At 38.0% G+C, this 57,671-nt stretch carries 34 protein-coding genes (2 of these 34 only partly in view); 16 read left to right on the top strand and 18 right to left on the bottom strand.

Features of this window, described 5'->3' with window-relative positions; all coding sequences use genetic code 11:
- The 4 genes from A3EM_RS0136975 to A3EM_RS0136990 all read left to right on the top strand — a co-directional run.
- Positions 1-1,709, top strand: the 3' end of a protein-coding gene (locus A3EM_RS0136975; protein ID WP_020533293.1) for a SusC/RagA family TonB-linked outer membrane protein. It extends 1,825 nt beyond the left edge of the window; only the last 1,709 of its 3,534 coding nucleotides appear in the window; its start codon lies beyond the left edge, outside the window; it ends in the stop codon at positions 1,707-1,709.
- A gap of 24 nt (positions 1,710-1,733) precedes the next feature.
- Positions 1,734-3,524 (top strand): RagB/SusD family nutrient uptake outer membrane protein, encoded by a 1,791-nt coding sequence (locus A3EM_RS0136980; protein ID WP_020533294.1) that lies wholly within the window; start codon positions 1,734-1,736, stop codon positions 3,522-3,524.
- A gap of 189 nt (positions 3,525-3,713) precedes the next feature.
- Positions 3,714-4,175, top strand: coding sequence for a (2Fe-2S)-binding protein (locus A3EM_RS0136985; RefSeq protein ID WP_020533295.1), 462 nt, complete (start codon positions 3,714-3,716; stop codon positions 4,173-4,175).
- Positions 4,176-4,274: 99 nt separating this feature from the next.
- Positions 4,275-6,464 carry a xanthine dehydrogenase family protein molybdopterin-binding subunit gene (locus A3EM_RS0136990; protein WP_026210820.1) on the top strand — a complete coding sequence of 730 codons (2,190 nt, stop codon included), beginning with the start codon at positions 4,275-4,277 and terminating at the stop codon, positions 6,462-6,464.
- A 112-nt stretch (positions 6,465-6,576) separates the two neighbouring features.
- On the opposite strand, the gene A3EM_RS0136995 is transcribed toward A3EM_RS0136990, so the two are convergent.
- Positions 6,577-6,894 (bottom strand): hypothetical protein, encoded by a 318-nt coding sequence (locus A3EM_RS0136995; RefSeq protein WP_157638268.1) that lies wholly within the window; start codon positions 6,892-6,894, stop codon positions 6,577-6,579.
- Between the two features lie 180 nt (positions 6,895-7,074).
- Positions 7,075-7,287, bottom strand: coding sequence for a hypothetical protein (locus A3EM_RS0137000; protein ID WP_020533298.1), 213 nt, complete (start codon positions 7,285-7,287; stop codon positions 7,075-7,077).
- Positions 7,288-7,492: 205 nt separating this feature from the next.
- Here A3EM_RS0137000 and A3EM_RS0137010 point away from each other — a divergent pair, with 205 nt between their 5' ends.
- A complete protein-coding gene (locus A3EM_RS0137010) occupies positions 7,493-10,201 on the top strand; it encodes an alpha-L-rhamnosidase (protein WP_020533299.1) in 2,709 nt (902 codons plus the stop codon).
- Between the two features lie 320 nt (positions 10,202-10,521).
- Here A3EM_RS0137010 and A3EM_RS0137015 read toward each other — a convergent pair whose 3' ends face one another.
- The 4 genes from A3EM_RS0137015 to A3EM_RS0137030 all read right to left on the bottom strand — a co-directional run bounded on the left by A3EM_RS0137015 (position 10,522) and on the right by A3EM_RS0137030 (position 15,401).
- Complete coding sequence (locus A3EM_RS0137015) at positions 10,522-12,033, bottom strand: FGGY family carbohydrate kinase (protein WP_020533300.1); 1,512 nt, start codon at positions 12,031-12,033, stop codon at positions 10,522-10,524.
- Between the two features lie 141 nt (positions 12,034-12,174).
- Complete coding sequence (locus tag A3EM_RS0137020; RefSeq protein ID WP_020533301.1) at positions 12,175-13,125, bottom strand: transketolase family protein; 951 nt, start codon at positions 13,123-13,125, stop codon at positions 12,175-12,177.
- A complete protein-coding gene (locus A3EM_RS0137025) occupies positions 13,122-13,955 on the bottom strand; it encodes a transketolase (RefSeq protein ID WP_020533302.1) in 834 nt (277 codons plus the stop codon). The genes A3EM_RS0137020 and A3EM_RS0137025 overlap by 4 nt, the downstream gene beginning before the upstream one ends.
- A gap of 24 nt (positions 13,956-13,979) precedes the next feature.
- Positions 13,980-15,401 (bottom strand): L-fucose/L-arabinose isomerase family protein, encoded by a 1,422-nt coding sequence (locus A3EM_RS0137030; protein ID WP_020533303.1) that lies wholly within the window; start codon positions 15,399-15,401, stop codon positions 13,980-13,982.
- Between the two features lie 215 nt (positions 15,402-15,616).
- On the opposite strand from A3EM_RS0137030, the gene A3EM_RS0137035 reads away from it, so the two are divergent.
- Both A3EM_RS0137035 and A3EM_RS0137040 read left to right on the top strand, forming a co-directional pair.
- Positions 15,617-16,381: a DeoR/GlpR family DNA-binding transcription regulator gene (locus tag A3EM_RS0137035; RefSeq protein WP_020533304.1), complete on the top strand. Its 765-nt coding sequence runs from the start codon at positions 15,617-15,619 to the stop codon at positions 16,379-16,381.
- Between the two features lie 296 nt (positions 16,382-16,677).
- The gene (locus tag A3EM_RS0137040; protein ID WP_020533305.1) at positions 16,678-19,635 is read left to right on the top strand and encodes a PAS domain-containing sensor histidine kinase; all 2,958 of its coding nucleotides are present in this window, start codon (positions 16,678-16,680) and stop codon (positions 19,633-19,635) included.
- Between the two features lie 28 nt (positions 19,636-19,663).
- Here A3EM_RS0137040 and A3EM_RS0137045 read toward each other — a convergent pair whose 3' ends face one another.
- Positions 19,664-20,842 carry an alpha/beta hydrolase family protein gene (locus tag A3EM_RS0137045; RefSeq protein WP_044240939.1) on the bottom strand — a complete coding sequence of 393 codons (1,179 nt, stop codon included), beginning with the start codon at positions 20,840-20,842 and terminating at the stop codon, positions 19,664-19,666.
- A gap of 260 nt (positions 20,843-21,102) precedes the next feature.
- Between A3EM_RS0137045 and A3EM_RS44845 the strand changes: the two genes are divergently transcribed.
- The 3 genes from A3EM_RS44845 to A3EM_RS0137065 all read left to right on the top strand — a co-directional run bounded on the left by A3EM_RS44845 (position 21,103) and on the right by A3EM_RS0137065 (position 26,163).
- Entirely contained in the window at positions 21,103-22,212 is a 1,110-nt protein-coding gene (locus tag A3EM_RS44845) for a hypothetical protein (protein WP_020533307.1), read from the top strand.
- A 55-nt stretch (positions 22,213-22,267) separates the two neighbouring features.
- A complete protein-coding gene (locus tag A3EM_RS46695; protein ID WP_020533308.1) occupies positions 22,268-23,461 on the top strand; it encodes an Ig-like domain-containing domain in 1,194 nt (397 codons plus the stop codon).
- 197 nt (positions 23,462-23,658) lie between these two features.
- Positions 23,659-26,163, top strand: coding sequence for a DUF5686 and carboxypeptidase regulatory-like domain-containing protein (locus A3EM_RS0137065; protein WP_020533310.1), 2,505 nt, complete (start codon positions 23,659-23,661; stop codon positions 26,161-26,163).
- A gap of 24 nt (positions 26,164-26,187) precedes the next feature.
- On the opposite strand, the gene A3EM_RS46700 is transcribed toward A3EM_RS0137065, so the two are convergent.
- The 3 genes from A3EM_RS46700 to A3EM_RS0137080 all read right to left on the bottom strand — a co-directional run bounded on the left by A3EM_RS46700 (position 26,188) and on the right by A3EM_RS0137080 (position 28,178).
- Complete coding sequence (locus A3EM_RS46700; RefSeq protein WP_020533311.1) at positions 26,188-26,844, bottom strand: antA/AntB antirepressor family protein; 657 nt, start codon at positions 26,842-26,844, stop codon at positions 26,188-26,190.
- An 87-nt stretch (positions 26,845-26,931) separates the two neighbouring features.
- Positions 26,932-27,831, bottom strand: a complete 900-nt coding sequence (locus tag A3EM_RS0137075; RefSeq protein WP_020533312.1) for a hypothetical protein — start codon at positions 27,829-27,831, stop codon at positions 26,932-26,934.
- Between the two features lie 146 nt (positions 27,832-27,977).
- Positions 27,978-28,178 carry a hypothetical protein gene (locus A3EM_RS0137080; protein WP_020533313.1) on the bottom strand — a complete coding sequence of 67 codons (201 nt, stop codon included), beginning with the start codon at positions 28,176-28,178 and terminating at the stop codon, positions 27,978-27,980.
- 1,261 nt (positions 28,179-29,439) lie between these two features.
- On the opposite strand from A3EM_RS0137080, the gene A3EM_RS44860 reads away from it, so the two are divergent.
- On the top strand, positions 29,440-31,428 hold the full coding sequence (locus tag A3EM_RS44860; protein ID WP_020533315.1) for a beta-L-arabinofuranosidase domain-containing protein: 1,989 nt from the start codon (positions 29,440-29,442) through the stop codon (positions 31,426-31,428).
- Between the two features lie 77 nt (positions 31,429-31,505).
- Here the strand turns inward: A3EM_RS44860 and A3EM_RS0137095 are convergent, their stop codons facing one another.
- The 4 genes from A3EM_RS0137095 to A3EM_RS0137110 all read right to left on the bottom strand — a co-directional run bounded on the left by A3EM_RS0137095 (position 31,506) and on the right by A3EM_RS0137110 (position 35,505).
- Positions 31,506-31,955: a hypothetical protein gene (locus A3EM_RS0137095; protein WP_020533316.1), complete on the bottom strand. Its 450-nt coding sequence runs from the start codon at positions 31,953-31,955 to the stop codon at positions 31,506-31,508.
- Positions 31,956-31,975: 20 nt separating this feature from the next.
- Positions 31,976-32,674 (bottom strand): ParA family protein, encoded by a 699-nt coding sequence (locus tag A3EM_RS0137100; RefSeq protein ID WP_020533317.1) that lies wholly within the window; start codon positions 32,672-32,674, stop codon positions 31,976-31,978.
- Positions 32,675-33,453: 779 nt separating this feature from the next.
- Entirely contained in the window at positions 33,454-34,266 is an 813-nt protein-coding gene (locus A3EM_RS0137105) for a pentapeptide repeat-containing protein (RefSeq protein ID WP_020533318.1), read from the bottom strand.
- Positions 34,267-34,449: 183 nt separating this feature from the next.
- Positions 34,450-35,505, bottom strand: a complete 1,056-nt coding sequence (locus A3EM_RS0137110; protein WP_020533319.1) for a substrate-binding domain-containing protein — start codon at positions 35,503-35,505, stop codon at positions 34,450-34,452.
- A 332-nt stretch (positions 35,506-35,837) separates the two neighbouring features.
- On the opposite strand from A3EM_RS0137110, the gene A3EM_RS0137115 reads away from it, so the two are divergent.
- The 5 genes from A3EM_RS0137115 (at position 35,838) to A3EM_RS0137135 (ending at position 48,818) form a co-directional block, all read left to right on the top strand.
- The gene (locus A3EM_RS0137115; protein ID WP_026210821.1) at positions 35,838-36,932 is read left to right on the top strand and encodes a phosphotransferase enzyme family protein; all 1,095 of its coding nucleotides are present in this window, start codon (positions 35,838-35,840) and stop codon (positions 36,930-36,932) included.
- Positions 36,933-37,325: 393 nt separating this feature from the next.
- Entirely contained in the window at positions 37,326-40,493 is a 3,168-nt protein-coding gene (locus A3EM_RS44865) for a DUF5107 domain-containing protein (RefSeq protein ID WP_020533321.1), read from the top strand.
- 129 nt (positions 40,494-40,622) lie between these two features.
- On the top strand, positions 40,623-43,721 hold the full coding sequence (locus tag A3EM_RS0137125) for a SusC/RagA family TonB-linked outer membrane protein (RefSeq protein ID WP_044240877.1): 3,099 nt from the start codon (positions 40,623-40,625) through the stop codon (positions 43,719-43,721).
- A 55-nt stretch (positions 43,722-43,776) separates the two neighbouring features.
- Positions 43,777-45,351: a SusD/RagB family nutrient-binding outer membrane lipoprotein gene (locus tag A3EM_RS0137130; protein WP_020533323.1), complete on the top strand. Its 1,575-nt coding sequence runs from the start codon at positions 43,777-43,779 to the stop codon at positions 45,349-45,351.
- Positions 45,352-45,515: 164 nt separating this feature from the next.
- Entirely contained in the window at positions 45,516-48,818 is a 3,303-nt protein-coding gene (locus A3EM_RS0137135) for a VCBS repeat-containing protein (protein ID WP_026210823.1), read from the top strand.
- A gap of 44 nt (positions 48,819-48,862) precedes the next feature.
- On the opposite strand, the gene A3EM_RS0137140 is transcribed toward A3EM_RS0137135, so the two are convergent.
- From A3EM_RS0137140 to A3EM_RS46705, 4 genes are all read right to left on the bottom strand, one after another.
- Positions 48,863-50,764 carry an FAD-dependent oxidoreductase gene (locus A3EM_RS0137140; RefSeq protein ID WP_020533325.1) on the bottom strand — a complete coding sequence of 634 codons (1,902 nt, stop codon included), beginning with the start codon at positions 50,762-50,764 and terminating at the stop codon, positions 48,863-48,865.
- Positions 50,765-50,873: 109 nt separating this feature from the next.
- A complete protein-coding gene (locus tag A3EM_RS0137145) occupies positions 50,874-51,833 on the bottom strand; it encodes a PorP/SprF family type IX secretion system membrane protein (protein ID WP_083925374.1) in 960 nt (319 codons plus the stop codon).
- A gap of 4 nt (positions 51,834-51,837) precedes the next feature.
- Positions 51,838-56,112: a gliding motility-associated C-terminal domain-containing protein gene (locus tag A3EM_RS0137150; RefSeq protein ID WP_020533327.1), complete on the bottom strand. Its 4,275-nt coding sequence runs from the start codon at positions 56,110-56,112 to the stop codon at positions 51,838-51,840.
- A gap of 106 nt (positions 56,113-56,218) precedes the next feature.
- On the bottom strand, positions 56,219-57,671 hold part of the coding region annotated (locus A3EM_RS46705; protein WP_157638269.1) for a fasciclin domain-containing protein (this coding region is incomplete at its 5' end). 119 nt of the annotated region lie beyond the right edge of the window; 1,453 of 1,572 annotated nt are visible.

The raw sequence follows: 57,671 nt of genomic DNA on the forward strand, positions 1-57,671 counted from the left end.
AAAGTAAGGTTGAGGTCATTTCAAATCGTGATTTAGAAGGGGGTTTAATAATTGACAATGGATTTAGTGGAAATGACTGGATCAATAATGTAAGTAATAATGATCAGTATTATGTAATTAATACTTATGCTGATTATACTATCGATACAGAAAGTGGTCATTATGTTAAAGCCATGGTGGGTTTTAACCAGGAATGGGGTCGTTTTCAATATATTCGGGCACGAGCCTATAGCTTAATTACACCACAAATTACTGACCTTAATGCCACTGTTGGAAATCAGGAAACTTATGGTGGAAAAGAGCATACTTCACTTAGAGGTGCTTTCTATAGAGTCAACTATATATTCAAAGACAAATACCTCCTCGAACTTAATGGTAGGTACGATGGAACATCAAGATTCCCTAAAGAAGACAGGTTTGGCTTTTTCCCATCATTTTCTGTGGGTTGGAGAATATCCAACGAAGCATTCATGAGCAATACTTCAGGTTGGCTGGACAATTTGAAACTAAGGGCTTCTTACGGTACTTTAGGAAATCAGTTATTGTTTGAACCAAACGGAACAACTCCAATTTACTACCCATATATTCCAACAATGGGTTCAGGAACTTCGCCTTACATGATGTCAAGTGGATCAAGAACACCATATGTTTCAGCCGCAGGATTGGTAAGTCCAACCCTAACCTGGGAAACTGTTATTTCTAAAAATATTGGAGTAGATATTTCAGTGCTCAATAACAGACTTGACTTTTCATTTGACTGGTATACCAGAGATACAAAAGACATGTTGACCGATGTGGAATTTCCTTCAATTCTTGGAACAGCCGCACCTAAACAAAATGCTGCAGACTTACAGACCAAAGGATGGGAAATTGCGGCTACCTGGAAAACAAGGATTAATAGCGACTGGAATTACAACATCACCCTCGCTTTAGCGGATAATTTATCCAAAATTACTAAGTATGATAACCCGACTGGTGCATTAAGCGAATACTATGTTGGACAAGTGGTGGCTGACGAAGGAGGAGAAAGATGGGGATATGAAACCGTAGGAATTTTCCAAACAGAAGCTGAAGTTGCAGAATGGGCGGATCAATCTCAACTTGGCGCAAACTGGAGACCAGGTGATATCAAATATGCCGATTTAAACGGTGATGGTAAAATAAACGCAGGTGACAATACACTGGAAAACCCAGGTGATCAAAAGATTATCGCCTATGAAAACCCAAGGTATAGTTACGGTCTTACAGGTAATGTAGGATGGAAAGGATTGACACTTAATTTATTCTTCCAGGGAGTATTAAAATATGATTACTGGCCACCAAATGGCAACTGGGTTGCATTCTATCCATTTAATGCAGGTCATGTAGAGAATTATTACCTAACCGATACCTGGAGTGAATCTAATCCTAATGCCTATTTTGCAGCACCACATATTTCAACTAACACCAAGCAGAATATCCATCCTCAAACAAGATATGTGCAAAATGCTGCCTATATCCGGTTAAGAAACCTGACATTGGCTTATAATCTACCGGCAAAAATGACCGAAAAAATTGGATTGGGAACTGCACAAATCTATTTTTCAGGAATGAACATGTGGGAATATACCAAAATGAGAAAGCCGCTTGATCCGGAAGTAAGACCTACGCTTACTCAGGAGTATTACAAGCAAAGAATTTATTCTTTAGGAGTTCAAGTATCATTTTAGTAAAAACTTAAAGCAAAAACGAAAATGAAAAAATATATATTAAAATTTATCATACTCATCTTTGCAACATTACTTTCTTTCAGTTGCAATAATGAATTCCTTGAAAGATATCCTTTGGATGAAATTAGTAACGATTCTTTCTGGAATACAGAAAACGATTTAAAGGTTTACAACAATAGTTTGTATGATCTCGCCAGAAATGACGATAATGTGCCTATTCTAATGGGATTTGATGATGGTTTTGACAGTCACCGGTATGGAATATGGAATCTTTCAGGTTTCTCAGATGATACTGCGCCTCGTCACTCCAGACATAATAATTATCAAAGGGTGAGAGCTGGAAAACACAATGTTCCCAATAATCCATTTTGGTATGGATACAAGGGCTGGAATTTTGTAAGAGCCATCAATGTGGGAATGGATAATTACGACAGAGCAACTGTTTCTGAGGAAGTGAGGAATCAATATGTGGGTGAAGCACGCTTATTCAGAGGATGGTTTTATGCGGATAAGGTTTCAAAATTTGGAAACGTACAATGGGTGGATACTGAATTAAACATTGATGATGATGAAGTTTTATACGGGGAAAGAGATGAGAGAGAATTTGTGATGGGCAAAGTACTGGAGGACTTAAATTTTGCAGTTACCCATATGCCAGATGATTGGGGAGATGGAAACGCTCCTGGCCGATTAAACAGATGGGCTGCACTTTTGGTAAAATCAAGGGTTTGTTTATTTGAAGGTACCTGGAGGAAATACCACGGAGGAACTGATCCGGATATGTGGCTTCAGGAGGCTGCCAGTGCTGCAGAAGAATTAATTGACAATGGTCCTTATTCTTTGTATTCCACTGGTGATCCAAATTTCGATTACAATGCCATTCACAGAATGACAGATCTTTCTGGAAATCCTGAAGTATTATATTGGAGAAGGTATGAATTAGGAATTTTCACAAATCATGCGCAAAGCTATCATAGAGGATATAATGGAGGAGCAACTAAAAGTCTTGTAGAAGATTATTTATGTACTGATGGTTTACCCATTACCTTATCCCCTTTATATAAAGGAGATGCTGTTTATACAGAAATTTTCGAAAACAGAGATCCCAGGTTAAGACAAACAGTTCTTCATCCTGATGATCAGGCGATATACAGGTATGGCAATATCGATGCAGACAAAGCAATGTATCCTAAAATTCAGGGAATGACCACACCAGGTCAGTCAGTTTATACCGGTTATCACATCATAAAAGTGTACGATGTAAATGCTGCCCATGCCACTTATAATACCTCTTCTACTCCTGCAATTATCCTAAGATTTGCTGAGGCCCTCTTAAACTTTGCAGAAGCTAAAGCAGAATTAGGAACCATTTCCCAGGGCGATTTGGATAAAAGTATCAATCTTTTAAGAGCCAGAGTAGGTATGCCAAATATGCCTTTAAACCCTCAAATGGATCCAAAATATGCCAATGATGGTGTTTCCTCTTTAATCGTAGAAATTAGAAGAGAGCGAAGGCTTGAATTATTCATGGAAGGTTTCCGATATGATGACATTAGAAGGTGGAAACAAGGTAAAAAACTAACCCAAAAGGATTATGGAGTACGGTGGGATGAAGCCAGTCGAAATGCTATCGATCCAAATGGAGAAGTTACTGTTCAGTTTTCTGAAGTGGATGGTGTAGAATACCTGGATATTTATAAAGGAACTGATTATGAAACACCAGAGTTTGATGAAGGCAAGCATTATTTGTGGCCAATACCAATTAGCGAAATATCTCAAAATCCTAATTTAGGTCAAAATCCTGGCTGGGAATAAACAGATTATAATTTCATATTTCATTCAAAAGCACCTTACACTTGTGAGGTGCTTTTTTTTGTTGTACATCTCTTTTTAAAACCACTTATGTAAACCCCAAATTTTTTTAAAAGCATAAATTCGCATTAACTCTCAATTTTTCGTAAGTTAGTGTTCTTCTAATCCATTAAACAAAAATATACTTTTAATATGGCTACTTTCAATATTAAGGTCAATGGACAAGCACATCAGATAGATGTAGAACCTGATACGCCATTACTTTGGGTACTTAGAGACCATTTAGATATGGTGGGTACCAAATTCGGTTGTGGAATTGCCCAATGTGGGGCATGTACTGTGCACCTCAATGGAATCGCAGTAAGATCCTGTTCTCTACCCATTAGCAATGTGGGAGAATCAGAAGTTGTAACGATTGAAGGCTTATCTGAAAAAGCTGATCATGCATTGCAAACAGCTTGGTTAGAACACGATGTGCCTCAGTGTGGTTATTGCCAGGCAGGGCAAATTATGAATGCTGCTGCCCTTCTCTCCAGAAATCCAAATCCTTCCGACAAGGAAATAGAAACTGCAATGGATGGCAACCTATGCAGATGTGGAACATATATAAGAATTAAAGCGGCTATCAAAACTGCTGCACAACAGATGAGCTAAATTCCTGCACTATTTGTTTTGAGTATCTATCTCATTATCAAATAATTGTGGCGCAATTAAAAATTCTGCTCAACTCCTTAAAATCTTAACAAAATTGTCATGACTTTAATAAGAACAAAACATAATAGAAGGTCTTTTCTAAAAATATCCTCTGCAGCAGGTGGTGGTATGTTGATAGGCTTTAATTGGTTAGTGGCCTGCCAACCGGCTTCTAAAGAAGTTGCAAACGTTCCCAAAGAATGGTTTGATATTAATGCCTATATAAAAATTGCCGATACTGGTCTGGTAACGATATACTCTCCAAACCCTGAAATAGGTCAAAACGTGAAAACCTCCATGCCTATGCTTGTAGCAGAAGAGCTGGATGTAGATTGGAAAAATGTAGTCGTAGAACAGGGGCACCTGAATACGCAAAAATATTCCCGACAAATTGCCGGAGGAAGTCAGTCCATCCGACATGGCTGGCAAAGTTTGAGAATGGCCGGAGCATCTGCCCGAAGGGTATTGATGGAAGCAGCGGCAAGCCAATGGCAGGTTCCTGTAAGTGAGCTTACCACAGAAAATGGTATAATTTCCCACAAGAATTCCGATAAATCTGTGCATTACGGGGAAGTAGCCACTGCAGCGGCAAGCCTTGAAGTACCAGAAAATATTGAATTAAAAGATCCAAAAGATTTTAAAATCATTGGAAAAGCGACCAAAAATGTGGACGGATCGAAAATAATTACGGGAAAACCTCTTTTCGGCCTGGATTACAAAAAAGAAGGAATGAAAATCGCCATGATCATCCACCCTCCGGCTTTTGGAATGAAAATTAAAGGATTCGATGCCAGTAGTGTAAAATCCATGCCTGGGATTCTGGATGTGTTTAAGGTACAAACAGCCCCTGCAGAAAAGCAATGGTCCGATACCAATGCTTTCCCTGAATTAGTGGCCATAGTTGGGGAAACTACCTGGCAGGTGATGAAAGCCAAAAAAGCACTTGAAGTTGACTGGGAGCTTGAATCAACATTAGAAAGTTCTGAAGGACATAATTTAGCCCTGGATAAGGCCCTTAACAGCCCGGCTGAAAAACCAGCCAGATTGGATGGCGATCCCGATAAAGCCTTTAAAAATGCGGCTAAGGTCATTGAAAAAGTATACAGTGCTCCTTTCCTTCCGCATAATACCATGGAACCCATGAATTTCTTCGCTGATGTTACCGGAGAAAACGCAGAACTGACAGGTCCTATTCAAACCCCGGAAAGCCTAAGGAAAAGTGCCTCTGATCTTCTGGGACTACCTGAAGATAAAATTAATGTGAACATGACCAGGATGGGAGGAGGTTTTGGAAGAAGACTTTATGGCAACTTCGGTTTGGAAGCTGCGGCTATTTCCAAACATGTAAATGCACCCGTAAAGTTAATCTATACCCGAGAAGACGATATGACTCAGGGAACTTACCGACCTGCCTATAAAATAAAATACAGTGCCGCCCTGGATGAAAACAATGAATTAATCGGATTTAAACTAAGGGGAGTTGGCATGAATGAAGGACCTATATTTGCTAACCGATTTCCAGCAGGAACCGTTCCTCATTATTTAGCTGAAAATAAAAGTGTTGATTCTAACATATCTACAGGAGCCTGGAGAGCTCCAAGGTCTAATTTTATTGCAGGCGCGGAACAATCCTTTATAGATGAAGTAGCTGAAGCAGCAGGAAAAGACCCTATAGATTTCAGACTTGAACTATTTGAAAAAGCCATTAAAAACCCTGTAGGAGAAAAGAATGATTATGACCCGGAACGCTATGCAGGAGTTTTAAAACTCATCAAAGAAAAAGCCGGATGGGGTAAGGATATGCCAGGAATCCACCGTGGAGTTTCTGCCTATTATTGCCACAATTCTTATGTTGCTCAGGTAGTTGATATTGCATTAGAAAACGGTCAGCCCAAAGTTAAAAAGATTTGGTGTGCAGTAGACTGTGGAATTGTAGTCAATCCTGAAGGAGCTATTAACCAGATTGAAGGAGGAATGGTAGATGGCATAGGCCATGGAATGTACGGAGGCATTACCTTTAAAGATGGTGTAGCAGATCAGAGTAACTTTAACAAATACAGCCTGATTAGAAATAGCCAGGCTCCTGAGGCCGTAGAAGTCTTTTTCGTAGATAATGGAATTGATCCAACGGGATTAGGAGAGCCATCATTACCTCCGATAATTGCCGCATTGGCCAACTCCATGTATAAGGCCACTGGAAAAAGGCTATACAAGCAACCATTTGCCCAAAAGGATATCGTAGTAGGATAAAATCTCATCGATCATCAATAAAAAAAGACAAGTTCATGGAAAGGACTTGTCTTTTTTCATGCTTAAAAAAGTGGATATGTAATCTTTTTAACTACGGTTGAAAGAATAGTCTTTAAATTTTTTTCCATAGCTTCCTTTTTGCCGACCTGATTTTCTGTTTTATCCTATTTTTCCACCTTTTCTTTGGCTTGGAAATAAATTGCTTCATTTCAGCGAAATCCTGTTCCATTTCCGATTTTTTTACCTGTTGATGAATCAGTATCAAATTTTGAATTAATTGAACTGCCTTCCTAAACTCAACTTTCTTTTCAGGATGCTTTTTTAGAAATCCATCCCAAAATTTATTTTGCTCCTTTTCAGGATGAAGTACAAAATCCTGAAAACTTTCATCAGCTAAAAAATCCTCTGTTTTAAAATTTGAATAGTCCATTTGCAAAGAATTTGTGAAGTGCAGGGACATTAAAGGATGTAACTTAATGATTGCCCTTCAGTTAAAAAAAGGCTGGCATATCAAAATGATTAACAAAGGTTGAATTTACATGCTGCGTTGTCTGTTAATTTGGTGGTAACTTAAACCTTGTTTAAAAATCCTCAAACCTGAGATCTTTTCTTAAAGGTTCAAATTTGGGCCATACCCTAAACTTAAGATCCGGGAATCAACAGGCTGGGCATTCAGGTAATCAAATGCAGGGTTATAATCCCAAAAAATGGTAAAATTGTAAATTAGTCCAAAGATATTTCTGCCAGTTAAATCTGATTGGTGAATTTCAGTTACTTTTTTGAGTAATTTTTCCTCCGGATTTGTGTCAATTGAGTTTTTCATACTCCTCCGATAAAATGGCTGGAAAATTCGTATATAATTTAACCATTTTTTAGTAGGAAATCAATTTTTTTCTTCCATTTCAATTCTCCGTGTATACTTTGTTTAAAATTAACATCCCAATTATCCATGATAGGACAGGACATTTCTTTTAAGCCATGAATTTAACTTTATAGATATCTCTAAATATGGAAATACTATACATCTTATGAAAGTCAATTATTTGTTATTCACGGCCCTTTTCCTGATATCTTTTCAGGGATTTACTCAGAAACTAACTACTTATGATCTCTCGCTTGAGCATAAAATCAACCCACTGGGAATTGATAACCAAAATCCACGGTTCAGTTGGAAAATAAAGGGAAGTGGCAAAAATATCATGCAGACTTCTTACCAGATACAGGTAGCATCTTCAGGTAAGTTTATAAATATCATCTGGGATTCCGGTGAAACTCAATCAGATAAATCTATTCTTGTGGCTTATGAGGGACCCAAACTTAAATCAAAGGCAAAATATTACTGGAGGGTTAAGGTAAAAGATAACCATAAGCATACTTCTTCATGGAGTGAAACAGCCCATTGGCAAATGGGTATGCTTTCTACCTCAGACTGGACAGCCAAATGGATAGAACCCCAACAGGATACCATTCCCAACGGACCTGCCTTATTGCTCAGAAATGAATTCAATCTGGAAAGTGATATTGTAAGTGCTACTGCTTTTGTCACGGCTCATGGATTGTATGAATTATACATCAATGGAAAAAAAGCAGGAGATGAGGTTTTTACTCCGGGTTGGACTGTTTACGAAAAAAGATTGCAATACCAGGTTTTCGATGTTACTGATGCCCTGACTTCAGGACAGAATTGTATAGCTGCAGCATTAGGAGATGGCTGGTTCAGGGGACATTTGGCATGGAAAGATAATTGGGGTGTGTATGGTAAAAAACTTGGCCTGCTTTGCCAGATCGAGGTCACTTTTAGTAATGGCCAAAAAACTACTATCATTACTGATGATAACTGGAAAGGAAGCAGTGAAGGACCAATTACCCTAAACAGTATTTATAACGGGGAGTCTTATGATGCCCGAAAAGAATTAAAAAACTGGTCAAAACCCGGGTTTAATGATCAGTCATGGAAATCGGTAACTGTATCAGATTATGCGCTGGATAATCTCATAGCCACTGAGACAGTTCCGGTAAGGAAAATTCAGGAATTAAAACCTGTTAAAATATGGAAAACACCTAAAGGCACTTTAGTGGCCGATATGGGCCAGAACATGGTTGGCTGGGTAAAATTGAAGACACAAGGTCCTGCCGGGAAAAAAATCACTTTACAATATGCCGAAGTAATGGATAAAAATGGGGAATTCTACACCGATAATTTAAGATCGGCCAGAGCCACTTCCGAGTATATTTTAAAGGGTGAAGGAGAGGAAGTTTATGAGCCAAAATTTACCTTTTTTGGATTTCGGTACGTATCTGTTGAGGGATTTCCCGGTGAGCTATCCCCGGAAGATCTGACGGGAATCGTAATTCATTCGGACATGAAACCAACCGGGAGTTTTGAATGTGACGAGCCACTTATTAATCAACTTCAAAGCAATATTCAATGGGGACAAAAAGGCAATTTTCTGGACATTCCTACCGATTGTCCACAAAGAGATGAACGCCTGGGCTGGACTGGAGATGCACAGGCTTTTGTAAGTACTGCAGCCTACAACATGGATGTGGCAGCATTTTTCACCAAATGGCTGAAAGATCTTTCTGCTGAACAGTATGAAAATGGTTGTGTACCAGTGATCATACCCAATGTGATCAATAGTAAGGAATCAAGTCCGGGATGGGGAGATGCAGCCACCATTGTTCCCTGGACGCTTTTTCAGGTTTATGGTGATAAAAGGTTATTGGCAGAACAATATACTTCAATGAAAGCCTACACCGATTATACCGCCAACAGGGGAGAAGTAAGCTGGAAAGGTTTCGGAGACTGGCTCTATTACAAGCCGGAAATGAACAAACATGGTGAACCCGATGGCCACACCAGCAAGGACTTAATCATCCAGGCCTTTATTGCTTACTCAGCCAGTATTGTGGCGGAAGCGGCTAAAGTATTGGGAAAAACGGAAGATGTGGCTAAATACCAAAAACTTTTCGAGGATACAAAAGCCTCGTTTATTCAAAACTATGTCACGCCTGCAGGAAGAATCAGTTCTGATTCCCAAACCTCTTATGTGCTGGCTTTAATGTTTAATCTTTTACCTGAAAAACTGGTGCCTGAAGCCACCAATCATTTGGTGAAAAACATAAAATCGAGGGGAAATCACTTGTCAACCGGATTTTTAGGAACTCCCTACTTGTGTAAAGTTTTGTCCGATCAGGGGAAAACGGATGTGGCATATGACCTGCTTTTGCAGAAATCCTTCCCTTCCTGGCTTTATCCCGTGACAATGGGTGCCACTACCATTTGGGAAAGATGGGACGGTCAAAAACCTGACAGTACTTTTCAGGATGTGGGTATGAATTCATTTAACCACTATGCCTACGGAGCCATTGGTGACTGGATGTACAAAGTAGTGGCTGGGCTGGACATAGGAGCACCTGGATACAAAAAGGTCCTTATCCAGCCTCAACCTGACAAAAGACTTCAATTTGCCAAGGCCTCTATTGAAAGTGGACATGGCAAGATCAGATCGGAATGGAAATTTGAAAATGAAGATTTACTGATCACGGCTGAAATTCCGGCTAATACCACTGCCCAAATCACGCTTCCTCAAACTACAATTGACAAAGTAGTGGATGTTGAATCCGGAAAGAAAATTTCCGAAGTATATGAGAATATCAAATCAGAAAATACCGCTGTCGTATTGAATGTAGGCTCCGGTATTTACCAATTTAAATGTTTGAAGGAGAATAATTAATTTTTAAGCTCTCATAAATAACACAGGGTTGCGAAAATGCAGCTACGGGTTGGACACATCCTGTAATCCAGTCTCAGCGCTAATCTTTTAGGGATTTTAAAAATTTAATTAGTGAGAAAACACAATTTCCTCCCCCTAACCCGCTCTCCGAGGGTAGGGGAAGGTTTTTTTTAAAATTTTCCATCCCAAAACTATTTGTTCTGAAACCCCGCTAGGACGGAGATGTGTCCAAAGATTCGCACGAAATTGCAGGCCCTGCATTGGCATCATGCCTGGGCAACTTTTTTATCGCACCACAGGTTCAGTTTTGTTCATAGATTTCATCGGCTCTTAGCAGCCAGAATATTCCCAGCAATTACTTTTTGCCAGCCTTTATAAAATTGCTGAATCAAGTTCACTTCTGCTGAAGGATTAAATTCCTGCAGATTTTCCTTAAATTGAGGTAAACTATCAATATCTTTCCATAAACCTGTGCCTAATCCGGCAATTAAAGCGGCTCCCAGCCCGGAAACATCAGCAATGCCAATATTTACCACTTTTGTATTCAATAAATCAGTTAAGAATTGCATGAGGAATTGGTTGGCTGTAATTCCCCCATCTGTTTTTAAAGATCGTAGTTTAATATTACTCTCTGCTTCCATAGCCACAATCACATCTTTAATCTGGTAGGCAATGGATTCCAGAGCAGCTCTTACAAAATGGTTTTGATCTGTCTTAAAAGTAATACCATGAATGGAAGCCTTCCATTCCATTTGCCAATGTGGGGCAGCCAAACCACTAAAGGCAGGGATTAAATATACACCTTCATTATCCGGAATACTGCTCGCCATAGATTCAGTTTGTTCGCTTTCTGCAAATAAATCCAACTGATTCTTCAGCCATTCAATAGTAGCCCCACAACTGACAATTACCCCTTCCAGGGCATAATCAATTCTGCCAGGAGTACTCCAGCAAATGGTGGTCACCATTCCTTTTTCGGATTTCACAGGTTTGTTTCCGGTATTCCACAAAATGGAAGAACCAGTTCCTAATGTAGCCTTTGCTGTTCCCGGAGTGAAACAGCCCTCTCCGAAAGCCGCAGCATGAGAATCGCCAATCATCCCGGTAATCGGTAGAGGTTCAGCAAATAAACCCTCAAAACCTGAAGTACCAAACTCGCCTGAAGAATGCCTGACTTCGGGTAAGTTAACCTTTTCCAGTCCAAATTTTTCCAATAAAAATGAATCCCATTTTAAATCATAGATATTGAAAAAAAGAGTTCTGGAGGCATTGGTAAAATCGGTAAGAAATTTTTTCCCCTGGGTAAGTTTAAAAAGCAGCCAAGTATCCACTGTTCCGAAAAAAGCCTCTCCGGAAGCTATTGCATTTTTTACAGGCTCTACGTTTTCATTGAGCCAGATTAACTTTGTACCGGAAAAATACGGATCAATTTTTAGTCCGGTCCGATTGTTAATTTCCTTTTCCAATCCTTCTGCTGAAAAGCGGTTGCAAACCCCAATTGATCGTTTGCATTGCCAGACTACGGCCGGATAAAGTGGCTTTCCGGTTTTATTCCAAATTACAAAAGTTTCCCGCTGGTTGGAAATTCCACAGGATAAAATTTCTGCTTCCTCTCCCGGATTTTTGTGTTCAAATTCCTCCAGACATGCCTTTACCGCATCCAGTACATTTTGGTAAATCTCTGTAGGGTCCTGCTCCACAAAGCCAGCTTTTGGATAATATGAAGGTAGAGCAACTGTAGCTTTTACCTCCAATATACCATCCTGGTCAAAAAGCAAAGCTTTGGTCCCACTCGTTCCCTGATCTATGGATAAAATATATGATTTGGTCATGGTTTTGGATTTTCAACTAATCAAAAAGATTATCCTTGTTTCCAAGGAGGATATTTGAGAAAGGCGATTGTTTCGCCAATCAGCAGAATAATTTAAAACTTTCCATTATTAAAAGGCTTAAGTAAACACTTCGCTATTTATTTAAGCAAGGTTATTATTTTCCAGCAGCTCATTTCCCACTTCAAAAAGCCCTTCTGCTGAGATTCCATAGTGCTGAAAAATTTCCAATTGTGAACCAGTAACAGTATATTCATCGGGAATACCGACTATTTTGAATGGAACGGAAATTCCTTTTTGCATCAATATGCCAGCACACAATTCTCCTAAACCTCCATTCACAAAATGTTCTTCCACAGTAATTATAGCACTACAACTTTTGGCTGTTTCCAATAAAAGTGCTTCATCGAATGGTTTTATGGAATGCATACTTATCACCCTGCAACTAATGCCTTGCTTCTCCAGTAATTGAGCTGCCTGATAAGCAGGATATACCGTTTCACCAGTGGCGATAAAAGCTATATCTTTTCCCTCCTTAAGCTGAATTCCTTTTCCCAATTCGAATGTAGCATCCTCAGCATGCAAATCGTACATAGCCCTTTTTCCAAAACGAATGAAAACGGGTTCTTCTAATTCTGCGGCCAGCTTTATGGCTTCTCTGGTTTCAAAATTATCAGCCGGAACAATGATATTTAGGTTATTAATTGCTCTTAAAACCGCAAGATCATGTATTGAATGATGAGTGGTGCCCAAAGCTCCGTAGCTCACCCCGGCACTTATCCCGATTAAATTTACTGGATTATTGGAGTAACAAACATCATTTTTGATCTGCTCCAGGGATCTGGCTGTAAGAAAACAGGAAGGGGAAACCGCAAAAACTTTTTTCCCGGTGGAAGCCAGACCTGTGGCCATGCCCACCAGGTTTTGCTCGGCAATACCTACTTCCACAATTTGATTGGGATATTTCTTCCCAAAAGGAACCAGCTTCCCGGATCCTCTGGAATCACTGGTGACTGCAATTATTTTATGATCCTTTTCTGCTAAAGCTTCGAGCGTTTCCGCAAAAGCAACTAAGTTGGGAATACCTAAGTTCATACAATTTCAAGAGTTTTAGTGAGCTTTTCCAATTCTTCCATACATTTTTCAAATTCTTCATCGGAAGGAACTCCATGATGCCATTTCAATACATCTTCCATAAAGGAAATCCCTTTCCCCTTTGTAGTATTGGCAATCACCAGATTCGGTTTTCCCTTTTCATAAGGAGTAGATAAAAATGTCTCTTTTAATTCCTCCAAATGATGACCGTCAACTTCTTTCACTGCCCAGCCAAATGCCTTAAATTTTTCTGCCAGAGGTTCTGTATTACATACGTGTCTGGTACGATCCGTAATCTGTAAAGTATTTCGGTCAACGATTGCAATCAGGTTATCCAGTTTATACTGGGCAGCTATCATGGCGGCTTCCCAGTTGGAGCCTTCTGCCAGTTCCCCATCACCCAGAAGCGTAAAAACTTTATAATCCTTTTTATCCATCTTTCCCGCTAATGCCACCCCTGCACTAATGGACAAACCATGACCCAAAGCTCCAGTGTTTTGCTCTACGCCATTTACTTTTCGGGTTGGGTGGCCAACATAATGGGATTGATACTGGCACAATGTTTCCAAATCGGATTCGGGGAAAAACCCTTGATCAGCCAATACCACAAAAAGTGCTTCTACAGAATGTCCTTTACTTTGGATGTACCGATCACGGTCTGGATGATGAAAATTGTCCGGAGAAACGTTCATCACTTCATTGTACAGGACATTTAATATATCAATACAGGAAAGACTTCCTCCGGTATGTCCCGCATTGGCTTTTTTGATATAGGTCAGAATTTTCTTCCTATACTCCACTGATTTCTTTTGAATAGCTAAACTGTTCATATTTCAGTAAAATTTAAATCTTTATTACTCCTCTGGTGCATTGTGATAATATACATCCCAGTTCAGGTATTTTTCCAATGCCTCCTGAAGAATGCCAGCAGTGTGAGAGGCATTCATCACCGCATGATGCTCAAAACCATTGTTGCAGATATAGCGCATGAGTTTTTGCAATTTGGGAACACTGGCCACAGCCCGGTTGCCAAAAGTTTTTAACTCATCATTGGTAAACATTCCTTCTCCAAAATAAGCCCTGATGTTTCCATCGCTATCGAATGTACTGATTCTTCCATAAGTTAAAAGTCCGGCAGGAGTTCTGCCTTCCAGGGCTCCATAAGTATTTTCTTCACCAACAATTGTCCCTAAAATTGGAGCTGTCCCGATTTGAATATCTGGTAAAAATGACTTGGCCCAATTGCCACAGTGGAATAATACACATTTGTTTTCATCAGCTGCATAGTTATTATTCCAATCGACTAAAGCACTTGGTGAGCCTGAAGCCAATTGCATGGCATACATGGTTAATGTTCCGGTGACATCTACTTCACAGGCGCTAGGCATCAACTGGTCGCTCATCATACTCATATTGGTACAAACATTACAACCATAGTTTTCCTGCACGGACGTCCAGCATTGAATGGCAGTAGCATCCAAGCTATTTGCCTCCATAAAATCTGACAAAACCACACCCATTTTTGCCATTTGAACCAGTTTTTCACCCGGAGTTTTTCCTGTAGGGGAATAAGCTTTTATGGCATCAAGTTTTTCTTTTACTTTCGCATCTTCATTTCCAAGTTTTTCAGCATTTCCCAAAATCTCGGATAAATCCACCGTGGTAACTGAAATGCCATTTCTTTCCAGAATCTTTTCACTGTATCTCACTGTGTTAAAAGCTCCCGGCCTTGCTCCTACTGCACCTATTCTCAAGTTGGTTAAACCTCTAACCACCCTGCAAACTCCAATGAATTTTTGCAGATCCATTTCAAAGTCAGGATCTGAAGGATGGACAACATGCTTATGGGTGATGGAATAGGGAATTCCGTATTGTTTTAAATTGTTGCAAACTGAAATTTTCCCACAAAAAGCATCTCTTCTTCTCTCTACATGCATTTTTCCCAACTCATCAGGATAACCCTGGATAAGTATCGGAACTTTAAGATCTGACAAGCGGATGGCATCTGCTACCCCTTTTTCATCACCAAAATTGGGAAGGCAAACCAATATCCCATCAATTTTATCTGCATTTTTCCGAAATAAATCAGCACAGGTTCTGGCCTCCTGAAAAGTTTCTACACCGCCTAACTTGGTTTCACTTTCATTTACCATTATCAGATTAATTCCAATTTTTTTAGCTAACTCCACAAGGTCTTTTCGTGCTTCTGTTACAAGGATGTCCGGAAAAAAATCTCTGTTTCCTATTATTACCCCCAGCGTGATTTGATGAGCCATTTTAGTAGATTTTTATGTTTTGAAAATTTAAAAGTGAAAGTTAAAAAATGGTTATTTCTGTAATCCAGCTTAAATCAAAGCTCTTAAAAAATACTTTCGTTTATTTTCGTTTTTTAAAATTAAAGTAAATAAACGAAAATAAAAATAAATTTCTTATTTTTGAGCATTATTCAGATAGAAAATAGTTTTGGCCATAAGACTTAATTCCTAAAAAAATGCTGGCGAATCAAAGAAGAGAAAAAATTATAGCCCTGTTGCGAGAAGATGGCTCAGCCAAAGTAAATGAACTATCTAAAATATTTAAGGTCACTGAAGTCACTATAAGGCAGGATTTAGAAAAACTAGATAAAGAAGGATTGGTCGTAAGAGAACATGGAGGAGCTCATTTGAAAAATGTGGAGGATCCTGTAAAAAATATTACTCCGCTCGACCAGAGTAATTTGGAAAAAAAGGAAAGCATTGCAAATGAATGTCTCAAATTAATAGAACCAGGGGATATCATCATTTTGGATTCCGGCTCCACCACAACAGAAATTGCCCGGAAATTGATTGGTTTTGAAAACCTCACGGTAATTACCAATGCACTCAATATTGCATTAATGCTAGGCACAGAACCCGGTATTGAGGTAGTAATGACTGGAGGAGAATTTAAACCCCCTACCCTTTCCCTCACCGGACAAAAAGCTGCAGATTTTTTCAATGGCATCAATGTAGATAAACTTTTTCTGGCCACAGCCGGAATTTCCCTCAAATCCGGTTTAACATATCCCAGTCTAAGTGACCTTGTGGTAAAAAAAGCCATGATTGAAGCAGCCGAAACTGTTTATTTAGTAGCAGATTCTACCAAAATTGGCAAAAGTTCATTTGCAAGCCTGGGAGCATTATCCCTCATTGATTTTCTTCTAACCGATAAGCATATTACTGAAGCCCATAAGAAAATTTTCAAGGAAAACGAGATTGAATTAATCATTGCATCCTGAATTCTAATCAGTAATAAAAGTATCATTCCCGGTATAAAGTCAACCCTCAACATGGGAAACAGAAAAGCAGTCTGAGGTAATTATTCTTTTATAGAAAACTCAAGAAAATAGTATTTTATGTAATAAAAGTACATAATTTATGTAAAAATCTATTTTCTAAGCCACAATATTCTAAATTTTATTACGCTTCATGAAAAGTATTAATATTTCTTAATGCCTTGTTCATTTTTAAAACATTGAATTTTAAGGCAAAAATGGTTAATTTATCTATAATAGAACTGCCAATAACACCTTGAATGATAGACACTAACCTTTCTATAGAAGGCTTTTTAATATTAGATATTAATGAAAATATTATGGCAATCCATAATATGTCGAACATTCCTTTTGTAGAAAACCATATTTCTGTTATAGGAAATCCATTATCAGCCTTATTTGAGCCTGCATTTTATCAGTTTATCCATTCCAAAATTGAGGAATTTAAAACTAATGACCTTCCATTTTTAAAAGAACACCTATATAAAAAGGAAGATAATCCGGTCTTAATAGAAATTGGGAGGTTAGAAACCGGAAGTCATGGTGGCTACTTCATTAAATTCAGACCCTGGCGGTTAAAAAACGAAGACCATATTTTAAATTCTATTATTGATGCCTCCAATGGTTATTGTTTTGCCCTTAGCATGGATTTGAAGTACCTTTATTTTAATAAAAAACATGCGAATTTCCTCTCCAAATTTTATGAAAAACCACCTGTAATCGGAGAAAGTGCCTTACCCCATTTTCAAAACCTGGAAAATTTTCAGGAGGCTAAAATGGATATGGATAAGGCATTGAGCGGGAAAACTTTTGAAGTAGTCAGAAAATACGGTCTCAACCCAATGTTTCTTTCCTATAAGTTCTCTCCAATGCTAAATCAGGAGACCGGAAAACAGGAGGGAATTATAGTATATGCCCGGAGGAAATATAAAGAGCCTGAAAAAACCAAACAATTATTAGAAAGGAAAGAAACCTTTGAGCTATTGGCTGATAATATGATGGACATGCTGGCTCTTCATGAAATGGATGGGACCTATTTGTTTATAAGCAATTCTGTGAAAAATCTTTTGGGTTATGAACCTGAGGAATTGATCGGTAAAAGTCCCTATACACAATTTCATCCTAATGATTTAAAACGGATCATGGAAGATTCGCATAAAACGGCTAATTCAGGTGAAATCGTTAATTCAATTGAATACAGGATAAAAACCAAATCAGGAGAGTATATCTGGTTTGACACCAAAACTAAACCTATTTTAGATGAAAATGGAAAAGTTACCCATTTACAAACCATTTCGACTGATGTTACCGAAAAAGTAAAAGCTAGACGAGCTTTAAAACTTAGTGAGGCCAAATTCCGAAGCTATATAGAAAATGCTTCAGACCTAATTTTTTCACTGAATAAGGAAGGTATTGTTCAATATATTTCCCCAAATGTCACCGCAACTTTGGGTTATCTGCCCGAAGAACTATTAAAACGGTCATTTTTGGAATTTATCCATGAAGAAAACTTACCTGAAGCCAAAGAGAAACTTGAAAAGGTATATACAACAAAAGGATACCAGGCCACCCTCGAATATCAGATAAAACACAAAAATGGTACCTGGAGATGGCACCAGGCCAGATCTACCTATAATAAGCTAGACCAGGATCAGGCATTTATTATGGGAATTGCAAGGGATATTACCCAGCAGGTGGAGGACAAAGAAAATCTGGTAAAAAGTGAAGAAAAGTACCGAAAACTTTTCGAATCAATGATTCAGGGAGTGATGTATCACGATTCAAAAGGAAAAATAATAAGTGCCAATCCTGCTGCAGAGAAAATTTTGGGTACTACACTTAGTCAAATGCAGGGCTATGAACCCATGGACCCCAAATGGAAAACAATTCATGAAGATGGTACTATTTATCCTCCCGAAAACCATCCGGCTGTTATGGCCCTTAAAAATGGAAAAGAGGTAAAGAAAAAAATCATGGGGGTGCTCAACCCAAATAAAAATAAATTTATATGGATAAGTATTGATGCTATTCCAATATTTAAGGAAGGGGAAAAAAAGCCTTATAAAGCCTTTACGACTTTTGAGGACATCACCCTGCAAAAATTAACCGCCAAAAAATTAAGTGATATTGCCAACAGGCTAAAACTGGCTACCAGTGGTACGGGAATTGGGATTTGGGAATTAGACCTGGTTACCAAAGAATTAATAGCAGACGAAAATATTTACAAACTGCTATATCGAAAAAAACTCAGCAAGACTTATTACCTGAAGGACTGGATTAGAATGGTTCACCCTGATGATATTAAAGCAATAAGAGAGGAATTTGACCTCAATTCTCCTCAAAAAGGGAAATATCAGGTGGATTACCGTGTCATCTGGTCTAATGGCAACATAAAACACCATACTACCACCGGAATTCTTTTGAAAAATGGGAGAGGTGTTCCGGAAAAACTCATTGGGATCACTTATGATATTACCTCAAGAAAAATAAATGAAGCTAAAATACTGACACTCAATCGGGAATTAAATGAAATAAACCAGAAAAAAGACCGGTTACTTTCCATAATTGCCCATGACCTAAGGAGCCCTTTTAATAGTTCCTTTGCATTTTTAAATGTTTTATTGAGCAGGTTTGATGGCTTTACACAGGAAGAAATTCAAAAATACCTTTCTCTTCTACAGAAGAACTTCAAAAAAACTTTTACCCTTCTCGATCAACTTTTGGTATGGTCAAGGAATCAGTTTGATAAAATTGAGGTGAATCCGATAGAATTAAAAATTCTTGCAGTTTTCAACAAAGTACTGTCCTTGTTTTCAGAACAAATTCAGGCAAAAAAACTAATAGTAAAAATGGACATAGCTCCTGAGGTTACGGTGATAGCCGATCAGGATATGGTAAATACAGTGATTCGTAACCTACTATCCAATGCCATAAAATTCTCCTTTATTTATGGAGAAGTAAACATTAGTGCCACACTTGAAAAAAATATGGTGAAATTTTCGGTTGGGGATAATGGCACGGGTATTCCACCTGAGAAATCGAATAAATTATTTAAAAAAGGGCATTTCCATACCACATCCGGCACTGAAGGGGAAAAAGGTTCAGGCCTGGGACTCGAAATATGCAAAGATTTTATTGAGAAAAATGGAGGAGAAATTTGGGTGGAAAGCGAGGAAAAAAAGGGTACTACTTTCTTTTTTACCCTTCCGGCCAAATAACCTTCCTTCCTCCCGACATTTCTAATTTCTACAACTTCCAATCAATTTCTTCATTGGTTTTTATTGCCGATTCGGGAAAAGGATGATTCTCATCAAAAATTCTAAGCTTTTCTTTTGACTCAATTAAAATATCCTTTTCTTGGATATTTCCATCCCTTAAAGTCAATTTGCTAAGGTTCAGGTCAAGATGCTTTGCCAGGAATTTGTAAGCGGCCTGTCTTTTGGACCAGCCATAATCGTGTTTTTCCTCCGGCAAATGCACATTTTCAACCATATTCTTTTGGCCATACAATCCGTAAATATATTGCATAAAAGGATACTCTACCTCCGGATTATTTTTGGTCCAGTCATCTCCATCTGAAATTAGAAGTTGGGGTTTTGGAGCAAAAGTTGCCGCAATTTCCACATTGTTGGTCTGGTGATTTTTGCTTTTATGAATAGGCATTCCACTCTCACAGACACAGCCACCAAAAAAATGGGCGGAAACCATTACTGTGGGTACCGAAACAGTAATTCTTTCATCCAGTGCCGCCAGCAAAATGGTTTGTGTTCCCCCTCCTGATGCCCCGGTAACAGCCACTCTGGTGGGATCGGCAAATTCCTCTTTCAACAAAAAATCAACTGCTCTCACACAATTCCAGATTTGTAGTTTTAATGCTTCCTTGTGTTTGTGTTCCCAGCCAAATTCCCTTGTTTCACCATAACCCACCATATCAATGGCCAGCACTATTGCTCCCATTTTGGCAAAATTGGCAAATCTGGTTTGGGCATCCTTTCTAAACCGCCCGTAATCCTCCTCTTTCGACCAATGCCCATGTGTGGAGAGAATAACCGGAATTTTTCCCTTTATTTTTAATGGTTTATATAATGCACCCGTCACATAAACACCCGGCAAACTTTCAAATGCTACATTTTCTACAGAATAACCTTTTTGTTTTCTCCAACTGTGTCTGATTGTTTTTAAATCCCCCTGATATCTCACCTTTTGCAACCCTACCCCATCCAGAATCCCCTGGCGGATAATTTTTGCTCTTTTCTCCCAATCTTCCTGAGTTTTGATGGTGCCCATTAATTCCTTCAGGATTTTTGCTGCTTCTGCTTCTTCATAATAATTGCCCTGGCACAACATGTCTGAGGAATTAGTTTGAGCAAAACTATAGGTAGTTGTGGTAAGTAGGACCAAGAAAACAGTTCGAAGTAATTTCATTTTAATTTTTATTTCCAATTCAGTTTCCAAAATTCATTAATTGAAGTTGCTTAAAGTTTCATTTGATGAATGAGAATGGAAAGCAAAATGGACCATATATCACATAAAGGCATAACTTTAGGCAACTTCATAGGCTCAATATAGGAAATTATTCAGTTTTCAGCCTAAACATTTAGTCGACTTCAAGTTTTCTTTAGAATTAATGAGTAAATTCATTTATCATCTAAATTCCATTTTTTTTGCCTAAACCACCTGTACCTATGAAATTTGTATTGAAAACCCTCCTTTTCCTCCTGATTACAGGAAACTTTTTATTGGCCAATAACACCAACCCGAATTACACAAAAAATTTTGTAATGGGTGAAATTCAACTAAAATCTGTTAGTGCTTTGGCTTTTGGTCCTCAGGGAATTTTATTCCTGGGAGATCCTATGAATGCAGCTGTTTATGCCCTGGATACTAAAGACAATAGTCCTATTTCTGCATTTGAATCTTTTGAAGTGGCTGATATTGATAAAAAAATAGCCAGCTATTTAGGAAGTGATCTTGAAGGAATTTCCATAAAAGATATGGCCGTTAATCCCATTTCCAAAAATGTGTATTTATCGGTTATCCGGATGGAATCTCCTGTCATCATTAAGGTAGATTCTCAGGGAAATTTAAGTGAAGTCACACTGGATAATGTATATCATTCAAAAATAGATTTGGAAAATCCCATTAGCGAAACAGCAGAATCCAGAGGAAGAAAGCTGAGAACCTGGGCCATTTCAGATTTAGCATTTTCCGATGAAAAACTATTTATAGCGGGATTGTCAAACGAAGAATTTGCGTCTACTTTCTGGACCATTCCTTTTCCATTTACCGAAAAGCAAACCCTGACCAATTTGGAAATTTACCATGCAGCTCACGGAAAATACGAAACCCAATCGCCAATTAAAACTTTCCTACCCTATTCTTTTGGCGATGAACCTCAGATACTGGCCAGCTACACCTGTACCCCTTTGGTTACTTTTCCGGTAAATAAACTGGAAGGAGGAAAAAAACTGATGGGAAAAACTGTAGCCGAATTGGGCAACAGAAATACTCCGCTTGATATCATCAGTTATGAAAAGGATGGCAAGCCTTTTATTTTAATTGCCAATTCCAACAGAACTTTGATGAAAATTGATCCTAATGATATTGCTTCATTTGAAAAAAGCCTTGACCAGAAAGTGCCGTCAAGTGACACCGATGGGGTAAAATTCCTTTCTATAGCACAAATTGGTATTCAACAACTGGATAATTTTGATGAAAACAACGTGTTAGTCATTCAGCGATCCGTAGATGATGGTTCATTAAACCTAAAACCTATTAGCAAGAAAAGACTATAAAAAATAATTTGAAAATAGCTCTTTGTTTAGCAAGGAGCTATTTGCTTTTCTTTTGATGATGAAAAACCTTTCAGGATTTATTCTTATTTGCTTCACTTCCTTCCAATTCACCTTTGCACAGGTTGCTCCGGAATTCAATTTTTCTTTTGATTCAATCTCCGGAACCCACAAACTAATCTTATCCGGCCTGGAAAAAGAAGACTTACAGAAGCTAAAGATGACAGATCCTGAATTTTCCCGATTCCAGGAATTTTTTCCAGTTTACTTTGGCAAAAATGCACCGGAAAAAACCGAAAATCTTCCCCCGGTAGCAGGGAAATATGTTTTGGAAAATGATGCCATATGCTTCACGCCCAGGTATCCCTATCTCCTCCGTAAAAGTTATTATGCCTGCTTCTATGCTGGAAAGTTTAAAAATATCATCAATTCCCCAGTTAATGATTTCAATGAAAATTTAATTAGTTTTGTTTTCATGGTTGAAAATACACTAGACAATCAACCTCCTGAAGTTACTCAGGTTTATCCTTCCCTCGATGTAATTCCCCAAAATCAGCTCCGGATTTATATTCATTTCTCAAAGAAAATGTTAACCGGACACTCATTGGAACACATTAAACTTTACAATCAGAAAGGTGAGCCGGAAGAAAATGCTTTTCTCCATCTCGATCCCGAACTATGGGACCCTTCCGGCAAGCGACTTACTATCTGGTTCGATCCGGGAAGAATTAAAAGGGATTTAAGTCCCAATCTTCAATATGGTGTCCCATTAAGAGTTGGGGAGAAATATACCTTACAAATATCCACTGCCTTTAAGGATATTCAAGGAAATCGGTTACATCAATCATTTGAAAAAACCTTTGTAGTTGGAAAGGCTGACAGATCTTCCCCCAAACCTGAAAATTGGGAAATCACTTACCCTGAACCCAATTCCACCCAACCACTTTCCATATTTTTTAACGAAGCCATGGACCAGGCGCTTACCAGTAGAATGATTGAGGTTTTTGATGAAAATAATATGGTCAAACAGGGAAGTGTTACAATTGGCAAAGAAGAAAAAAGCTGGACTTTTACCCCTTCAGAAAATTGGATAAGTGGAAAGTACCAGATTAGCATTAATACGAAACTTGAGGACCTGGCAGGAAATAGTCTTCAACGCCTTTTTGATGCAGAAACCACGCAATTCTCAACTACTCCTTCTTTTAAAACAAAGGACTTTTTGACATTGGAATTCGAAATCCCTGCATTTTAGAAAATGCTCTTTTCATTTTATCCCAAATACAACCTTTCCGAAAATTTTATCATTATCTGGTAAAGAATTTATTTTACATTTAAGTTTTTCTGGATTTTGGATAAAAAATTGTTTATAAATTAATAAACCAGCAATAGGCAAATTTTTTATCCGCCAATATTACTCCCTACAGTATTTACTAATCCTACCCAAAATCAATGGATAAGATGCTTTTTAGGTTATTCCTAATCATAGTTTTCTGCAATATCTTTTATCAGGCCCAAGGGCAGAGCGTAAAAGGAATTGTACGAGATGAAAAGCATGAGCCTCTACCCTTTGTGAATATCTTTTTTAAGCAACTGGGTACCGGAACAACCACCAACTTTGAGGGAAACTACTTTTTTACTACTCTTCCGGGTACTTATGATGTGGTTTTTTCTTCGGTGGGCTATGAGAGCCAGACAATTCAAATCATTATTGGAGATGGCATTACCACCGAAGATGTCTGGCTGAAAACCTCCAGTCAGGAATTGGACGAAATTATCATAAAGTCCAAAAGGAAAGACCCTGCCTATGAAATCATTCAGTCTGCTATTGATAACAAAAAGAAATATTTTGCCAGTATTCAAAGCTTCAAAAGTCAGGTTTATTTAAAAGCCACTGAAGAATTGGATATTAAGGAAAAACAAAAAAAGAAGGAGAAGTCATCAATAATTGAATTTGATGAAGGGGGAAGTGATGAACCAACCGATCCTTTTGAGGTGGAAAGACAAAAACAGATGAGGGATGTTGTAAACCTGAATATGGTGGAAATTCAAATGGAATTGAACTATCAGTATCCAGATAAATTCAAGGAAATCCGAAATGGCTATAAAGCTTATGGGAATAAATCCGGGCTTTTTATTCCCCACTACAGCGAAACGGATTTTAATTTTTACCAAAACCTGGTGGAGCTCAAAGGAATAGCTGAAACTCCTGTAATTTCTCCCTTAAGCAGGACAGCAATTTTATCCTATAAATACAAACTGGAAGACATTCTCCATGAAAATGGAGTGGTGGTTTATAAAATAAAGGTGATTCCCAGAAAATCGGGAAATTCCACTTGTAGTGGTTATATCTACATCAATGACCAATTGTGGAACATTAATCGACTGGATTTTAATTTGAATAAAGGGGGCTTGAAATTTTATGATGCTTTCCGACTGAAACAGGATTACGAAAAATTGGATAGCACTACCTGGATTCCCTACCGACAGGAATTTTTCTATGAATCCAAACAGGGAAAAGCTAAAACCTTTAAGGGAAATACAATCATTCGCCATTCCAATTTTCAAAAGGATTTTCAGTTCCCGCCAAAGTTTTTTAACAATGAAGTTTCTATTACTACTAAAACCGCTCTTGAGCAGGATTCCACTTTTTGGGAAGCTTCCCGACCGGAAAAGTTAACCGAATTACAACACAAGGCTGTTTCTTACCGGGATAGTGTGGAAAAAGTGCACAACAGCAAGCCTTATCTGGATTCAATTCAGGCCAAATATAATGAGATTACCCTTGGAGAAATTTTTTTGCATGGTGTTGGATTTCGAAATATGGCTGAAAAACGGGATATTTATGTGAACTCTTTAATCGAACTCATCAATTTTGAGGTAGTGGGAGGCTTGCGTTTGGGCCCTTATATTGCGTATTTCAAACGCTATAAAAATGGCAAATTACTGGCCTTAAATCAGACGCTTAACATTGGCCTCCGAAATATGGATGTTCAGGGAAATTTTAGAGGCTGGTATAGGTATGATCCTTTCAAATTGGCTTCTATAGATTTCTCTGTGGGTCGTTCTTTTGCCTCTATCAATGCTTATGATGCCTATCTGAACCAACTGAGTGTTTCCAATTACATTTTGCATGATTTCCTGCATTTAGGGCAAAAAATGGAATTGTTAAATGGATTGTATATGAGAATTTCAGGCAGTTATCACAATCGGCAATCCCTTGAAAATTACAACACCAGGTCAATTCTTAATGAAGTTATTGAGGAAACTGAGCCTGTGGAGTTTGAGCCCTACCAGGCTTTTATAACCGGGTTAAGGTTTTCTTTTACCCCCGCCCAAAGGTATATGACCGAACCTACCCAGAAAGTGGTGCTGGGCAGTGAATTTCCTACCTTCAGTCTGTTTTATAAAAAAGGATGGAATGAGGTATTCAGCAGCGATATTGATTTTGACTATGTAGAATTTTCTATCAACCAAAACCTGATCCTTGGAATGCTGGGTAATTCTAATTATACTTTCCAAACAGGAAAGTTTATAAATAAAAAAGATTTAAGATTCATGGATGTAAGAAGATTTAGAGAATCGGATCCCCTCCTATACTCTAATCCCCTGCATTCTTTTCAGCAATTAGATACTTCCCTGGTGGCTGAAGATTTATTTTATGAAATCCATTATATTCATCATTTTAATGGCGCACTTATTAATAATTTGCCCTTAATTAAAAAACTTAAAATAAGGGTAGTTGCCGGAGCCGGTGCCATATGGGTAAAAGATGGAAATTACCATTATCAGGAAGCTTTCACCGGTTTGGAAAGGATTTTTAAGATAGGCGCAAGAAGAAGGCTGAGATTAGGGGTTTATGGTGTTGTAGCGGATTCCAATAAAAGGAAACCTGATTCCAGTTTTAAAATTTCATTCGATATAATCGATACCTGGAAAAAAGAATGGAATTATTGACAATAGCATTTATATTCCTCTCCCCTACTCTTTCAATTTCTTAATATTTTCCTCCGGTTTAAAACTTTCAGGAGCTTTCCTCACATTTTCAATTAGCATTTCCCTTACCTTTTGGTGATGCCGGGTGTTGAGCCTTTCCACATCCTCCAAACCCAAATCTTCATCTTTAAACTGCTCATTGGTCATTTCCGTAGCAAAATCACGCCCTTTTAGCAGAATTAAGGGAAGTTCTTCGTCCGGGAGGGGTTCACTATTGAAAAATACTTTGCAACCTTTGTAATCGATCTGAATATAGTCTGCTTCCGTCCCTCCAATATTCTGGATATTTTGCAGGAGTCTGCCTTTGGTGGCTTCCAGTTTCATAAAAACCTCCAGACGCTTGTTATTAACCAACGCTTCCAAGGTTTTCTCACACTCTATAAAATAGGCTCTGGCCTGATCTCCCTTTTCGGTTTTCGCCATCATTGCCAGTTTTTTGGCTGTATCCAGTTTCAGTAAATATTCCTTACTGGGACGGCCTCCGGTACTTTTCGTCAAAAATGACGTAAAGTCTTCTCCTTCATTGAACCGGCTTATAAGAGTTCTTTTTATCCAATGGCTATATTCTGTTTTGATCTCCAGGAATTCATATAAATCCTTAGCCGAAACAAGCTTCCCTTTATAAATTCTAATCAGTTCCATTTCTTGTTGCAAATTTTACGAAAGGAATTTCTCTAATACTACTTTAGGTTACGGATCGAAGCAAGAAAAAAAATTCAAACTGGAACATTAGTCACAAAATTCAATCACATATTTTACCCCTCCGAACCTGCTCTTTTCTTCTTTCACTTCTTCCACCAATCCAATCTTCTTGGCTGTTTCAAAAGCATTCTGAATTGTTCTGGGAATTCTATCCTTATGTCTGTTTTTCACCAGTTTTTCCAGTTTCATGATATCAAATAGCTTATCATAGCTATATTCCACTGAACCGGTGGTTGAACAATGTTTCGCCTGATACAGACATTTAATGAACAATTCAATTCCCGCATTTGGTCTGCCTCTGGAAACTGAGCGCAATAGTTTATTTAAGTCAACCGGGATATTGAAATAACTGTTTTTCATGGAAGGATTAAAATCAAAAAAGCTTCCTTCTACAATTATTTTCAGTTTATCCGGATTGTTTTTGTTGATTTTATGGACTTCTACCAGTTGGGTAATTTTTATATCATTCCCACTGTTCCCCACAAAGTACTTTTTCTGGTTAAGGGCAAACAAAGCGTCTTTCACCAGCATTCTTTTTTTCCCTTTGTCAAGTTTCTCCAGACCCATTACCTTGTAAACATCGGACAATACGATCTCAAAATATGCCTTGTCAATTTCCCTCAGGTATTTATACTCTCCTTTGGCTTTGGCAAACTGGGCCAAAATCACGATGGCCGTTAAAACCCTTACTTCATTGGCCGTTATCTCCTTGGAAATTTGCCTCAGCAATTGTCTTGGAATTTTTTTCTCGATCTCTGTGGGAAAATAGATATAATAATTCTCTCCGTTTTTCTGAAGATTCAAAGCTTTATCAATAGCCATATTAGCCTTTTCAATGATGTCTTTTGAAAAGATATTGAGTTGCTTGTTAACCTGCTGTAATTCTATCTTCAGTAATTTCGAAGAGTAATTTATGATCGTTTGCATAAAAAAGTTTTATAGTGTATCACTATTGGTGCAATGAAAATTTAATGTAATTGGTAATCAATCATTTAATTCCTATCTAACTCCCACTCCTTTCCACTTTATTCCTAATAATCTAGTTGTTTTTTTCTGCTAATATGGTTTATCATTTATCTGTTGATTTCCTCACAAATCTTTTCCATTTCCAGTCCTGAAAAAGCCAGATTTCTCATTTTTCTGTAAAATGTAGCATGAGGCATTTCAATTTTCCTGGCAATATATGCGGCAGTCAATCCATAGGATTTCAAGATTTTGGGTAATTCTCGTTGAAGAACTACAAAATTGCTTGCTATTTCTTTGTTTACTCGCATGATTATTTTTTGTAACAGTATGATCAAATATAATCATTTCGACTGCTTCTGCTAATTCTCAAAATACAAATTTTTATGGCTGTGTCACCTTTGGCGCGTTTTTCCTTCCTACTTTTGGGTAAAGCCTGATTTTATTTTTTAATAATTTTCCTATCTGTGTCACCTTTGGCGCAGAAATTCCCAATTTTCCTTCCCATTTAACTTACAAAACCATCCTCATTTGCTCTGGTGTCACTTTTGGCGCATTGTTTATAGATGCTCTTTTTTTACTTTTTGTGTCACCTTTGGCGCATTATGTAAGCCTTTTATGCATTCCCTGGTGTCACTTTTGGCGCAAGGGAGGTGTTTTTTTACATCCGTGTCACCTTTGGCGCAATTTCCTGAATTTATTTAAGTGTCACTTTTGGCGCAAAAACTGAATATTGGAATATATCTGGTGTCACCTTTGGCGCAAAAAGGTTTTAATATCTTCCAAATTCTCCTTTTTGTCTACCTGATCTATAGTTTTTTAATGGATTCGATCAAATTTTGACTACAAATTCGCCCTGAATTCTCCAGATTTCCTTTACAGTTTTTTTCATTTTGCTTTTGCTTTCAGTGTGTCACTTTTGGCGCAAAGGAGAGTGTTTCCCAAGCCTTAAGTGTCACCTTTGGCGCGCTTGTTATTCTCCTTAAAACCTCATTTTGGCGCAGATATGAGTATTTTTGTGGATTTTGATTCACTCCTTTTTGTATAAATCTAATGCCTGGTGTGTCACCTTTGGCGTAGTATCATACCATTGTATTCTTCATCGGTGTCACTTTTGGCGCAGCAGAATGGAAATGGAATAAAATGGTGTCACCTTTGGCGCATTCATGGGTGTATAATTATCCAATTTCCGTGTCACTAATGGCGAAAATGGTGACACTTTATGCGCAGATTGTGTCACCAATGGCGCAGTTTGTGACACCTTTTGCGCGAAATGTGTCACCTTTGGCTCACTATCATTTTATAACAGGCTGATTTTCAATTATTAGTGTACTTTGTTACATCTATATAATATTTAGAAATTATATAATTAATATAATTTTTAAAAGGCGAAAATTTTTTTGGAAATTTTCATCCTTTTAAATGTAAGTAAAGATATGAATTATGCGCAGGGGTGTCACTTTTGGCGCAGCAGATTATTTTTCATCCTTATTAAATAAAAAAAGATTTGTACCCATCCTCAAAATTTCTTTACTTCCCACCTTAATTACCTGATTTAAAGTAAATTAATATATGTATTTAAAGCTTTGTTTAATTTTTCTCCTCCTGATTTTCACCAGGGAAATAAATGCTCAATCCCTAAAAAATGGTGTAGACAATTATGCGCACTTTAGTGAGACTTCGATCACCAGAACTTCTCCTGAGGGTTGGTTAAAATCCTTTTTAAAAATACAGGCGGAAGGTTTAACCGGAAATATTCACGCAGCAGGCTATCCATATAATTCCGTTGGCTGGAAAGGCCAGGTACAATTACCCGAAGGAACACCTACTTTTAAAAACTGGTGGGCGTATGAGCAAACTGCTTATTGGATTGATGGCGCCTTAAGATGTGGTTATTTATTGGATAATCAGTCCTTAATAGATTCTGCAGAAGGTTATATTCACCATATACTTGAAAATGCCAGGCCGACAGGAGAACTTGGAACCAACCATTGGGGGGAAAATAAATGGCCACATGCGGTCTTATTCAGGGCCTTTATGGCGGCTTATTCAGCAACGGGAAACAAGGCCATTTTAGCAGGACTTCAGAAACATTTCAAAGCAACAGCTGATAATTATTCAGAAGGTAGAAATATCATGAATATTGAAACTATGTGTTGGTTGTATGGTTTAACTCAGGATGACGAGTTGCTTAAAATTGCTCAGAATGCTTATCGGGAATTTAATTTGCTTGATTCAGGTGATGTCAGTTTATATGGTTTAAGCAGTGAAGAAATCCCCCATGAACACGGAGTTACCTATCTGGAGTCTGTTAAAATTCCAATTATTTTACACATCTATACGGGAAAACAGGTTTATCTTGATGCAGCCCTCAAAGGCTTTGAAAAACTTGAAAAATATCATTTGTTAATTGATCAGGTACCTGGAAGTTCGGAAAGGCTAAATGGGAAACGCAGTAATCAGGTGCATGAAACCTGTGATATTTCTGATTTTATTTGGAGTGCAGGGTATTTTCTAATGGCCACCGGAGAGGCTAAATGGGCAGATAAAATGGAAAAGGCCTGCTTCAATGCCGGCATGGGAGCCATTACCAAGGATTTTAAACAGCATCAATATTATTCGGGGCCAAACCAATTTCTAGCCAATAAAAATTCAAGTCCCTGGAATGCCAAAGCCGGATGGTATCAGCAATCCCGGCCCAGAATGGCCTACCGCCCTTATCACGATACTGAATGTTGTACTGGAAACATAAATAGGTTTTTGCCAACTTATGTCAATAGAATGTGGCTAAATGATAAAAAGGGTGGCATAACAGTGGCACTATATGGACCATCCTCCTTTAAATATGACACTGGAGAGGCCAACCAGGCTTTCACCATCCATCAAATTACAGATTATCCCTTTTCTGGAGAAATAAATTTTGAGGTAACTAGTAAATCTAAAAAAGGGAAAGTGTTTTCCCTGAGCCTGAGGATTCCCGAATGGAGTACAACAACCTCCATTTCTATCAATGGGGAAAAGATTCAGGAAAAAATTACTCCTGGAACCTTTTTCCAAATTACCAGAGAATTTAAGCATGGAGATCACCTCCAACTGAACTTAGACATGAAAACTCAACTTGTCTTTTGGGAGGGAAATGGAGTGGCCCTTGAAAGAGGACCACTGCTATTTTCCTATCCTATCCCAAATAGTGTCAATGAGGATGAATCTCAAAAAATGTATAAGGAAGGATTTTCCTCTCTGGAGATAGACCCCGATGGCACCTGGGCCTATGCTCCTGAATTAGAAAACACTGAAAAAATAGCAGTCATTACAGAAAAAATGCCTGAAAATCCATGGTTATTGGAAACTTCTCCGGTTAAATTACGGATTCCTGTCTGGAAAATAAGGGGATGGAATTTGGAAAGTGAATTTACCCCTGATTTGCCACAAGAATACGATCTTTTGGAAAAGGAAAATATTACCCTTGTACCTATGGGCGCCACTACTTTGAGGGTTACCATTTTTCCGGATGTTAAGAAAAGATTTACCCTTCGTCAGCTTAAATTATTGAAAAATTAGGATTGTCGGAGATTAATCCTCCTCCTCCCCTTCCCTTTTTGAACAAGTTTTTGGTTATATAATATTTTGAATCTTTCCTAAAGATCAAACATATTTTTCCTTTCCCTTTCTTTTTCCTCCAACATTTCTTTAATGTCATCCTGCATCTCCAAAAACATCAGCCGAACTATTGAGGTAGCAATTGAAGAAGACGTTTTACCCGTTTTAATGGAAATATCCCTGATTAGCTGTAAATATTTGGCCGGGATTTGAACGGTTGAGAATTTCTCTTTGAGGGCACCAGATTCCTCCAATTCGTTGATGGTTTTTACCAGGGTGTCAAAACTGTAATTATCGCTTTTCTTTTTCCTGGATTTTTTTGCGGAGCCAGAAGCATTTTCTGATTTAGAAGCAGGTTTTTCCTCTACCAGCTCTTTTTTAGCCTCCTTTGGTTTTTCTTCGGCTTTGCTTTTTTCATCTTCTGCAAATGGATCATTAATTATGATATCCAGGTCTTCATTGAAAGTATTGGGATTTTTCTTTGCCATCGTTCAGTATTGTTTAAGTTTTAATTAATCAGGTATTTTATAAGGTGATAAACATTTTGTTCAGGGTCATCAAAAGGGATGATGGTAGATCGGTTTTTTCTGTACATTTCCGGTCTTTCCCTTATAGAAAGTAATTCGCTTTCTTTTCCTGGAATTTTCTCAATATTAGGATTGGCTTTCTGAAAATAATTTTCATGCGCAGTAGCTTTAATCCGTCTGTTAAAAGTGGTGTTGGCCTCTTTATTTAAAAACCAGCCACATTTTATGTTTAAAGTATCACACATTTTCATATAAGAAACTCCGGATTCTATATCCAGTTCATCTGCTACAATTGGAATGGCTACTTTATCAATTGTCTCCAGAATAGCCTTTTGTTCTTTTTCGATTCTACCGGGGAAATCCAGGAAAATATAATCGAAATGCTGCTGTAGTTTGTCATACTTTTCAAGATACTCCTGATACCCGAAGGTGTACAATGGGTAAAGGTTTTTCAACCGTTCCTCATAATCTTCGAAAATCTCGGAAAGAGCCTCTACTACCTGTTTACTTTTAATTTCTTTTGCCCGTTTATTGGCAAGAGAGCGCTGGTCATCAAAATCAATTAAGGCGACTTTCTTTCCTTTTTTGTATAAAATATGGAAAAGTGTAGTCACACAATATTGTGTCCAGGTACTTTTACCTACTCCTCCTTTTCTGGTTGCAATTGCTAATACTTTCATCAATGATTTATAAACTGTTTATTGTGTATAATCTAGTTATTATTGATTTAAAATAAACTACAGATCTTTTATCAACACCAGATAACCCATAAGTCTATGGTTGATATTTTATTTAGTGTTAGTAATTAATATGCAATTTGTAAATAATATTTCAAAAATAAAAGACAAATAAAATAAAAATAACAGATAAATAATAAATTAAAGATATGTGATTTGTGTATTATCAACTGTAGATATTTTGTTAAATATATTTTATATGGTGTGTATAGATTATCAGTTTACAGTGTGTTTGTGATTAGTTTGTAAAATATGATACATAATTTGATTATAAAATATAAAAATATGATAGATAAAATATAGGATGTTAATTATTGTGGTATATTATATGAAATATTTTTTATAAGATATAAAGCATATTAAATAATAAATAATTTATTTAATATAGAATATAGAATATAGAATATAGAATATAGAATATAGAATATAGAATATAGAATATAGAATATAGAATATAGAATATAGAATATAGAATATAGAATATAGAATATAGAATATAGAATATAGAATATAGAATATAGAATATAGAATATAGAATATAGAATATATCGCCTCTTAAATGCCTCAAAAAACTAATTTTAGTGAAAAAGGATCACGAAAATAGTTTAAAACCAGGAAAAACAAGAATACAAAAAAAGGAAAATTGAGGAATTTAAGGAAATAAAAAAAGCCAATTGCAATATATTGCAATTGGCTTTTTTAAAATTTAGAAGATAAATGAACTATTTAAAATTTTTGGGATTGGAAATAGGATCAATATTGGCATGCTTAAAATCTGAAGTTCCATTAAATTCTACGTTTTCTAAGGTAGTGGGTGAACCAAAATAAGCATGCTTAAAATCACAATCATCAAGAAATTTAGTGCCTGAAAAATCAACACCTTTCTTGAAGGAGGCATGCTTAAAGTCGGCTTCTCCCTTAAAAATGACCTGACTAAAATCCTGATAATTTGGGAAAGTTACATGTTTAAAGTTAGCTTCATCAAGAAAACTAGCGTCTTTAAAACTTGCATCTGCTCGAAATTGCGTATGTTTAAAATCAGCTTCGTTTTTAAATTCACAGGATTTAAAAGAAGCATTTTTCTTAAAACTTGAGTGTTTAAAGACAAGGTCTCTTTTAAAAGTATTATTTTCAAAGATACTTTCCTGGCTAAAGGTTGAATGTTTAAAGGTGGCCCTTTTTTCAAAAGTACAGTTGACAAAAACTACTTTATCTTTAAAATGTGTGGCATAAGAGATATGGGAATTTTCATCGTAATAATGGGCAATAACTTCTCCTTTAAACACACAATCTTTAAAGACCAATTCTTGATTTACCCAGCTTGAATAACTCCTGTAATTGTTATCTGAATCTTCCATCTTCATATTGTCTAGTTTGGTAAGATCCAAATCTCCATCAATAACTACATTTTGGAAATGAAGACTTGCATTACTATTGACCTTATCAAGGATTACATTTGGAGTAATATTATTCTGAGCGCTTAAAGCACAGATAAAATACAGGTTAAAAAGTGCAACTAAAATCGGGTTTTTCATGGGAAAAAATTTTGGTGTTGAAATTGAAAAATATGAAAACTTCTTATCGCTTTTTTATAAAGGATAGAAATTTGGATGTTTGACTTATTGGCTGGAAGAAAATACTGTAAATAGTACCTTAATAAAGACTGAAGAAATTTTGGAAGGTTGCTTTTTTTAGAAAAAAATTAGCAGTTTTTTCTTTTAGAAATAATCTTCCTGATAAAACATGAAGTTTTCCTTAGTGGCAATATCAATTGGAAGAAATTTATTTTCGGGAATTTCCTTCTTAAAAACAAGGTAATCTGTAAGCAGATTAATGCCGATGTAGGCCTGTTTTTTAGGGTGCTGGTTGATTAGGAATTGAATTTTATCCTGCTTAAGCAAAGCAATATTTTCTTCCAGCAGGTCATAACCAATCACACATACTTTTTGTTGAAAATCAGGTAAATAGGGAATAATCTGGTAGGCTCTTGAAGTCGTAAAAAGAATTCCTTTTATATCATTTTTTAACTTTTTCAGAAGAGACATTTCAGGACTTGACTTAAAACTTTTGCTGAGTTCAACATTTAAGGTAATTATTTCCAGCTTTTTTGCACCAAGTTTATTGAAAAATGCGTGAAATCCCTTCGATTTTTCTTCAATATGGTGAGAGTTTTCATCATTTTCATTCACATTGATAATGATAATTTTCCCGGTATCTTCCTTTTCAAGATGCATTAACCTGGCGGCTAATTTGCCGGTCTGCACCAAATCCTGACCAATAAAGGTTTTGGCACGTACTTCTGAAATAGGGGTATTGAAGGTGACCACAGGAATATTAAGCTTTTTACAATCCTTCAAAAATGTAATGGATTCTTTATAGAAAAAAGGAGAAAGCAGGATAGCATCCGGGTTTTCCTTTAAGGTTTCATTGGTAAAATCGGTAAAACTGGAAGATTGATCGGGATCGAATTGTTTGGTTATGACCACAATGCCGAAATGCTGGAAATTTTTGAAAGCATCATTGACTCCAAGTGTGGGTTCATGCCAATAAATATCTTTTTTATAATCGGGCAGGAGTGCCACAATTTTATAAGTCTTATTAGCCTTCAGTGTTCTGGCTATAATATTTGGCTGGTAGTTTATTTTTTTTAAAACAGCCTTAACTTTTTTGGCTGCATCTTCTGAAACTTTTCCTCTACCATGCAGCACCCTGTCCACTGTTCCGCGGGATACCTCCGCCATTTGAGCAATATCATTAATGGTATATTTCTTCATGAATTCATATTTACCATTTTGCTCAAAACCAATAAACCATGAATTGAGCCACCTGTTTTTTCAAAAATAGCACAAAAAATTGAAAAGTATAAATATTGAAAGTGTAGGTGCACATTCGATTTGTGTTCGAGCACATCATTAAGTATTTTTGTTTTTTAGCACGAAAAAATTAAAGTTTGTAAAATACTTTTGTTTTCCTGAGAATAAGTATGGTGTAAGTTTTACTACTCCAAAACTCTTGAGAAAATAGAATAAATCATAGACAAATAGAAAATTCCTGAAACATTAGTTCTTCTGATGAGAGGGAGATTCTTTTATAATCCTCAATGCAAATGGTAAATAAAGAGAAGGTTAGGCAGATAATCAGACAGTTTAGAATTCAGGGAGATTGTAAAAGTTTTGAACCACATGGAGGTGGACATATCAACGAAACATTCAGGGTAATAAACAGCAATCCATCTTACCCTGACTATTTATTGCAAAAAATTAACCATCAGGTTTTTAAGCATGTTAATCAATTGATGGAAAACATGCAAAGGGTATTGGACCATTTACTTTCGCGAAATAAGGAGAATAATGGGGTAAAAAGTCTTGTTTTAGTGCCTTCAAATTCAAAAAAGTTTTATTTCCAGGATAGCGAAGGAGGTTTTTGGCGAATGTTTGAGTTTGTGGAAGATTCGAAAGTATTTGAAACCATTTCTTCGCCCACAATTGCCTATGAGGGAGGCAAAATGTTTGGCGAATTCTTGATACACCTTTCAGATCTCTCCCCTGATTTATTCTATGAGGTAATTCCCGATTTCCATAATATCCATTTCAGGTTTAAAAATTTGTTTGATGCAGAACAAAAAGATACCGAAGGAAGGGTAGGGGAGGTTCAGCAAGAACTTAATTTTATTAAGGAGCGGATAGAAATCATGGGAACTTTTCAGGAATTGAATAAAAAGAATCTGTTACCCAAAAGGGTTACCCATAATGATACTAAGCTCAATAACGTCCTTTTTGATCAAAATAATCATGGATTGTGTGTAATTGATCTGGATACGGTGATGCCTGGTTTTGTGCATTATGACTTTGGTGATGCGATCAGGACCTGCGCCAATACTGCTCCGGAAGATGAGCCAGACCTAAGCAAAATTAATGTGAGTTTGCCCATGTTTGAAGCCTTTGCCAGGGGATATCTGGAAAAAACAAAGCAGATTTTAACTCCTACTGAAATCCAATACCTGCCCCTTTCAGGTGCCTTTATGGCCTTTATTATGGGTGTTCGCTTCCTTACAGATTATCTGATGGGAGATGTTTATTACAAAACAAACTTTCCAGGTCAAAACCTGCAAAGAGCCAAATCCCAATTGATGCTCACTAAAAAAATTGAGGAAAATTATGATTCCATGCATCGCATAATTCAGGAGATCTTAGAGGATTAAATTTTGCCAAAATGGAGTGTAATTACCTAAATTGGACTTGTACTATTTGCGAATCTTTAAATAATACAATTTATTCTTCTCTAAGTCAATAAGCTTAAATCCTGATATAAAGCTATCTATTTCCATTCGTGCTCCAGCACATCAAAGTGTGTTCGTGCACATTTTTAAAGAAATTTCTTGCTTTTAACATTTGTATTTTTAAATATTGTGAAAGGTACTTATCAAAATGGCTGTTTAGATTGTTGAAATTACCCAATTTGATAGTTACTGAATTTCGCCCCCTTTCGCCAATATGAACATTATTAATAACCATTACTAACAATAACCCAGGTTTTGAACTTCAAACTCAGGATCAATCGGTTATCCATTTTTTACATAAAATAAACAGGCTGGATGGTTAGAAGCAAGGTCATTTTCATGATTTGCCTTAGCATATTGGGGCTTATTGGCTGCACTTTTTTGGGGTTGGCCCAGACATCCTCTGTCTATATAGAAAAGGTTAACCTCAACACCTATCCTTTTTCAGATCCTGATCCCGTTCCAAATTTTTCAAAATATTATCCTTATCATAATTTTTCAGGCTATGCTCATAAAGGAGTTGAAACGGAATGGGAAATGGTGGTTTTGGAAAATGATTATATAAAAGTTTATATAAATCCCAAGGTGGGAGGGAAAGTTTGGGGAGCAATTGAAAAATCAACCGGGAAGGATTTTATTTACTTCAATCATGCTGCGAAATTTAGAAATGTAGCCATGCGTGGACCCTGGACGTCAGGTGGAATTGAGATCAATTTTGGAACAATTGGTCATGCGCCCACCACAGCATCTCCAGTGGATTATACATATCAAAAAAATGAGGATGGTTCTGTAAGTTGTGTAGTTGGCAGCTATGATTTTACCTCGAGAACAAGATGGAATGTAGAAATTTCTCTGGAAGCAGATAAAGCTTTTTTCAAGACAAAAACTACCTGGCACAACCTCTCGGAGCTTTCCACCTCCTATTATCATTGGATGACTGCTGCGGCAAAGGCAAGTGGAAACCTGCAGTTTATAAGTGCCGGGACAAATAGTATCGGTCATGTTGGAGAAGTGAAGTCCTGGCCAATTGAAAATGGAAGAGACCTTTCTTTTTATAATAAAAATAATTTTGGAAGTCATAAGTCTTACCATATTGTGAATAGTACATCCGATTTATTTGGAGGATACTGGCATAATGAAGATTTTGGATTCGGACATCTTTCCGATTTTGATGAAATGCCCGGCAAAAAAATCTGGATATGGTCACTTTCCAGACAGGGTGGAATTTGGGAAGATTTGTTAACTGATACAGATGGGCAGTATGTGGAATGGCAGGCCGGAAAATTATTCAATCAGGCCTCTCCCGGAAGTACTTATTCTCCTTTTAAACATCAGCAGTTTTTTGCCCACGATGCAGATGTAATGGAGGAAGTATGGTTTCCACTTATAAACACAAAGGGAGGTGTTGCTGCTAGCCGATATGCTGTTTTGAATATTCTTCAGGGAGAAGAACAAACAGAAGTGTTCCTTTGTCCCCTACAATCCTTTTCAGACCAATTGGTCATTTATGCCGATGGGGAAGAAGTTTTTAAAAAAGAAATTGATTTTGAAATACTGAAAACTTTTAGCCAAAAAATTACCCTTCAGAAAGGTAGTGGGCTTAAAATAAAAATTGGACAGGAGAAACTGCTATTTGAACATAATCCTGAAAGTATTCTATTGGAGCGACCAGTGAAAATGGATAGTACTTTTAACTGGGAGAGTACCTACGGACAGTTCATTAAGGGACGTGAACTTGAAAACCAACGCATGTATCTGGAGGCGGAGGAGGCCTATTTGAAATGCCTGGCTACCGATCAGCATTACATCCCGGCTGTTACAAGGCTTGGCTATCTGCATTATAGAAAAGGAGAATATCCAAAAGCTTTGGAGCAGGCTAAAAAAGCGCTGGCTTTCAATACTTACGAACCAGAAGCCAACTTTCTTTATGGACTGACCAATAAAAAACTCGGTAAAATTGATGAAGCATATAGTGGATTTTCCATAGCTTCATCTGCGATTTCCCACCGGGCAGCCAGTTATCTGGAAATGGCTAAAATTAACTTACTTGAAAAAAAATATCAGCAGGCTTTAGCTTATGCTGAAAAAAGCCTCAGGTTTAACCCGAACAGTCTGGAAGCTTTAGAAATTAAAGCCATTTGTTTTAGAATATCAGGAGATAAAACTGCAGCAAAGGAAACCCTGAGTAAAATAAGCAGGAATGATGCTACTTATCTCTTCCCTCAAGTAGAAAAATTCCTTCTGGAAAACTCTGAGCTGTCACAGACTACTCCTGAATTAATAATTGAAAATGAATTTCCCAACCAGACTTTGATCGAAATGGGAGTCCATTATTATAACCTGGGGCAACTGTTTGAGGCAAAACTATTATTTAAACAAGCCCTTAATAATCCAATAGCCAATTACTGGCTGGCCTTTCTGTATGACATGGAAGGAAATTCCGAAAAAGCTAAGGGTTATATTGACCAGGCCATAACCTTACCTACTGAATTTGTTTTTCCCTTTAGACAGGAATCCCTGGAAGTTTTCAAATTTGCTCAGAAAGTTAATAATCACTGGAAAACCAGGTATTACCAGGCATTATTATTTGCTTCTCTGAACATAGAGAATGGTGCAAAAAATATATTCGATGAACTGGGGGAAGAACCAGATATTCCACATTTTTATCTGGCAAGAGCAAATTTCAATAAAAAGGATCCTCCAAAATATCTGGACGATTTAACTTATGCTTATGAATTGGATAAGCACAATTGGAGGGCTTTACATGCCTTGTCTGAATATTATCTTAACAAAAAGGAGGCTGAAAAAGCTATATTTTACGCAAAAAATGCTTATAATAGCTATCAGAATAATTCAATAATAGTATTGGATTATTTAAAGGCTTTAAATCTGAATAAAGAATATTCAACAGCTTTAAAAGTATTTGAAAGTGTTGTATTATTACCTTACGAGGGGTTTTCGGAAGCCAGGTCAGTATATTTTGAAGCTTGTGTTAATCAGGCTATTTTTTCAGTGAAATCTGCTGATTTTGAGGAGGCCATTGCATTGGCCCAAAAAGGAAGTGAATGGCCCGAAAATCTTGGCGTTGGAAAACCCTATCTAACAGACAATCGAATTACAGACTTTATTACGGCAATTTCCTATGAACGACTGGGAAAAGGGAAATTGGCCAAAAGTTATTATCAGAAAGTATTTGACAGTCGGGCAACCGATAAATCTCCGTTAGTGCCCAATTTTTTATTGGTCGTATTGGCAGAATTGAAATTAAAGCATTCAGAAATTCAAGTTAGGGAATCGATTTCTGAAGTTGAAAGTAAAAGTGATGATTCCTATAAACCTTATCTCAAAACTTTACTACAAACAGAAAAAATTTCAGAGGAGTTGATCCTGCAAACCATTATTTCCATTGGAGAAAAGTATCCCAATGAGGGTCAAAATATTTTACTACAAGAACTAGCCATACAATTAACCACAAATGAATAGATTTTTTTACAAAACCCAATTTAACATGAAGCATGAAATAAACCCGAATACCCCAACCCAATCTTTGCTTAATATTCAATTTCACAGGAATTAAGCTTTACTAATTGCTATTTAACATCGTATACTATTATGAAGCACAATGACAAAATACAACTTATAAAAATCTCTGTTCTGGGATTTTTAATACAATTTATGATCATAGGAGGTCTTGTAGCCCAAGACATTACCATTTCCGGAAAAATTACCAATGCCACGGATGGAGAACCATTGCCCGGGGTGAGTGTATTATTGCAGGGGACAACAAATGGTGCCCTAAGCGATATTGATGGAAATTATAAAATTAATGCTCCTTCAGACGGATCATTATTATTCAGTTTTATTGGTTATGAAAAACAAACCATAGAAATTAACGGCAGGTCAACTATTGATGTGATTCTTGCAGAGGATGTACGTCAGTTAGATGAAGTGGTAGTTACCGCTTTTGGTCTGGAAAAAGAGAAAAAAGCCATTACTTATGCCGCCCAGAATGTTTCTACTGAAGAAATGACAGAAGCCAGACCACTGAATGTGGTGGATGGCCTTTCAGGAAAAGTATCAGGGATTTCTGTAGCCAGAACCGGTACTGGAGTAGGCGCGCAGTCAAAAGTGATTTTAAGAGGTAACAGATCAGTAGCAGGAAGCAGCCAGCCAATTTATATTGTAGATGGTGCGATCATGGGAAGTGACATCAGCAACTTTAGCCCAGATGATATTGAATCAATTACTGTGCTGAAAGGAGCGAATGCTGCAGCTCTTTATGGAAGTAGAGCGAATAATGGTGCTATTGTGGTTACTACTAAAAAAGGAGCCGGAGGAAAAGGATTTAATGTACAATTAAATACTACCTATATGGCTGCTGATGCCATTTTATTGACTAATTATCAAAATGAGTACGGCCAGGGTAGTGGAGGAGTTTATGGTAAAAATGCGGTAAGAGATTGGGGACCAAGATTAGATGGAAGTCAGGTAGAACACTGGTCTAACGATCCTAATTTTCCCACATCAACTGCTACCTATTCGGCTAATCCGGATAACATAAAGGATTTCTTTAATACAGGACATAATTTGGCCACTAATCTTGGAATATCAACTTCAAGTGAAAATACCAATGCTTATTTCTCCTATACTTTCACCGATGCGGAAGGAATTGTGAAAGGAAATGAATTGGAATCCCATAACCTTAATGTGAGGGTCAATACTACTCTTTCGGATAAACTCACCCTGGATTCCAGAGTGAATTATATCCGGGAAGTATTGGATAATCAGCTGGCCACTGGGGAAAATTTTGCAAACCCAATCAGGCATGCTTTCAGGATACCACGGAATGTTACTACTGCCGATGCCTCCATATTTTCATTCATTAATGATGATGGTATTGAAAGACAGCATTTTTGGAAGCCAAATGACAATGGTGGTGCCAATCCATACTGGACTATTAACCGAAACCTGAACAATACACTTAGAGAAAGGGTGATTGGTTTAATTTCTTTGAAATATGATATTACCGAGGACTTAAGCATTCTTGGAAGATCAGCAATTGACAGGAATAATTATTCTAGAAGTGATAAACTTTATAATGATTCCTATGTAATTGCGGACTTTGGAAATTACACTACTACACAGGGTTATGGATTTGAGTGGAATAGCGATTTCCTTTTAAATTATAACAAGGAATTTGGTACAGATTTCTCAATTGATGCAAGTTTCGGGGGTAATATTAGAAGATCTGAGTCAAGACAGGTCAATACAAATAATGGTCAGTTAAATGTTCCAAATTTGTTTGCCCTTAGCAATGCTAAAACTTTAACTGCCACTGAACCAGCCTCAGGAAACTTTAAAAAAGAGGTGCAATCTATCTATGGATTTGCAACAATAGGTTGGAAAAATGCAGTATTTTTAGATTTAACCGCCAGAAATGACTGGAGTTCTACACTCCCAGCAGCAAACAGATCGTATTTTTATCCTTCTGTAGGTTTAACAGCCGTTGTATCTGACTTGTTTGCCGGAACACCAGGTTGGTTAACCTTCTTGAAACTGAGAGGTTCATATGCTCAGGTAGGTAACGATACAGATCCTTATCAAACTGCCAGAGCCGCCAATATTGGCCCTGGAGGAAATAATGGTTATTTACAATTATCTACCACAATTCCAATAGAAAATCTATTGCCAGAGGAAACAGTTTCTACAGAATTTGGATTAGATGCAAGATTTCTGAATAACCGACTAGGATTTGATTTTACCTGGTATAAATCGAATAGTCAAAACCAGTTATTTGCAGTAAATGTACCAGTAGGTTCAGGAGCTTCCAGTATATTCCTTAATGGAGCAGATGTGGAAAACAAAGGGATAGAATTCTCAATTAATGCTACTGTTGTTCAATCCAATAAATTCTCCTGGGATTTGAACTTTAATTATGGTGCAAATAATAGTACTGTTCTAAAAATTGCCGAGGGATTTGACAATCTAAATGTTGGTGGAGCTGATTTTATGAGGCAATTTAAACTGGTAGAAGGTCGACCATGGGGGGAAGTTTATTCCAGAGGATTTGAAAGAGATGAGCAGGGAAGAGTACTTATTGCAGACGATGGTACACCAAGGACTACAGCAGGTTTAGATGTGCCAGTGGCCAACTTTAACCCGGATTGGACTGGTGGAATCAGAAATACCTTTAACTACGCCAATTTCGATTTAAGTTTCTTAATTGACATTCGTCAGGGTGGTAGTGTGGTTTCTTTAACTAATGCCATTATTTATGCTGATGGACTAACCGAAGAGACGCTGCAAGGTCGGGATGGCTCATTAGTATTCGGTGAGAATTTCTTTGCACATGAAACTGCGGTATTGGAAGATGGAAGTGCAAATAATATTCAAACAGGTGCTGAGGAAATGTGGTCGAAACTGGGCGGTAGAAATGCTCCTGTAGGAGAAGCCTTTGTGAAAGATGCTTCTAATACCAGACTCAGAGAATTGGTATTAGGCTATACTTTACCAAGTTCGGCATTGGCTAAAACACCATTTTCCAAAATAAGAGTAGCTTTTGTAGGCAGGAATTTATTCTTCATTTCAAATGCAGCAGGAAATCTTGATCCGGAAATATTTGTAGGAGTAGGGAATAATGCTGATGGTTTTGAATCATTTGGTCCTCCAACACAAAGGGAATATGGTTTTAATGTAAGACTTGGATTTTAAGTTGGAAGGTAAATCACTTTAGAACTTAATTGAAAATCTTAAAAATTAGATAATTATGAGATATATAAAATTATTAATATTTAGTGTCAGCATTACCTTTATTATAGATGGGTGTACTGATAATTTTGATGAACTCAATACCAATCCACTGGCCCTGACAGACGATAAAGTGGATGCTTCATTGATTGGTTTGGCCTTTGCCCAAACCCAGTATAATACTGTAAATGGATTACATTGGAGGTTCCAAATATCACAAAATCTGTTTTCGGATATTTACTGCCAATACTATGCGACCACTCAGTCAAACTTTGATTCTGATCGGTATACTCAGGTGGGTCGATGGGCAGATTTAGCATGGTCTTCCTTCTACGGACAGGCTGCGCCCAATATTAAGTTCGTGGAAGACTTTACTGGTGAAAATGGGCTCGATCTACAAAATGCTGTGGCTAAAGTGTGGAAAGTGTATGGGTATCATCGAATTACGGATTATTGGGGACCTGTCCCTTACTCTGCCTTTGGAAATGGTGAAATTGTGGTTCCATACGATACTCAGGAATCCATTTACAAAAGTTTCTTTCCTATTTTAGATGAGGCTGTGGCTGTTCTTAGCAGTAATTCAGGTGGAAATGCTTTTGGAAACAATGATCAGATTTACAATGGGGATGTGGATAAATGGTTGGTATTTGCAAATACGCTGAGATTAAGATTGGCCATGAGGTTAAAATATGTTGATCCTGGATTGGCGAAAACTGAAGCTGAGAAAGCAGTTGCTGCAGGTGTAATGGAAGGTATAGATCAAAATGCTACCATGTTAACCACCAACAATTCTCAAAATCCATTGAATACCATAACCAACTGGGGAGAATTTAGAATGAGTGCTGCTATGGAAAGTGTATTAAAAGGATATGAAGATCCAAGAATGCCGGTTTATTTTAGCCCAGCAGCAGATGGTGATACCGATGGAGATGGTATTCCTTTTGAAGGTCTGGTAAATGGACAGTCAAAAGTGGCTTTAACAGCCGGACAGAATTCTAATCACTCTGATCTGGGTCCACAGTTTTTACCAGCTGCTCTGGGTGATAATAACAGAATTGTGGTAATTAGAGCAGCAGAAGCCTATTTCCTTAGAGCGGAAGGCGCTTTGGAAGGATGGAATATGGGAGGAACTGCTAAAGAATTGTATGACAATGGAATTAGAATGTCGATGAAGGAATGGGAGGCTGCAGAAGATGCTGCCATTGATGCCTACATTGCAAGTGGAAATACTCCGGTTGAAGTAGGTGATGAAAATAATACTCCTGCCCTAACCGATATTCCAATTGCTTTTGATACCGGAGGAGATAAAGAAAAACAACTGGAGCAAATCATTACCCAGAAATGGCTTGCACTCTATCCTGATGGATGGGAAGGCTGGGCGGAATTGAGAAGGACAGGATATCCTAAGCAATACACCAGACTTAATTCTGATAACCCTGATGTAGGGCCTGATGAAATTATGAGAAGAATGGTGTATGTAACAGGTGAATTTGGGACAAACTTAGAGGCTGTAGAAGAAGCTATAGCTTTACCAGAACTCTCCGGTAAAGGAGGGGACAAGGGAAGCACTAAGGTTTGGTGGGACGCAAAATAAAAACGATCTCTGAATATATTTTAAAAGTGCCTGCCGGATTGGCGGGCACTTTTTTTCTTAAAAATGTTTTAGGTACATTTAGGTAGAGGTATGCAATTAGTTGGATTCAATAATGCACTAATCATAAAAATATACCTCTTCCAAAAAACTATAAGGTGTCTGACATGCGAATAAATCAAGTTTCAAAATTATTATTTTCATTGCTCCTGCTTTCTTTTTATTCCTGTGAGGAAAGCAAGGATCAAATGTTTACAAAACTTTCCTCGGGAAAGACTGGAATTGAATTCCGGAATACCATTAAAGAAACCAAAGAGTTTAATATGCTTTCCTATATGTATTTGTACAATGGGGGAGGAGTAGCTGTAGGGGATATCAATAATGATGGATTACAGGATATTTATTTTTCAGGAAATCTGGTGGCCAATCGCATGTACCTCAATAAGGGGAATATGGAGTTTGAAGATATCACTAAAAAGGCAGGTTTGGAAGCAGCTGGCCTTTGGAATACCGGGGTGACCATGGCGGATGTAAATGGAGATGGTTTACTGGATATTTATGTATGTCGATCGGCTGCGGTGAATGTAGATTATCGAAGAAATAAATTATTTATCAACAATGGGGACCTGACTTTTAGAGAAGCCTCTGCGGAATACAATTTAGATGACCCTTCTTACACCACTCAGGCAGCATTTTTTGATTATGACCTGGATGGAGACCTGGATGTTTATTTATTGAATCATTCTCTTAGAGAGCATGCAGGTGTTACCCGTTCCGCAGGCCTGGACAAAACCAGGAAAGCCCCTTATTTTGGAGATAAATTGTATGAAAATGATAATGGAATTTTTGTGGACGTGTCTTATACAGCAGGTATATTGAATAATGTTCTGGGTTTCGGGTTAGGTATTGGAATTTCCGACATTAATGCGGATGGTTGGCCGGATATTTATGTTTCCAATGATTTTCATGAAGAAGATTACCTTTATCTTAATCAAAAAGATGGAACTTTTGAACAGGTTTCAGCTTCCTATCTCAGCCACCATTCTGTATTTTCCATGGGCTGTGATATTGCCGATATCAACAATGATGAAAAAGTAGATATTTTCACACTAGATATGCTGCCTGAAGATAATTACGGACAAAAAATGGCTTTTGGTGCAGAGTCCTATAACAAGTACCACCAGTTGCTGGCCAATGGTTTTCATCATCAGACCATGCGGAATATGTTGCATGTGAATAATGGCGATGGCACTTTTAGTGAAATTGGTCAGCTGGCCGGGGTTTCCAATACAGACTGGAGTTGGAGTGCCCTGATGGCAGATTTTGACAATGATGGGTGGAAGGATATTTTCATTACCAATGGCATTGGGCGCTACCCAACAGACATGGATTTCATGAATTATGTGGTAAGCCTGAAAGTAAAAAGTGCGGAAAAGATTGATCAGAACCTGTTAGAGATTGTGGACAAAATGCCAATTACCAAAGTTCATAATTACATGTACCGCAATAATGGCGATTTAACTTTCACAGATGAATCATTTAACTGGGGGTTTGATGAAAAAAACCTGACTAATGGAGCTGCTTATGCCGATTTCGATAATGATGGCGACCTTGATTTGGTGGTGAATAACATCAATGAACAAGGGGCTCTTTACCAGAATAACAGTGAGGTTTTCCAGCAAAATAATTATATCAAGATTAAACTGAAAGGAAATAAAGCCAATCAATTTGGTATTGGAGCAAAAGTGAAACTCAAAGTGGATGGAAAAAGCTATTTTCAGGAAATGCAACCTGTAAGAGGATTTCAATCTGCTACTGGTTACGAATTGGTTTTTGGTTTGGGAAAAGCTTCAAAAATTGATCATCTCGAAGTGACCTGGCCTGATGGTTCGGTAAGTGATTTATCAAATCAATCGGTAAATCAATCGCTTGTAATTGATCAGGAAAATGCCACAACTCCAGAGGAACTGAAATCGGAGGAAAAAGCGGTTCTTTTTCAAAAAGCTGATAACAAGCTGGATATCGATTTTAAGCATAAGGAAAATGAATATCTTGATTTTAAAAGAGACCGGTTAATTCCCCAGGGGTATTCTAACCTGGGCCCCAAAATGGCAATTGGAGATGTGAATGGTGATGCGCTGGAAGATATTTATTTTGGTGGGGCCAAAGGATTTTCAGGACAATTATTCATTCAACAGCGGGATGGCAAGTTTAAGTTAGCCAATACCCAGGCATTTGAAGAGCAAAAGGCTTCCGAAGAAGTTTCAGCTCTATTTTTTGATGCCGATCAGGATAATGACCTGGACCTTTATGTGGTAAGCGGAGGAAATGAATTTGAACAAACTAACCCGGCATTACAAGACAAAATTTACTTTAATGATGGAAAAGGTAATTTTAGTCTTGGAGAAAACAAGTTGCCAAAAATGATTTCAAGTGGAAGTCAGGTTTCTGCAGCAGATATTGATGCTGATGGAGATCAGGATTTATTTGTGGGGGGAAGAATTACCCCGGGAGCCTATCCTGTTCCGCCCCAAAGCTATATTTTACTGAATGACGGTAAAGGAAATTTCTCAGATGTTACTTCCAATTTCGCCCCTGATTTGGTGAATCCAGGAATGGTCACTGATGCGCAGTTTCTGGAAATTAATGGTGATAATTTTCCTGATTTATTTTTAGTCGGGGAATGGATGGCCCCTACTGTTTTGATCAATAAAAATGGGAGTGGTTTTGAATTATCAACTTCAGGGGAACTGGCCGGTTTATCGGGGTGGTGGAATGCTATACATGCTGCAGATATGGATATGGATGGCGACCTGGATTTGGTTTTGGGGAATTTTGGAAATAACAATCAATACAGACCCACCGAAAAGCATCCGGTTTCTATGATCTATAAAGATTTTGATCAGAATGGTTCTATAGATCCTATTTTGTGTTGTTATATTCAGGGTGAAAATCATTTTGCCTATTCCAGAGATGAACTGATCGGGCAATTGGCAGGATTAAAGAAAAAATTCCCGGATTATGCTTCTTTTGGAAAAGCTTCTCCAGCCTCCTTTTTTGATGCTGAACAGGCAAAAGGAGCGGATACCTTAAAGGCTCTGACTTTCGAAACGGTTTATTTGGAAAACAAAGGAAATGGTAGTTTCGAAATCCATCAGCTTCCGGTTCAGGCACAATTTGCTCCGGTTTTTGGAATTACTTCTACCGATGTAAATGGTGATGGAAACCTGGACTTGATTTTAGCAGGAAATCAATCCCTGACCAGAGTAAGCACCGGGAAATTTGAAGCCAATTATGGTCAGGTATTTCTGGGAGATGGCCAGGGCAATTTCACTTATTTAGCCGACCGGCAATCCGGTTTGGCAGTGAAAGGTGATGTTCGAGATATTAAAAAATTGAAAATCAATAATCGGGAATTCATAATGTTTTCCAGAAATAATGATTCAGTGGTATCTTATGAATTGAATTAGGATTTTGCAGGGTCGTAAGACCCTGCATATTTGATTAGATTAGCCTACAAAAATTCCCCAAAATGATTGACCTGCTTAAGGTTGAATGGATCAAAAAGTTCGTCAATTAAAACGGCAAAGGCACTTCTGGAGATAAGGTCGGAAGCGGAAAGGGATTTCATGCCGTTATTTTCCATAATTTCCTGAGCCTTTTTGGTTACCGTCTCTTTGGTGGTGGCAGCCATGGAATCAGGATATTCTTCACCCAACAAAATCAGAATATCAATTGCTTCCTGGAAAGCAATATTATCCGATAGCTGAGGCAATTGTTCCAACCAGTCTTCCAGGCCATCCGTTAGAGCAGTTTTAGTCAGAATACTATCGGGATAGAAAAGTGTCTGATTTTCCCAACCAACGTTTTTTCCTTCTCCTTTGAGAATTCCAGTTACCCCGATTTTCTGAATAGAGTGAAAAGCCGGATGATCCGGGGTAACATCCACATAGGGCAGAAGATAAGCTCCTGATTTCAGCAATTCCTGTTGCACTTTCCGAACGGGGACTTTGGAAGGAGTAATCTGATCTTTTGCAGATAATGAGGCTAAAGTACCGGCTGCCTGGCCAATTAGAAGACAAACTGGTTGAAGCCGGGTAGTGCCATTCACCAGATTGCTTACGGAAATGGATTTTTCAGCCACAATAAAATTTTCTGTGGACTTTGGAATCATGGTACCCAGGGGCAATGCATATGATGGTACTGGATAAAAATGCAGATCGGGTAATTTTTGAAATTCCGGATAAGCAAAATGATGATGGTCTATAGGATAGTCTCCCACTGCTACTCCGGTGCGGTAAAGTGGTGTTTCCTGCTCAAAAGGTTTGGCCAGGTCATTCAAATTGAACCGAACGATTCCTTTAATTCTCCTCGATTCCCGATGATAGGGAATAAAAGGCAGGTTATCTGCAGTGGGGTAGACGTCATCTGCAATGCCCAAATTTTTATAACCTAATTCCGTTTGCAGGTAATACACATACTGTAGGGTAAAATCTTTTGCGGCTTTTAGGGCTTCATTCCTTTCTTCAGGTGATTTATCAATCAGGTTGAGGTAATAATCATTGCCATTAATAGGCCAGTTGATCATGTAATAGTCATTGGGTAATTTGCCATATTCCATCATCTTATCACAATCCCAAAGTGTTCTGCCCAGGCTATCCGCATCACATTTTCCCGCACAGGTGCAATAAAACGGTGTAGGATCGTAGTTCTCAGGTTGCGGAATGGTCTTATCTGCATTTGGACCAAAGTCCTTTAGAATGGCTACATAAGTCAAATCCTGGACGATATCATTTCCTGTTTCCGGGGCAATATCTTCCCCAGTATCCTTTCCGGATTCCATCCCAATATCATAGGGAATGCCAGCTACTTTCGCAATATCTCCAAGTTCTGTACCATCAACCACCACTTTTGCCTGAACCGTAATTTGTTCTCCTTCTTTTTCGAAATGAGCTTCCCAACCCTTTTCATTGGGTTGAATGGAGATAAATTTCGAGTTCAGAACAACCTGAAGTTTTTCCTCTTTGGCAGCCATATCCTGAAGGATTACCGCAGCGGTTTTTGGTTCAAAAAGCACATTGCTCACCCAGCCTGTTTTTAAAGCATCCAAACCTCCATAGTGCCTGGAAAGGTTTTGTTTGAACTCTTCCCATAAACCGGATTGTAATTTGTAATTCCCATCGATGGCGCTTACTCCAGCTGAAGTCAGCATACCGCCCAGCCATGGTGTTTCTTCAAAAATCATTGTAGAACTACCCATTCGGGCTGCCTGAATGCCTGCCATTGTGCCACTTGCCCCCCCGCCAATTACTAACACTTCGGTTTGTTGGATCTCCTGGTTTTCAGCATTTTCAGATGAGGAGCAGGAAGTGAATAGTGTAAGTGAAATAAATAGGTAAAGTAAATTTGTTTTCATTTCAGATTAAATGTGTTGTTATTGAAGTTGTTTAATGTGCAGGTGCAAATTTAGCTGGAAAAGGGAAAAGCCTGTCTTTTTACCAGAATAATTCTGGTTTTTTGGGGGGTTACCAGAAATGCTGAGGACAAAATATTTTATCACGGTTAAATAGCCTGAGGCCTATGCTTATTTCATGATTCCCATGGCTATTGGCAGAAATAGAATTTCCTAAACCTGTGGCATAACTATAGGAAACATCCAGGTAATCATTTACCAATAATCTGGAAAACAGGATAAATTCATTGGCTGTTCTCCAGGAAATGCCAGCCCAAATTTTTTGGTTAAATCCGGCTGTTAAATTGAAATCGGTAGTTAAGGGTAGAGTAGAAAAGTATTTGACAAGGGTGCTGGTTGCCAGTTCAAACTTAGGCAGGAAAACAAGTTTATAGCCAGCTGAAAATAAAAAATGTTGATGGTCTGACGGAGAGGTTTCTGATTGATTTGAGAATCTGTTGAACAGGGAAATTCCCGAAAAGTATTTTTCATTGCTTAGCCAAAGTCCCAGTGAAACCACCGTATGGTGCTGGTTGGAAAATTGACCGGTAACAGGATCACCAGGATTGGCAAAATTGAGCATATTCTGGTTAAGTCTGTTCGATTGCATACCGCCTGAAAATCCGGCAGAAAGCAATGTTTTTGGGCTAATGGGTAAATGATAAGCATAGTTGAGATTCCATTCATTTTGCTGGAATGGTCCAATCTGGTCATTGAAAAAAGTAGCTCCGATACCATGTTGAGGAGATACTTTTGGGTTATTCGCAATTGGCAGAAATGGTTTTTTCCTGCGATTGGTAAGGATGTTTAATGGTGTTTGAATAGAGAAATAGGCTGTAGAAGGAGCTCCTTCAATTCCCGACCACTGTTTTCTGTAGCCAACCCGTGCCGAAAGAAAATCTTCAATGCCGGTAATGGCTGGATTAATCAGCATTCCATTTTGAATATAATGCTGATACTGCGGACGTTGCTGAGCCATACTAACAATTGAAAGCAGGATTAGCAGAAATGGAATTAGCCTTATCGTTTTCATAGTTTCAATGTAAAATACTCACATGTCCTGTAATAGTTTCCTGGTCTGGAGCGATGCTCAAAACATAGAAATAAGTACCCACCGGAAGCAGTTTCCCCTGAAATGTGCCGTTCCAGGGCTGTTCATAATTATTGGTTTGAAATACTGCAGCTCCCCATCTGTCAAATATTTTCAGGTTTGTAAAAGTTTTATCTGGCAAGCCTTTTATTTCCCATACATCATTAATTCCGTCATTATTTGGGGTAAACACATTGGGAATATTCAGATCCTCTTCCATTTCGGGTGCTTCCTCTTCGGTTTCTGTATCCGGTTCAGTAACTTCTACTTTTATTTGCCTTTCAATTACACAACCGGCTGCTGTGGTAATTCGGACTGTATAGATGGTAGTATTTTCAGGTTGGGCAACCGGATCAGGCACATTGGAGTCGTTCAGGGAATTTGCAGGTTTCCACTCATAAGTTTCCCCACCAGCAGCAGACAATTGAATTTGTTCTCCTAAATTAATCAGGGTATCTTTTGAAATTTCAATTACAGTTTTCTCCAACTCTACCAGAAAAATTTCGGAAAAAACCTGCTCACAATTTCCCTCCGCCAGTACCTTATAATTTCCTGGCTGGTTCACCTGTAGCGAAGAATTATTCTTTCCAATGGGTTTATCTTCCCAATACCAGGTATAGTTTATTCCTTGTTCAGGATTGAAATTCAGGATGGAGGATTGTCCCTCACAAATAAGGTTTTCTCCCTCAATTACTGGTGCATTTATGGTTTCCGGTGGGATTGTTAAAGTGTAAACTTCACTTTCCGCTTGTCCACATTCCGTAGTGGCTACCACTTTATAATCACCCTGCTGACTGGCTAATAAAACCTGATTGGAATTTTCAGGAATTAGCGTTCCATCCAAAAACCACTCATATGTATTTGCTGAATTGAAATTTTCAATTGAAAGTGTCACCGTATCACCTACACAGTTCACATCATTTCCAATAATTGCCGGCTGGGGAATTTCAATAGTTTCAAAATCCAAAGTTACTTTCTCAGAGATTAGAGTTTTACAGATTCCAAATTCAAATACCTGATATTCTCCATCCAGATTGGTTTCCAGCTGGCTTACTGGTCCGGTTTGCAAGGTATCAGTATCATTGAGTATCCACAGATAATCTGAATCTATCCGGGGGTTTGTAATCCTGATTCTTTTAAATTCGGAAGTACAGGAAACATTTTCGATTTCCAGAATGGGAGGTGCTTGTTGGTCAGGAGAAATTAAAGTGATGACATTGCTGCTTTTCACATCGCAATTTCCATTTATTTCCAGGTAATAATTTCCAATTTCCATGGCTTCCAGGCGGGTAGAATTTGCGTCTAAAATTGGTTCATCATTAAAATACCATTGAAAAGAAACCTGAGATTGCGGGTTAACCCACCTCAACTCAGTAGGAATATTTTCACAAATTACATCTTCTCCTTCAATCTGAGGTTTGAGCAAGGCCGGCTGTATTTGTACTTCGAAACCTTCGCTTAGCAATTCCCCACAATCGTTGGAAACGGCAACAGTATAATTTCCTGGTTGATCTGCATTAATTTCGGTTAAATTATTTCCGGAATTTTCAATTAAAATGCCATTTCTAAACCAATTATAGTTCAAACCTTCCAGGACATTTTCCACTTTTAGGTTACTACTCCCAGCAGGGCAAAAAGTATTTTCTCCGGTTATTTCTGGCTTTTGCAGCAGAGTTGGTTCAAAAACTTCTATGGGTTCACTTGAAAATACCTCACAATTTACACTGACTGCAACACTATAAATACCCGGCTCATAAGCAATGATTTTGGAGTTGGAGGTGCCTACAGGATCATTATTTAGAAACCACTGATAAGCAGCACCGGGTACTGTATTGGTAGAAAGTTCAGGAAATTCTCCGGGACAAATATTTAGGGAGGTAATGTTGATTTCAGGTGGGGTGGCTTGTGTCTCTTCAAACCGCATGTTGTCCAACAAAACATAATCCCGGCTACAGCCCGGGTACAAAGCCGCTACAATTTGAATGTGGGTAAAATTTGCTGTGGGTTGAAAACCGGCTGTAAAAGTTTTCCAATCCGACTGGTCACCAATTGCCGGAGATTTCCATAACAATTCCGCTCTTTCACAAACATCATTTCCTCCCCAAATCTCAATACCTCCACAACCCCTAAAATCCCCGGGTTCTGCCAATGGGTTGGCCAAATCCAATAGTATTTGATAATCATTTCCGGCAATAAATGGAGTATTAAGGGCCTGCCCGATTCCTTCCTGATAATCATTTCCTGTACCGCCCGGAAATGCAGTAATGCCTACGTATGTGTTTCCACTCGCAGGTACTAATGATGTTTTTGGGTTATTTGCTGGTTGAACATCCGGGGAAACAGGTCCAAAGATGCCTTCTTCACCACAAATTTCCCAACCAGAAGGGGCTTTGTTATTTCCGGCAATATCTTCAAAATCGGGATTTGCGAAATCTGGTAATACAGCTGTGGGATTGCAATTATTTTCACCAGTGCATTTTTCAATAATAAAAAGGAATTCAACACTTTCACCAGGCAGAGAAGTGCCCACCACAAAATTATAGGAAATTCCTGCCTGAAGCTCAAGTCCATCCAAGGCAGGGTTTTCTCCTTCCTGATTAAATGAGGAGGCTATACAATCTCTAAAAGGCTCACATTGTGTGGTAACGAACAAGCCCAGAGGCTTTTGTTGTAAGTTGGATACCTGAATATTTACGCATTCATCTGCTGCGGGAACATAAGTGAAAACCATTTCTTTTCCCTGAAAAAAAGCAGGATTACAGGATTCCTTTCCTAAAAAATCGTTGATACCATTTCTGGTATCGAAATAGCCTCTTGCAGGTTGTTTGTAAAATGGAAGTTGATTAATAATCATATCCCCACAAGCATCACCGGTTCCGGTGCAGATGGCATCAGGAATTTTGGTGATCAGGTTTGAAGAAGACTGAGCGGTTTTGCATCCATTGTCTGCTACTACAAAATAGTTTCCCGGCTCTCTGGTCATATACATCCTGCCTTCTGCAATAGGTCTGGGAATACCGGTTTTGTACCATAAATAGGCCACTCCATTTATGGGATTTTCTACTGTAAGAATTGCTTCTTCTTCCAGGCACAATTCTGCTCCTCCCGATACAACAGGACGCTGGGGAGTTGGTCCGTCTAAAATCTCAAATGGAAGACTATTGATTTCCCCACAAACACTTTCTGCCTTTACAAAATAATTTCCTGGCAGTACTGGAGAAAAGGAGTTTCCAGTTCCCAGTAATTCGGGATTTCCTTCTGCAAACCACTTATAACCGGTATTTTCGACTGGGTTATTTACCTGAATAATTATAGATTCTCCATCTCCACAAAGTATATTTTCCCCAATAATAGCCGGAGGTTCAGGGGCATTTCCCGGCTGTATCTGGAAAGGCTGGCTAGTGGCTTCCCCACATGCTGTAATCAGGGTGACGGTATAATTGCCCGGTTCATTTATTTCGATAAAGGCATTTTCATTTTCCTGCAACATATTTCCATCCTTTTCCCATCTGAAAACCGCATCTTCCACTGGAGAGGTATAAATGAAGGAATTATTCCCACAAATGGTTTTGGAGGTTGCATTTATGGTTGGTGTGGGCACGGTATTATTACTGTAAGGCCTGATATTATCAGCCAATAGTTGTCCTTCACCACAGCTGCTTTTTGCCCTTAAGATAAGGTAGCGGTAATTATTGTCTGCTGTAAATTGAATCAGGTATTCCTGCCAGTTATTTGAATTTTCAATATTTCCGGATTGCCATAGCAATGTTTCATTATTACTGCAGCCATCACCACCAAAAACCCGCAATTCCATGCAATCCTCAGGGCTCGCTTTTTTCAAGTCAATTAACAAGGCATAATTGGTATTGGTAGCTAAGGCCGGGTTGACAATTATTCCGGTTCCTGAGGATTGATCGTTGGTCTGATTTGAAGTGAAAATAAGGAAAGTTTCTCCTTCGGTGGCATTGGCATTGATATTCAAACAATTGCCTCTGGAAGCCACAGGAAAAGGTCCTGGTCCAATGGTGGAAAACCCGCAATTATTCCAGGGAATGGGCGGACCTACACAAATTCCTAAACCCTCAAATGAAGGATTTCTGATTCCCGGATAAACAAAATTAGTGTTACAAGGGGATGGTAAGACGGGCAGCGCAGGAATTTTATCCTGAGCCAACAGATTAAAACTATGTAATAGGCATACAATTAGTAGTAATCTTACCATTGGGGAATGACATTAAGCTAAAAATATGGGTATAAAATGACTGAATAGGAACCGAAAGCCGGACAATGTCCTGGCTTTCGGTAAGGATTAACAGGTTAAAATATGCTTAGTCTTTTATAAAGCGTATCAATTGTCGGCCCTGGGTGCTGGAGTCTACGCTTAGGATGTAAATTCCTCTTTGCAGACTGCTTACATTTAGCTGGAAATTATTTAAATTATAAGTGGTCTTAAATTTTTCTGAAAGGAATAATCTTCCATTTAAATCCAATACTCTTATTGTAATCTGATCATTTTCCCTTGCTTTAAGCTCCAGGTTAATTTGCTCAATGGCTGGATTTGGATAGAATCTCAGGTTATCTTTTGATAGATTTTGAGCATCAAAAGCATTTCTTTGGGAAGAGTTGCCAACTGTTTTGTCTACCAATTCGATTTTTATAGTAAGTGATTTTCCTTTGGTTCCATCTTTAAGAATTGGAGAAGCCGTGATGGTGTACATACCTGGTTCTGGCTTCCACTCGTAATAATCTCCCCCTGAATCACCAATCAGTGCATATGGGAAAACTCTTTCCACTCTGAAACCTTCATGATCATTTAGATCGAATTGTACCGACATGATTTCTTCACTATCGATATTCAGGTCGGCCCTGATATTGATTAAGGTTGTGAGATGAATGACATCTCCGTCAAATATTTCCGTAATTTCCTCATCTGTGATGGCATCGATTAAGGTAAATCCGGTTACTCCTCCTCCTGTTGAAATTACACTGAAGCTGATAGAAAGGGCTTTTCCTTCTTCACCTGAAGCCACACTTTTTGTATATGGAGTAGCTGTAACCGTATACTCTCCAGCTTTTAAATCCATTTCGTAGTAATTGCCTCCCACATCTCCGAATAATGCATATGGGAATACATTTTCAATCCTCGCATTATCATTTTCATTCCAGCCAAACTTCACACTTCCTACTTCTTTTGGACTTACATTGGCTCTGATGTTGAATTTTGTAGCACTAATTTTTGAAAGGTCTATTTCCATGCCCTCAGTGATTTCGAACAGGTCTTCATTGGTTTCAGCATTTACTAAAGTAAAACTGGTTACCATATCAGCAGGAGGTAATAAAACTTTATCGATCACATGAATTACGCCATTACTGGCAATAATATCAGCTGGGGAAATATTGGATTCATTCACCATAATACCCATATCACTTACTTTGAAGGTAACCATTCTTCCATTAAAGGTTTCAGCCATCTGTCCATCACTCAAAGCATTGGAGTAAGTCTTTCCACCAAGCACATGATAAAGTAAAATAGGGGTTAAGGCTTCTTTTGAAAGGTCGGCAATTCCCGAAACCCCAAGTGCATCAAACAACATTTCAAATGCGGTATTAGTTGGGGCAAAGACAGTTAAATCATCATCACCGGAAAGGGCATCTACTAAATCGGCTTTTACCACAGCTTCTACCAAAATGCTAAAATCAGGATTCCCAGAAGCAATTTCTACAATGTTCATTGGTGGAATTAACACCATATCAATCACATGAATTACACCGTTTGAAGCG

The organism is Flexithrix dorotheae DSM 6795, assembly GCF_000379765.1.
Lineage (GTDB): Bacteria > Bacteroidota > Bacteroidia > Cytophagales > Flammeovirgaceae > Flexithrix > Flexithrix dorotheae.

Coding starts and splice junctions, on each gene's coding strand:
- A3EM_RS0137135 (WP_026210823.1), top strand. CDS start 45,516: ATGCGAATAAATCAAGTTTCAAAATTATTATTTTCATTGCTCCTGCTT.
- A3EM_RS0137100 (WP_020533317.1), bottom strand. CDS start 32,674: ATGAAAGTATTAGCAATTGCAACCAGAAAAGGAGGAGTAGGTAAAAGT.
- A3EM_RS44865 (WP_020533321.1), top strand. CDS start 37,326: ATGGTTAGAAGCAAGGTCATTTTCATGATTTGCCTTAGCATATTGGGG.
- A3EM_RS44845 (WP_020533307.1), top strand. CDS start 21,103: ATGAAATTTGTATTGAAAACCCTCCTTTTCCTCCTGATTACAGGAAAC.
- A3EM_RS0136980 (WP_020533294.1), top strand. CDS start 1,734: ATGAAAAAATATATATTAAAATTTATCATACTCATCTTTGCAACATTA.
- A3EM_RS0137015 (WP_020533300.1), bottom strand. CDS start 12,033: ATGACCAAATCATATATTTTATCCATAGATCAGGGAACGAGTGGGACC.
- A3EM_RS0137110 (WP_020533319.1), bottom strand. CDS start 35,505: ATGAAGAAATATACCATTAATGATATTGCTCAAATGGCGGAGGTATCC.
- A3EM_RS0137030 (WP_020533303.1), bottom strand. CDS start 15,401: ATGGCTCATCAAATCACGCTGGGGGTAATAATAGGAAACAGAGATTTT.
- A3EM_RS0137010 (WP_020533299.1), top strand. CDS start 7,493: ATGAAAGTCAATTATTTGTTATTCACGGCCCTTTTCCTGATATCTTTT.
- A3EM_RS0137125 (WP_044240877.1), top strand. CDS start 40,623: ATGAAGCACAATGACAAAATACAACTTATAAAAATCTCTGTTCTGGGA.
- A3EM_RS46695 (WP_020533308.1), top strand. CDS start 22,268: ATGATGAAAAACCTTTCAGGATTTATTCTTATTTGCTTCACTTCCTTC.
- A3EM_RS0136990 (WP_026210820.1), top strand. CDS start 4,275: ATGACTTTAATAAGAACAAAACATAATAGAAGGTCTTTTCTAAAAATA.
- A3EM_RS0137130 (WP_020533323.1), top strand. CDS start 43,777: ATGAGATATATAAAATTATTAATATTTAGTGTCAGCATTACCTTTATT.
- A3EM_RS0137150 (WP_020533327.1), bottom strand. CDS start 56,112: ATGGTAAGATTACTACTAATTGTATGCCTATTACATAGTTTTAATCTG.
- A3EM_RS0137065 (WP_020533310.1), top strand. CDS start 23,659: ATGGATAAGATGCTTTTTAGGTTATTCCTAATCATAGTTTTCTGCAAT.
- A3EM_RS0137000 (WP_020533298.1), bottom strand. CDS start 7,287: ATGAAAAACTCAATTGACACAAATCCGGAGGAAAAATTACTCAAAAAA.
- A3EM_RS0137035 (WP_020533304.1), top strand. CDS start 15,617: ATGCTGGCGAATCAAAGAAGAGAAAAAATTATAGCCCTGTTGCGAGAA.
- A3EM_RS0136995 (WP_157638268.1), bottom strand. CDS start 6,894: ATGGACTATTCAAATTTTAAAACAGAGGATTTTTTAGCTGATGAAAGT.
- A3EM_RS0136985 (WP_020533295.1), top strand. CDS start 3,714: ATGGCTACTTTCAATATTAAGGTCAATGGACAAGCACATCAGATAGAT.
- A3EM_RS0137105 (WP_020533318.1), bottom strand. CDS start 34,266: ATGAAAAACCCGATTTTAGTTGCACTTTTTAACCTGTATTTTATCTGT.
- A3EM_RS0137075 (WP_020533312.1), bottom strand. CDS start 27,831: ATGCAAACGATCATAAATTACTCTTCGAAATTACTGAAGATAGAATTA.
- A3EM_RS0137095 (WP_020533316.1), bottom strand. CDS start 31,955: ATGGCAAAGAAAAATCCCAATACTTTCAATGAAGACCTGGATATCATA.
- A3EM_RS0137145 (WP_083925374.1), bottom strand. CDS start 51,833: ATGAAAACGATAAGGCTAATTCCATTTCTGCTAATCCTGCTTTCAATT.
- A3EM_RS0137045 (WP_044240939.1), bottom strand. CDS start 20,842: ATGAAATTACTTCGAACTGTTTTCTTGGTCCTACTTACCACAACTACC.
- A3EM_RS0137115 (WP_026210821.1), top strand. CDS start 35,838: ATGGTAAATAAAGAGAAGGTTAGGCAGATAATCAGACAGTTTAGAATT.
- A3EM_RS0137040 (WP_020533305.1), top strand. CDS start 16,678: ATGATAGACACTAACCTTTCTATAGAAGGCTTTTTAATATTAGATATT.
- A3EM_RS44860 (WP_020533315.1), top strand. CDS start 29,440: ATGTATTTAAAGCTTTGTTTAATTTTTCTCCTCCTGATTTTCACCAGG.
- A3EM_RS0137025 (WP_020533302.1), bottom strand. CDS start 13,955: ATGAACAGTTTAGCTATTCAAAAGAAATCAGTGGAGTATAGGAAGAAA.
- A3EM_RS0137080 (WP_020533313.1), bottom strand. CDS start 28,178: ATGCGAGTAAACAAAGAAATAGCAAGCAATTTTGTAGTTCTTCAACGA.
- A3EM_RS0137020 (WP_020533301.1), bottom strand. CDS start 13,125: ATGAACTTAGGTATTCCCAACTTAGTTGCTTTTGCGGAAACGCTCGAA.
- A3EM_RS0137140 (WP_020533325.1), bottom strand. CDS start 50,764: ATGAAAACAAATTTACTTTACCTATTTATTTCACTTACACTATTCACT.
- A3EM_RS46700 (WP_020533311.1), bottom strand. CDS start 26,844: ATGGAACTGATTAGAATTTATAAAGGGAAGCTTGTTTCGGCTAAGGAT.